45 protein-coding genes and 1 pseudogene (2 of these 46 cut by a window edge) are annotated in these 57,671 nt (G+C 44.7%); 25 read left to right on the top strand and 21 right to left on the bottom strand.

Annotated elements, in window-relative coordinates; all coding sequences use genetic code 11:
• Window positions 1–1,417 carry the 5' portion of an acyl-CoA dehydrogenase family protein gene (locus AAV90_RS00820; RefSeq protein ID WP_046494784.1) on the bottom strand. The gene continues 416 nt to the left of window position 1, outside the view, so only the first 1,417 of its 1,833 coding nucleotides appear in the window; its start codon is at window positions 1,415–1,417; its stop codon lies beyond the left edge, outside the window.
• Window positions 1,418–1,714: 297 nt separating this feature from the next.
• On the bottom strand, window positions 1,715–3,214 hold the full coding sequence (locus AAV90_RS00825; protein ID WP_242847453.1) for an FAD-dependent oxidoreductase: 1,500 nt from the start codon (window positions 3,212–3,214) through the stop codon (window positions 1,715–1,717).
• A 260-nt stretch (window positions 3,215–3,474) separates the two neighbouring features.
• Here AAV90_RS00825 and AAV90_RS15565 point away from each other — a divergent pair, with 260 nt between their 5' ends.
• The 3 genes from AAV90_RS15565 to glmS all read left to right on the top strand — a co-directional run bounded on the left by AAV90_RS15565 (window position 3,475) and on the right by glmS (window position 6,929).
• Window positions 3,475–3,603 carry a hypothetical protein gene (locus AAV90_RS15565; RefSeq protein WP_278279288.1) on the top strand — a complete coding sequence of 43 codons (129 nt, stop codon included), beginning with the start codon at window positions 3,475–3,477 and terminating at the stop codon, window positions 3,601–3,603.
• 189 nt (window positions 3,604–3,792) lie between these two features.
• Window positions 3,793–5,517 (top strand): glutamine--tRNA ligase/YqeY domain fusion protein, encoded by a 1,725-nt coding sequence (locus tag AAV90_RS00830; RefSeq protein WP_046494788.1) that lies wholly within the window; start codon window positions 3,793–3,795, stop codon window positions 5,515–5,517.
• A gap of 302 nt (window positions 5,518–5,819) precedes the next feature.
• Window positions 5,820–6,929, top strand: a complete 1,110-nt coding sequence (glmS, locus tag AAV90_RS00835) for a glutamine--fructose-6-phosphate transaminase (isomerizing) (protein ID WP_052729511.1) — start codon at window positions 5,820–5,822, stop codon at window positions 6,927–6,929.
• Window positions 6,930–7,077: 148 nt separating this feature from the next.
• On the opposite strand, the gene AAV90_RS00840 is transcribed toward glmS, so the two are convergent.
• The gene (locus tag AAV90_RS00840; protein WP_046494790.1) at window positions 7,078–7,662 is read right to left on the bottom strand and encodes a 5' nucleotidase, NT5C type; all 585 of its coding nucleotides are present in this window, start codon (window positions 7,660–7,662) and stop codon (window positions 7,078–7,080) included.
• A 265-nt stretch (window positions 7,663–7,927) separates the two neighbouring features.
• Between AAV90_RS00840 and AAV90_RS00845 the strand changes: the two genes are divergently transcribed.
• Both AAV90_RS00845 and AAV90_RS00850 read left to right on the top strand, forming a co-directional pair.
• Complete coding sequence (locus tag AAV90_RS00845) at window positions 7,928–8,287, top strand: ArsR/SmtB family transcription factor (protein WP_046494792.1); 360 nt, start codon at window positions 7,928–7,930, stop codon at window positions 8,285–8,287.
• A gap of 11 nt (window positions 8,288–8,298) precedes the next feature.
• Complete coding sequence (locus AAV90_RS00850; RefSeq protein ID WP_052729512.1) at window positions 8,299–10,677, top strand: heavy metal translocating P-type ATPase; 2,379 nt, start codon at window positions 8,299–8,301, stop codon at window positions 10,675–10,677.
• A gap of 87 nt (window positions 10,678–10,764) precedes the next feature.
• Here the strand turns inward: AAV90_RS00850 and AAV90_RS00855 are convergent, their stop codons facing one another.
• Window positions 10,765–11,559, bottom strand: coding sequence for an MBL fold metallo-hydrolase (locus tag AAV90_RS00855; protein WP_052729513.1), 795 nt, complete (start codon window positions 11,557–11,559; stop codon window positions 10,765–10,767).
• 332 nt (window positions 11,560–11,891) lie between these two features.
• Here AAV90_RS00855 and AAV90_RS00860 point away from each other — a divergent pair, with 332 nt between their 5' ends.
• The 3 genes and pseudogenes from AAV90_RS00860 to AAV90_RS14315 all read left to right on the top strand — a co-directional run.
• A complete protein-coding gene (locus AAV90_RS00860; protein WP_052729514.1) occupies window positions 11,892–13,568 on the top strand; it encodes an ABC1 kinase family protein in 1,677 nt (558 codons plus the stop codon).
• Window positions 13,569–13,876: 308 nt separating this feature from the next.
• Complete coding sequence (locus AAV90_RS00865; RefSeq protein WP_084691425.1) at window positions 13,877–14,785, top strand: DUF4825 domain-containing protein; 909 nt, start codon at window positions 13,877–13,879, stop codon at window positions 14,783–14,785.
• Between the two features lie 133 nt (window positions 14,786–14,918).
• Window positions 14,919–15,598 (top strand): annotated as a pseudogene (locus AAV90_RS14315) (IS3 family transposase); the annotation flags it as partial.
• A gap of 168 nt (window positions 15,599–15,766) precedes the next feature.
• On the opposite strand, the gene AAV90_RS15045 reads toward AAV90_RS14315, so the two are convergent.
• Complete coding sequence (locus tag AAV90_RS15045) at window positions 15,767–16,072, bottom strand: hypothetical protein (protein ID WP_198142796.1); 306 nt, start codon at window positions 16,070–16,072, stop codon at window positions 15,767–15,769.
• Window positions 16,073–16,432: 360 nt separating this feature from the next.
• Here AAV90_RS15045 and vanR point away from each other — a divergent pair, with 360 nt between their 5' ends.
• The 11 genes from vanR (at window position 16,433) to cydC (ending at window position 30,143) form a co-directional block, all read left to right on the top strand.
• Window positions 16,433–17,134 carry a VanR-ABDEGLN family response regulator transcription factor gene (gene vanR, locus AAV90_RS00875; protein WP_046494795.1) on the top strand — a complete coding sequence of 234 codons (702 nt, stop codon included), beginning with the start codon at window positions 16,433–16,435 and terminating at the stop codon, window positions 17,132–17,134.
• Window positions 17,124–18,239, top strand: a complete 1,116-nt coding sequence (locus AAV90_RS00880) for a sensor histidine kinase (RefSeq protein ID WP_341363003.1) — start codon at window positions 17,124–17,126, stop codon at window positions 18,237–18,239. Before vanR ends, AAV90_RS00880 begins: the two co-directional genes overlap by 11 nt.
• Window positions 18,240–18,377: 138 nt before the next feature.
• Window positions 18,378–19,805: a VanZ family protein gene (locus AAV90_RS00885; protein WP_046494797.1), complete on the top strand. Its 1,428-nt coding sequence runs from the start codon at window positions 18,378–18,380 to the stop codon at window positions 19,803–19,805.
• Between the two features lie 292 nt (window positions 19,806–20,097).
• Entirely contained in the window at window positions 20,098–21,144 is a 1,047-nt protein-coding gene (gene vanG, locus AAV90_RS00890) for a D-alanine--D-serine ligase VanG (protein WP_046494799.1), read from the top strand.
• Window positions 21,145–21,146: 2 nt separating this feature from the next.
• Window positions 21,147–21,338, top strand: a complete 192-nt coding sequence (locus tag AAV90_RS15210) for a hypothetical protein (protein WP_046494800.1) — start codon at window positions 21,147–21,149, stop codon at window positions 21,336–21,338.
• A complete protein-coding gene (gene vanT, locus AAV90_RS00900) occupies window positions 21,325–23,457 on the top strand; it encodes a serine racemase VanT catalytic subunit (protein WP_046494801.1) in 2,133 nt (710 codons plus the stop codon). Before AAV90_RS15210 ends, vanT begins: the two co-directional genes overlap by 14 nt.
• A 185-nt stretch (window positions 23,458–23,642) precedes the next feature.
• Window positions 23,643–24,065, top strand: coding sequence for an RrF2 family transcriptional regulator (locus AAV90_RS00905; RefSeq protein WP_046494803.1), 423 nt, complete (start codon window positions 23,643–23,645; stop codon window positions 24,063–24,065).
• A 116-nt stretch (window positions 24,066–24,181) separates the two neighbouring features.
• Window positions 24,182–25,570, top strand: coding sequence for a cytochrome ubiquinol oxidase subunit I (locus tag AAV90_RS00910; RefSeq protein WP_046494805.1), 1,389 nt, complete (start codon window positions 24,182–24,184; stop codon window positions 25,568–25,570).
• Window positions 25,561–26,565, top strand: a complete 1,005-nt coding sequence (gene cydB / locus AAV90_RS00915) for a cytochrome d ubiquinol oxidase subunit II (protein ID WP_046494808.1) — start codon at window positions 25,561–25,563, stop codon at window positions 26,563–26,565. The genes AAV90_RS00910 and cydB overlap by 10 nt, the downstream gene beginning before the upstream one ends.
• A 129-nt stretch (window positions 26,566–26,694) precedes the next feature.
• The gene (gene cydD, locus AAV90_RS00920; RefSeq protein WP_046494810.1) at window positions 26,695–28,425 is read left to right on the top strand and encodes a thiol reductant ABC exporter subunit CydD; all 1,731 of its coding nucleotides are present in this window, start codon (window positions 26,695–26,697) and stop codon (window positions 28,423–28,425) included.
• Window positions 28,422–30,143, top strand: coding sequence for a thiol reductant ABC exporter subunit CydC (gene cydC / locus AAV90_RS00925; protein WP_046494812.1), 1,722 nt, complete (start codon window positions 28,422–28,424; stop codon window positions 30,141–30,143). The genes cydD and cydC overlap by 4 nt, the downstream gene beginning before the upstream one ends.
• A 17-nt stretch (window positions 30,144–30,160) precedes the next feature.
• On the opposite strand, the gene AAV90_RS00930 is transcribed toward cydC, so the two are convergent.
• The 7 genes from AAV90_RS00930 to AAV90_RS00960 form a co-directional block, all read right to left on the bottom strand.
• Window positions 30,161–32,566, bottom strand: coding sequence for a PAS domain S-box protein (locus AAV90_RS00930; RefSeq protein WP_052729516.1), 2,406 nt, complete (start codon window positions 32,564–32,566; stop codon window positions 30,161–30,163).
• Window positions 32,567–32,836: 270 nt separating this feature from the next.
• Window positions 32,837–35,443 (bottom strand): ATP-dependent chaperone ClpB, encoded by a 2,607-nt coding sequence (gene clpB / locus AAV90_RS00935; RefSeq protein WP_046494814.1) that lies wholly within the window; start codon window positions 35,441–35,443, stop codon window positions 32,837–32,839.
• A gap of 5 nt (window positions 35,444–35,448) precedes the next feature.
• Complete coding sequence (locus AAV90_RS00940) at window positions 35,449–35,724, bottom strand: chaperone modulator CbpM (protein ID WP_046494816.1); 276 nt, start codon at window positions 35,722–35,724, stop codon at window positions 35,449–35,451.
• Window positions 35,721–36,719, bottom strand: coding sequence for a DnaJ C-terminal domain-containing protein (locus tag AAV90_RS00945; protein WP_046494818.1), 999 nt, complete (start codon window positions 36,717–36,719; stop codon window positions 35,721–35,723). The genes AAV90_RS00940 and AAV90_RS00945 overlap by 4 nt, the downstream gene beginning before the upstream one ends.
• Window positions 36,720–36,747: 28 nt before the next feature.
• Entirely contained in the window at window positions 36,748–38,616 is a 1,869-nt protein-coding gene (gene dnaK / locus AAV90_RS00950) for a molecular chaperone DnaK (RefSeq protein ID WP_046494820.1), read from the bottom strand.
• 271 nt (window positions 38,617–38,887) lie between these two features.
• Entirely contained in the window at window positions 38,888–39,436 is a 549-nt protein-coding gene (locus tag AAV90_RS00955) for an NADH peroxidase (protein WP_046494822.1), read from the bottom strand.
• A gap of 35 nt (window positions 39,437–39,471) precedes the next feature.
• On the bottom strand, window positions 39,472–39,900 hold the full coding sequence (locus AAV90_RS00960) for a Fur family transcriptional regulator (RefSeq protein ID WP_046494824.1): 429 nt from the start codon (window positions 39,898–39,900) through the stop codon (window positions 39,472–39,474).
• Window positions 39,901–40,093: 193 nt separating this feature from the next.
• On the opposite strand from AAV90_RS00960, the gene AAV90_RS00965 reads away from it, so the two are divergent.
• Window positions 40,094–40,870 (top strand): MBL fold metallo-hydrolase, encoded by a 777-nt coding sequence (locus AAV90_RS00965; RefSeq protein ID WP_046494827.1) that lies wholly within the window; start codon window positions 40,094–40,096, stop codon window positions 40,868–40,870.
• A gap of 22 nt (window positions 40,871–40,892) precedes the next feature.
• Here the strand turns inward: AAV90_RS00965 and AAV90_RS00970 are convergent, their stop codons facing one another.
• From AAV90_RS00970 to AAV90_RS00990, 5 genes are all read right to left on the bottom strand, one after another.
• Window positions 40,893–41,450 (bottom strand): TetR/AcrR family transcriptional regulator, encoded by a 558-nt coding sequence (locus AAV90_RS00970; RefSeq protein ID WP_046494829.1) that lies wholly within the window; start codon window positions 41,448–41,450, stop codon window positions 40,893–40,895.
• 16 nt (window positions 41,451–41,466) lie between these two features.
• On the bottom strand, window positions 41,467–42,579 hold the full coding sequence (locus AAV90_RS00975) for an ABC transporter permease (protein ID WP_046495217.1): 1,113 nt from the start codon (window positions 42,577–42,579) through the stop codon (window positions 41,467–41,469).
• Between the two features lie 79 nt (window positions 42,580–42,658).
• A complete protein-coding gene (locus tag AAV90_RS00980; protein WP_046494831.1) occupies window positions 42,659–43,564 on the bottom strand; it encodes an ABC transporter ATP-binding protein in 906 nt (301 codons plus the stop codon).
• The gene (locus tag AAV90_RS00985) at window positions 43,564–44,472 is read right to left on the bottom strand and encodes an ABC transporter ATP-binding protein (RefSeq protein WP_046494832.1); all 909 of its coding nucleotides are present in this window, start codon (window positions 44,470–44,472) and stop codon (window positions 43,564–43,566) included. The genes AAV90_RS00980 and AAV90_RS00985 overlap by 1 nt, the downstream gene beginning before the upstream one ends.
• A gap of 4 nt (window positions 44,473–44,476) precedes the next feature.
• Entirely contained in the window at window positions 44,477–45,457 is a 981-nt protein-coding gene (locus tag AAV90_RS00990; protein ID WP_046494835.1) for an HlyD family secretion protein, read from the bottom strand.
• A gap of 453 nt (window positions 45,458–45,910) precedes the next feature.
• Between AAV90_RS00990 and AAV90_RS00995 the strand changes: the two genes are divergently transcribed.
• The 4 genes from AAV90_RS00995 to AAV90_RS01010 all read left to right on the top strand — a co-directional run bounded on the left by AAV90_RS00995 (window position 45,911) and on the right by AAV90_RS01010 (window position 52,474).
• The gene (locus tag AAV90_RS00995; protein WP_046494837.1) at window positions 45,911–47,230 is read left to right on the top strand and encodes an acetyl-CoA hydrolase/transferase family protein; all 1,320 of its coding nucleotides are present in this window, start codon (window positions 45,911–45,913) and stop codon (window positions 47,228–47,230) included.
• 479 nt (window positions 47,231–47,709) lie between these two features.
• On the top strand, window positions 47,710–49,584 hold the full coding sequence (locus AAV90_RS01000) for a sigma-54-dependent Fis family transcriptional regulator (protein WP_052729517.1): 1,875 nt from the start codon (window positions 47,710–47,712) through the stop codon (window positions 49,582–49,584).
• 484 nt (window positions 49,585–50,068) lie between these two features.
• A complete protein-coding gene (locus tag AAV90_RS01005; RefSeq protein WP_046494838.1) occupies window positions 50,069–51,439 on the top strand; it encodes an acetyl-CoA hydrolase/transferase family protein in 1,371 nt (456 codons plus the stop codon).
• Window positions 51,440–51,694: 255 nt separating this feature from the next.
• Window positions 51,695–52,474, top strand: a complete 780-nt coding sequence (locus AAV90_RS01010; protein WP_046494840.1) for an SDR family oxidoreductase — start codon at window positions 51,695–51,697, stop codon at window positions 52,472–52,474.
• 124 nt (window positions 52,475–52,598) lie between these two features.
• On the opposite strand, the gene AAV90_RS01015 is transcribed toward AAV90_RS01010, so the two are convergent.
• The 4 genes from AAV90_RS01015 to AAV90_RS01030 all read right to left on the bottom strand — a co-directional run bounded on the left by AAV90_RS01015 (window position 52,599) and on the right by AAV90_RS01030 (window position 56,362).
• On the bottom strand, window positions 52,599–54,563 hold the full coding sequence (locus AAV90_RS01015) for an S-layer homology domain-containing protein (protein WP_046494842.1): 1,965 nt from the start codon (window positions 54,561–54,563) through the stop codon (window positions 52,599–52,601).
• Between the two features lie 153 nt (window positions 54,564–54,716).
• Complete coding sequence (locus AAV90_RS01020) at window positions 54,717–55,208, bottom strand: peptidylprolyl isomerase (protein ID WP_046495221.1); 492 nt, start codon at window positions 55,206–55,208, stop codon at window positions 54,717–54,719.
• Between the two features lie 61 nt (window positions 55,209–55,269).
• Window positions 55,270–55,617, bottom strand: a complete 348-nt coding sequence (locus AAV90_RS01025) for a GerW family sporulation protein (protein ID WP_046494843.1) — start codon at window positions 55,615–55,617, stop codon at window positions 55,270–55,272.
• A gap of 58 nt (window positions 55,618–55,675) precedes the next feature.
• Complete coding sequence (locus tag AAV90_RS01030; RefSeq protein ID WP_046494845.1) at window positions 55,676–56,362, bottom strand: hypothetical protein; 687 nt, start codon at window positions 56,360–56,362, stop codon at window positions 55,676–55,678.
• Window positions 56,363–56,653: 291 nt separating this feature from the next.
• Here AAV90_RS01030 and AAV90_RS01035 point away from each other — a divergent pair, with 291 nt between their 5' ends.
• Window positions 56,654–57,671: the 5' portion of a radical SAM protein gene (locus tag AAV90_RS01035; RefSeq protein ID WP_046494847.1), read on the top strand. Its footprint extends 326 nt past the window's final position; the window shows 1,018 of its 1,344 coding nt (coding positions 1–1,018); the start codon lies at window positions 56,654–56,656; the stop codon falls past the right edge of the window.

The following is a 57,671-nucleotide window of genomic DNA, read 5'->3' on the forward strand; positions in this document are numbered from 1 at the left end:
CTGAGGCGAAAATAGCACCTTTGCCGGCCATCCATTTGCGGCCGATCAAATCCATAGATTGAATGAAGTTAGTACCTTCCCATATAGACCAGATCTTGCAATCACGGGCGGAGTTAGCCGCCGGATAATCTTCACAATATCCATATCCGCCGTAGGATTGCAATGATTCAGCCACCAGTCCCCAAGCTTCGTCACTAGGATAAGCTTTGCACAAGGGGGTCAGCATATCCATTTTCTTGCGGGCCCATTTTCTGCGCTCCGGATCAGGATCATTTTCGGAAACATCATCATAGAAATAACATTTGGCCAGGAGGGCACGACAGGCTTCGGTGGTAGCCTTGTTAAGCAGATACATGCGTTTTACATCCTCATGCTTATTTATGGTAACCTTGCCGGCCTTAGGGTCGGTTAAAAGGCGTCCCTGAATACGTTCTTTGCCGTAATCCTTGGCATTCCAGTAGGCATTGGCGGCTACGGCGGTGGAGAGACGTCCGGTGTCCAGGCGGGCTTCGTTCATCATGTTAAACATCTGCATGATGCCCTCACCTACGCCGTTTTCATCGGGAGGATTGCCGATCAGCCAGCCGCGGCAATTATTATTTTCACCAACGACCAGGGCACAGGTTGCCGAACCCTTTAAGCCCATTTTATGTTCAATGCCGATACACTGAACATCGTTAGGGGTCAGGTTGCCATTTTCATCAACCCAGAATTTGGGGACAATAAACAAAGAAAGCCCTTTGGTACCGTTTTTGGCACCGTCCACCCGGGCCAGATAGAGATGAATAATATTTTCGACATCGTCACGATCACCGCAGGTGATAAAAATCTTTTGCCCTTTCATTTTATAAATGCCGGGTTCATCGGTGGGATAAGCCTTGGAAAGAAGTTCACCAACGTCCGATCCAGCCGTGGGTTCAGTCAGGCACATGGTTCCTCCCCAGGTACCTTCAAAGAGCTTGGGCAGGAAGCGCTGTTTTTGTTCATCACTACCATAGTGTTTTAAAACATTGGCAACCCCGCTGCCGGTAGCCATGTAGGCAAATAAGGCCGGGTTGGCAGCAGCCTCTATTTCGAACAAAAGGCTGTTAAGAACGATGGGCAGAACCCCTTCGGCCTCATCGTCAAGATTACTGGTAGCCCATCCGTTTTCGTGCATAAAACGGATGGCCGTATGGAATGAAGGGGGCAGGTAAACCTGTCCATTCTCCCAACGGGCTCCGATATTATCGGCATCTTCAGCGGTGGGAGCGATTACTTCGGCAGCAACTTTACGCACTTGATCAATGATGGTATCAAAATCGTCCAAGGTATAATAATCCTTATATTTATCGTATGCTAATATTTCTTCGGTGGGTAACCATTCTTTTAAGATAAATTTTATGTCTCGGGTATTGTATGCGAATTTGTAAGACATTTCTCACTCTTCCTTTCACTAATTTGCATCGTATTAAACGTATAAGTCCTGACCAGACGTGAGCATAACCCATGCCAGGTTAAGCATTGGGTTAGCTTGGCGGTGTGTTCCCTTCCCCCCCCTTTCGTTTCATTTTATTGCCAGACGATGAAAAATATAACTATAACATCAAGTTTTTACATATAATACGCCAATTACAAATATTTTCCTGCTAAAATCTGTAGAATAATAATAATTTTTGCTAAGGAAGCTGGTAATACGAAACAGGGGAGCAAAGAGATGAAGCTGTTTGAAGTGTTAGGGGATAATATGAGGCTCAACTTTGTTTTCACCTTCACCCCATGGCATTAGGGGATTAAGGGCAGGTCCTTCGATGATACTGCCGTTATAACTGAATCTGGAGCCGTGGCAGGGGCAATCCCAAGTTCTTTCCGCATCGTTCCAGGCTAATTCACAGCCTACATGAGTACAGGTTATATCCAGCAGATGCAGGTGGCCGTTCTCATCCCGGTATGCCCCGGTTTTTTCGCCTTCAACATCAATAACCATGGCTTCGCCTTTAGAAATCTGCGCATTTTCAGCGGCCGGTTTGAATTTGCCGACTACAAAATGTTTGGCTACATTGATATTTTGGGTTACCAGGGGAGTAACTGAAGAAATATTAAGCCGGCTTGGCCGGAAAACTTCGATCCAGGAATTATCAGCACCTAAGAGCAGATCCTTTATTAGCAGAGCGGCGACCGTGCCATTGGTCATACCCCATTTTCCAAAACCGGTAGCAATATAAATAGAGGGGGTTTTGGCAGTGATTCTGCCAATATAGGGAATACCGTCCGTGGTCATGCAATCCTGGGTAGACCAGCGATAAGGAATATCAAGCACTTCAAAGGTGTTCTTTGCATAATCAACCAGATTAGTATAATGTGTGTTGGTATTCAAATCCTGGCCGGTTTTATGAGATTCCCCTCCTACTAGAATTATTTCACCATCACTGGTTTTTTGCGCACGCAGGGAGCGGGTGGGCTGCTCTGCGGATATATACATTCCGCCGGGAAAAGGGTTAGCGGTTCTTATTCCCAGGGCATAAGACTTCACTGCATATATTCTGGAAAAATAAAGTCCCCCGCCGTCGAAGAAGGGATAATGAGTAGCGACAATTATCTGGTTTGCTTTTATCCGGTTGCCTTTTCTGGTTAATACGGCCCAAGGCGAATCTTTTTCGATATTGATGACCGGGGTTTGCTCAAAGATACTGCCACCCTGATTAATTACCTCCTGAGCTAGTACCAGCAAATATTTTAAGGGGTGAAATTGGGCTTGATCATCGAAACGAATTGCGGCTTCAATTTTTATAGACAGGGGAATATCTTCACAATAAACCGCATTTAAGCCTAAACTGTCGGCAACCCGAACTTCCTCCTCGATCTGTTTGATATATTCAGGGGAACTGGTGTATACATAAGCCGACTGGCGTTCAAAATCACAATCTATCTGTTTTTCCTTAACTAGATCGGCAATCATGTGCAAAGCACTTTCATTGGCTTGGGCATAAAGTCCGGCCTTCTCCGTCCCTATTTCTTTTTTTAGTCGGGCGTATATTAAGGAGTGCTGGGAGGTTATTTTAGCGGTTGTATGGCCGGTAGTACCGTGTAGGATCCGGTCTGCTTCCAGGAGCGCCACCTTAAGTCCGGCTTTTGTTAATAAATAGGCCGAAGTTATGCCGACCAAGCCGCCGCCCACTATGGCTACATCCGCTGTTATATCTTCACTTAATGAGGGATAATCAGTTTTCGACACCGAACTAATCCAGTAAGGGTTGGGAGCGTCCTTGAATGTGCTGTATATAATAAGCCCTCCTTAAAAATTGTCTTTAAAAATTAGTGCTTAAAGATAGGCTGTGCATTTGTGCAAAAAAATATTTAGCTGATATCAGTAAAAAATGTATTTGCCAGCCTATAATTACCAGGAGCATTTTGTAAGGGGCGGTATTATAAAAGTATTAAGACCAAATAATAAGAAAAACAGGAAGGCAGGGAAAATTGATGCCCTTTTTTATAGTGAATCAGAATGGAATCTATCCTTTTGCGTATGAAAGTTACGAACAGGCCGGGGAAAATTGCGAGAGCGGAGAATTTGTCTTTATTGCCGACAGCATGGAGTTCCTGGAGGAGTTGCTGGAATCCTAGGAAGTTACCTGACGTCTATGCTTATGTTTTTTCATGCGACCGGGAAGTGCCCCCTGGTTTTTAGGATTTTACTGTTTTCCAATATATAAAATAAGGTTTTAGTTCAGGATGCAGTAATAAAAGGGTATAATAATTAGAATAAAGACCCCATATCATTTGGGTGTCTTTTATTTTAAGGGAGGAAAAAGGATGACCACGGAACAGAATAATAATCCGGAAGAAAACAATAATAACGAGGCCTTAACCAACTTTATTCAAAACATTATAAGTGAGGACTTAAAAAAAGGGAAAAACGGAGGACGGGTACACACCCGCTTTCCGCCGGAACCGAATGGATATTTGCATATAGGCCATGCCAAGTCTATCTGTTTGAATTTTGGTCTGGCGGCAAATAATGGGGGAATCTGCAACCTGCGTTTCGATGATACCAATCCCATTAAGGAGGAACTCGAATACGTTGACTCTATAAAGGAAGATGTCAGGTGGCTGGGGTTTGATTGGGAAGAACGGATGTATTATGCTTCAGACTACTTCGATAAGCTGTATGAATCGGCTGTGCAGCTAATAGAAAAAGGATGTGCTTATGTCTGCGATTTAAGTCCCCAGGAAATCAGACAATATCGGGGTACGCTCACCGAGCCCGGTCAGGAGAGTCCCTATCGTAACCGCTCGGTGGAAGAAAACTTGGATCTATTTACCCGCATGCGGGCCGGAGAATTTGCGGATGGCACCCGGGTTTTAAGGGCTAAAATTGATATGGCTTCACCCAACCTGAATATGCGTGACCCGGTTATATACCGCATTTTAAGAGCCTATCATCACCGTACCGGGGATAAATGGTGCATCTATCCGATGTATGACTTTGCGCATCCCTTATCAGATGCGTTGGAGAGTATTACCCATTCAGTTTGTACCTTGGAATTTGCCGATCACCGGCCTTTATATGACTGGTTCCTCGACAATGTGGATTATAATGCGGATAAAAATGGGCGTCCCCAGCAAATCGAATTTGCCCGCCTTAATCTTAGCTACACGGTGATGAGCAAACGTAAATTAAGAGAATTGGTGGAGAACAACTATGTAAATGGCTGGGACGATCCCCGTATGCCGACTATTTCCGGGTTGCGCCGCAGGGGGTATACGCCGGAGTCCATTCGTGATTTTTGTAATCGCATCGGGGTAGCCAAGAGAGATAGCGTGGTTGATATAGCACTGCTGGAACACTGTGTCCGGGAAGATTTGAATTTAGATGCTACCCGGGTGATGGCTGTTTTGCGGCCCTTAAAGGTTATTATCGATAATTACCCGGCTGATCAGGTGGAATGGCTGGAGACGGAGAATAATCCTGAAAACCCGGCCATGGGTAAGCGCCTGATCCCTTTTTCGCGTGAATTGTACATAGAACAGGAGGATTTCATGGAGGATCCGCCCAAGAAATTTTTCCGTTTGCGGCCGGGCGGGGAAATAAGGTTAAAAAGCGCCTATATCATCAAGTGTGAAGAGGTTATCAAAAATGCTCAAGGGGATATCATCGAATTGCATTGCAGCTATGATCCTGATTCCAAGAGCGGCGGAGCAACCAGCGGCCGCAAGGTCAAAGGTACCTCCCATTGGGTATCGGCCGCCCATGCCATTTCGGCTGAAGTGCGCCTGTATGAGCATCTCTTCCTGACCGAAAACCCGGATGATGAAGAAGATGGCAATGATTTTAAAACCAAGCTTAATCCCAACTCCCTGCAGGTACTTACAAATTGTCAGGTTGAACCCGGTTTGGCAGAAGCTTTAGCCAGGAATAGATATCAATTCCTGCGGCAGGGCTATTTTTGCCTGGACGTAGATTCCCGACCGGACAGGTTGGTATTTAACCGCATCGTATCCCTGCGCGACAGTTGGGCCAAAGCCCAAAAATCATAATAAACGCGGATTACCGCAGTACCCTAAATAGCGACCGGGCACTCGGCAGGAACAATTTACCATCAAGCCGGCTCAAGTTTGGGTTGAGTGCCGGGAGTTTCTGCGGTCTGATGCTAGAAGCTCCCGCTGGAAAACTAAATATCAGGTATATATTAGGACGAAGCTACCCATTACCTGCCTTGGTAACGGAAGCTTTAGCTTTCGTTGGGGGAAGTTCAGTTTCCCAACCGTATCATGCAGCCATTTTTATAATTGTGGCCTGCGGTCACGAGAAGTTAGCAATTTATGAGGAGGGTTTTTAAGTGGCAGGGGATTTAAATTGTGAGGATAAAGGCGATTTTGAACATTTTATGATTAAAGAAATCTTCGCTGGGCCTAAGGCATTGCGGCAAACTTTAAACGGCAGAATAAAGGATAATAAAATCATCTTCAGCGGGCTTAATTTTGAAATTAAGAATATAAACAAGATATTTATTGCCGGGTGTGGTACTGCGTATCATGCCGGGTTGGTGGGGCGCAAAGCCATTGAGGAATTGACCGGTCTTCAGGTGGAGATTGACCTGGCATCCGAATTTGCTTATCGCCGGGTATTGTGGCAGGCAGGTGACCTCTTAATAGTTATTAGCCAATCCGGTGAAACCGCCGACACCCTGGCAGCCCTTTATAAGGCGAAACAAGCCGGAATTCCTGTGCTGGCTATATTAAATGTTCCAGGTAGCACCATGGCCCGTTGGGCGGATGCGGTAATTTATACCCAGGCAGGCCCGGAGATATCCATAGCCTCGACCAAAGTCTATCTGACCCAGTTAATGGCATTGTATCTGTTGGCTTTGTATTTAGCCCAAGAAAGAGGTACGTTGTCGGAAGCAGAGCTTAACACCTATATTAAATCCATAACCACCATTGACCAAAAGGTAGAAAAAGCCTTGGCTCTGCAACCCACCGTTAAAGAAATAGCCGGTTATTACCGCGATACTGATAATGCCTTTTTCCTGGGCCGGGGCTATGATTATCCCGTTGCTATGGAGGGGGCATTAAAACTTAAAGAAACGTCTTATGTACACGCGGAAGCATATGCTGCCGGGGAACTAAAACATGGTTCGATTGCTTTGCTCAATGGCGATGTCCTGGTAATAGGGCTGGTTAGCCAGGATGCTTTGGCGGAAAAGACTATGTCCAATATCGATGAAATAAAATCCCGGGGAGCCCAGACTATCGTTATATGCAAAGAGAGTTTGCAAAAATACTGTCAGGAGTATGAAAAAGTTATTATTATTCCCGACACGGAACCCTGGCTGGCACCTCTGGTAACGGTCGTTCCTCTACAGCTATTTGCTTACTATATGGCGGTTTTCCGTGGTACCGAGGTAGACAACCCCCGGCATCTGACCAAAGCAGTTACGGTAGAATAGGGGTCCCCAATAGAGGTTTGGACGTGCCGGATACCCATGCCGGAGAAGATGTTAAGTTATTATTGATGTGTTAACTTTGGAACCGCCGTACGCCGAACGGAGCGTGCGACGGGTCGGCAGATAGGGCAGTTAACTTAGGGGCGGGCACTTAGCCGATTATTTGGTTTACGGCCTGCCTTACCTCCGGCCAACTTTGCACGCGAATGATGTTGTCATGCTGTAGATGAGCATTGTAAGGATAATCAAAAAGGACTACCGGAAAATAGCTGCTTAACTCCCAGGCCAGGTCGTGATGATCCTCTATCATTAGTTCCACCCCGTTGTCCAGGCAATCGGCCAGCTTGCTGTAATGATGCATATTATCAGTATTATTCATGATCAGCTTGTCATATTCAATCTGATGAAGTTCCAGCCACTCCCGGGTTACGGTAGCCACAGCTTCATCCCGTTGGTTGCGGGAGGTAATCAGGATAATACGGTTTTCCTGATGTAGTTCGCGGATAATTTCCACGGCCTGGGGCTTAGGCAGAACCTGGCGATAGATATCAGCCAGATGGGTTCGCAAAAAAGCTTGGGAAGTGGGCCTATCCCAGCCCAGCGATTTTTCCAACGCATAGTGTGCTAAATCAAACTGGTTGGGGAGACAGTTTTCGCGATTATATTTATTAGCAAAAGCAAAGATCGTTTCACGGGTTGTACTGATGGTATTATCGATGTCAATCCCAATATTCATAAAAAATCTCCTTTCCCAATCCTACCTTTCATTTTACCCTTCCCGGAGCACAAGTCAAAACCAGTAACGAAAATTTCCCGCCTGCCAAGGTTTGACAGCAACGATAAAAATGATTGCCCCACTGAAAAATCAATATGAATCATAATACGCAGAGTATAACAGTTTTCAAAAACCCGCGCCGTTTTTTCCCCTTGATTTTAAAAGCCAAATAATGCAATACTATATATGAACATATATTCAGGTGTTAAAGTGTGGAGGGATAAAGATGAGGGATGAATTCCTGGATCGCTGTGAGGTTCAATGCATCCATGAAGAAAGCGTAATCGCTGTTCAAAAGGAAATGATAAAAGATGAAATCGTTTTTGAATTAGCGGATTTTTTTAAAACCCTGGGCGATTCCACCCGCATCAAAATGCTCTATGCCCTGATGCAAAGAGAGCTTTGTGTGTGTGATCTGGCCGCAGTTATCGGGGCTTCCGATTCGGCGGTATCGCATCAGTTGCGGGTGTTGCGCAGCCAAAAACTGGTCAAGTTTCGCCGCGAAGGCAAGATACTCTACTACAGTCTGGATGATGAACACGTTAGAAGCCTTTTTGCCCAAGGATTAGAGCATGTTATGGAATAGGAGGATACAAAATGGCAGGAGTTGCGATCCCGGCAGATTTTTTATACGATGAGGATACGTTAAAGATTGGCGGCCTGGATTGTCCGAATTGTGCCGCCAAGGTCGAGCAGGCCATCAGCAAAATGCCAGGTATAGCAGAAGCCCGGCTTACCTTTAGTACGGCCAAACTGCAGGTAAAGTACGACCCGGCGCTTATCGGGCTGGATAAAGTCATCAATCAGGTTAAAAGCCTGGGCTATACAGCCTATGCGGTTGGTTACCAGAGCGGTTTAAGTGACAATAAAAGCATCATTCGCCTGCAAGGATTGGATTGCATCGACTGTGCCGCTAAACTGGAGAAACGGATCCTGGCAATGCCCGGGGTTAATTCGGCGCAGGTTAATTTTGGGGCAGCCAAAATGGAAGTTATCCACCAAGGGCCGGTTAATTCAATTCTGGAAGTAGTAGAAAAAATGGGCTACCAAGGCAGGCTCGAAGGAGCGACCGATCTTAAGGTTCCGCCCCAATCGCTGCTGGCAAGCAATAAATATGTGCGATCTACCCTGATATCTGGAAGCCTGGTTTTGTTAGCTGTGCTCAGTCACCTGGTCAATGCCCCGGTGACCTGGACCCATGGCCTGTATATCCTGGCTATCGTTCTAGGCGGTTATCTGCCTGCCAAAGCAGGTCTGGCGATTTTAATCAATGCCCGCGAAATGGATATGAATGTGCTTATGGTAATTGCCGTCATAGGCGCCGTGGGGCTAGGGCACTATGAAGAAGGAGCGGCGGTAGTCGTCCTGTTTTCACTAGGCAATGCCCTGCAGGCCTATTCTATGGATAAAACCCGCGATTCCATTCGTATGTTGATGGAAATAGCTCCTCGGGAGGCTCTGATCCGGCGTAATGGAACAGAAATAACCGTACCGGTGCAGGAGATCTGCCTAAAAGATATACTGGTGGTTCGACCTGGTGAAAGGATTGCCATGGACGGCAAGGTCGTTAAAGGAATTTCGGCGGTAGAGGAAAAGGCGATTACCGGGGAATCACTGCCCGTTGATAAGGAAGTCGGGCATACTGTATATGCCGGTACCGTAAACGGATATGGCAGCCTGGAAGTCGAAGTCTTAAAATTGGCTCAGGATAATACTATTAACCGGATTATCAGCCTGGTAGAGGATGCCCAAGGGCAAAAAGCACCTGCCGAACAATTCGTGGATAAATTCGCCCGTTATTACACCCCCGCAGTTATTGCGGCGGCTTTTCTAGTAGCTACGCTTCCCCCGCTGCTGGGCTCGCAATCTTTTCACCATTGGCTGTACCAGGCTTTAGGTATGCTTCTGGTTGCTTGTCCCTGCGCCCTGGTTATTTCTACCCCGGTGTCAATCGTTTCGGGAATCGGCAGTGCCGCTAAAAACGGCGTGTTGATTAAAGGCGGAGCCTATCTGGAAGCCTTAGGGGACTTAAGAGCCATTGCTTTTGATAAAACCGGCACACTCACCCAGGGGCAGGCTGTGGTAAGCGATATAATTGCTTTTAGGGGCAGCCCGAATGAAATTCTGACTATAGCAGCTGCTATCGAGTCCCGTTCCGAACATCCATTAGCAGCGGCGATTTGCCGCCGGGGGCAAGAAGAGGGACTGATCCTGCCGCCAGTAGAGGGTTTCCAGGCGGTAGCCGGTCAAGGAGCGTATGCAGACATTAAAGGGCAGCGTTACTTTATTGGCAACCAGCGTTTTTTCAAGGAATCTGAACTTGATTCGCCGCCCCAAATGCAAATTGAGTTAGAAAAGCTGCAAAATCAGGGCAAAACGGTGATGATTTTGGCGGATGCAAGAGAGTTCTTAGGTCTGATTGCCGCAGCGGATCGCTTGCGTGAAGATAGCAGCCGGGAATTGGCCCGGCTTAAGCAAATCGGTATTGAAAAAACTATAATGCTGACGGGTGACAATGAGCGCACCGCCCAATCGATTGCCGCCGCTGTGGGAGTAGATGAATACCAGGCTGATCTGCTGCCGGAGGACAAGGTCAGGGTAATGCAGGAACTGTTGGACCGCTATAATCAGGTAGCTATGGTAGGCGATGGAGTAAACGATGCCCCGGCACTGGCGATAGCTACCACTGGGATTGCCATGGGCGCTGCCGGAACTGATGTAGCTCTTGAGACTGCCGATATTGCCTTGATGGCAGACGATTTATCCAAACTGGCTTACGGTATCGACTTAGGCCGCAGAACCCAGAGGATTATCAAGCAAAATATTGCCTTTTCACTGATAGTAAAACTCGGCATCCTGCTCCTGGTAATCCCCGGCTGGCTGACCCTTTGGCTGGCGGTAGTCGGGGATATGGGCACTTCCTTGCTGGTAACCCTGAATGGAATGCGGTTGTTAAAAACCCCGCAAGGTGTATAGACGCAGATTTATTGTCAAATTTTCATGGGCATTATATTCCCCGCGAAATTAAGCAGTTTTTCTGCCCCAAACATGGTTAATCAGATTCTAACAGCCTTGTTTGTTGCGCTGCTGCCAGCCTTCCGGAGAGAATACGGACATGCATTGGACGCGGTGGGTCATCTTGTTAGGGGGGGATTTTAGAAGTTCACGGGCTAAGGTAAACACCCTGCGGGGGTCCTCGGTTTTGATAGCTTCCCCATGTGCCAGCAGGATAGTGGCGGCATCTAGGGTAGACAGCTTGGTATATGATGATAGCATCTGCTCTGGAAACATTATCGGTAGGGGATTTTGATACTTGCCTTTGACTTCCAGAACGCAATCTGAGACATAAAGCAGGGATTCGGCTTGGTTATATAAAACCAGATCATGGGAAGTGTGGCCGGGGACATGGATAGCCTGCCAGTCTTGAAAGATAGGCAGGCTGTCACCGTCACTGAGCAGAAAATCGGCATTAATCCTGCGGGGAAAAAAGGTTTTTTCCAAGCTGCGTTGCATACGCCGGGCTACCCCCTGCATCATAAAGCGATCCAGTTTATGCTGAATAAACCCGCCCGGGCCGGCATACCAACGATCCAACTCATTTTGGGAAGCGATTAGGGTGCCAAACCTGTTGCGCAGATTGGCTGCCCCCCCGCTATGATCCGGATGTATGTGTGTTACGACCGCCAGTTTAATATCCTGAGGGGAACGTTTAAGGTTTTGCAAACAGTAATCTTCAATACGCTGAACATCGCTGGCTGCCCCGCAATCCAGCAGGAGCAAGCCATGTTCGTATTCTGCCAGAAAAATATTGGTTATATAACCAGGAATAACATGTAAAACAAACCGGTTTAATACCATACCATATTTACCTCGCTTTTTTGCCCCAATGAAGCATCAGCTCAACGGCTGGTACAAATTTATCAATAGTTGATGATTATTCTGCAGTGGCAGATAAAAATCCTCTCAGTGCCACTCAATATTTTTCAGGTTGCCTTAATTAGCCTGGATTACATTATATGCCGATGGTGGCTAAAAAATATTACCGCAATTTCCTTTTGGGGCTACGTCCATTATTATAGTAGATAGTTATCCTCCGTCAAGAAGTAAGAAGTCGGCCGGTAAATCATAATAAATATATACTGGCATACCAACCGCTTTTGCGGATTTCATAATTTAGGGAGGCTGATGAGGTGACAATTAATTCCCGGAGCGCAGCCCGGCGTTTTTTCAAGGTCATTAACCTATTCGTACGGATATTTTGGTCTTTTTTTTCTCTCAAATTCAAGGCTTTATGGCATAAACCCGGTTGGAAGGATACCCGCCGGGAAGAACTATATTTCTTGGAAGCCCGCCGCTTTAGAAATACCGCCGTGGAAATGGGTGGTTTGCTGATTAAGTTGGGCCAATTTCTAAGTACTCGGGTGGACATATTGCCCCAATCTGCCACCCGGGAATTAGCAGGGCTGCAGGATGAAGTGCCGGCGGTGGCTTTTCAGGATATAGCGGCTTTGCTTGTAAAAGAGTTTAATATGCCCCTGCATGAGGTCTATGCCCATATGGACGAAACCCCGCTGGCTTCTGCCTCCTTGGGGCAGGTGCACCAGGCAGAACTGCCCGGGGGCGAAATAGTGGCTGTCAAGGTATTGCGGCCCGGGATTGAAAGACTGATCGATATAGACCTTAGGGCCATGCGCCGGGTGATTGGCGGATTAAAGCTTTTAACTGACTGGCAAAAATGGGTGGACTTTGACGCCATTTATGAAGAATTTGCCGTTACCCTCCGGGAAGAGCTCGATTACCTGCAGGAAGGGAAAAATGCTGAAACCATAGCTCAAAACAGCGCTGCGGATCCGGATTTGATTGTCCCCCGCATACATTGGGACTATACCCGGCGGAGGGTGTTAACGATGGAATTTATGCAGGGAATGAAGGTGACCGACTATCAAAGCCTGGAAAAGGCAGGTATTAACAGATCCCGGCTGGCCCAAAAACTGCTGGAGATCTACGTAAAACAGATCCTGGTGGATGGTTTTTTCCATGCCGATCCCCATCCGGGTAATTTATTTATCGATGCCGAAGGAAGAATCATAATGATTGATTTTGGCATGATGGGAACCATTTCCCCGGATTTGCGCAATACCTTAATTCAGATGGTTTTAGCCATGGTGGCAAGGGAACATCACAAGGTCGTTTTCTACCTCAAACAGGTAGGCTTTGTGCGCCGGGATGCGGATGATGAAATATTGGCCCGGGCGGTCGGGCTGTTCCTAGAGCAAACCCTTGGTGAGGGTCTTAAATCATTTGATCAAGATGTCATGATATTATTGGACGATCTGGAAAAACTGTTGTATGAACAACCCTTTCAGATTCCCGCACGTTTTACTTTTTTAGGGCGGGCTCTGGGAACCCTGTATGGAATCTGCATAGGCCTGGATAGTAAAATCAGCTTCCTGGACGCAGGCAAACCTTATCTAAAACAATTTATGCCCAAGCAGGCACGCCCCAGTCAGATCATAAAAGAAAAAGGGGCCGCCCTGGGAACAGCTTTAGTAGAGGTGCCGCCGCTGCTGGAAAAAACACTAAGGAGAGCCGAGCAAGGTCAATTGGAGGTTAAAATCCCGCTGAAAAACGTTGAAGCGGCTCTTATGCAAAATGCTCAGGCCAGCTATGCGATTGCCTGGGGAATCGTCCTGGGCAGTTCATTACTGGGTACAGTCTATCTCTATGTTCACCATTTTACGGTTGCGGCCCGATGGGGAGGTGCGGCCAGTGTCATATTTTTCTTGATTTTACTGGCTAAGACACGTACCCGGCAGCGTTCCAGAATGCCGCGCCACCCGGAAGGGATTCCCAAAGGGCGTTATTAATATACTGATGAAGGTATAGATTTATCTTTAACCGGCCCTGCCCATAGAGGTCAGATTATAATTCCCTTTATCGGCGGCATTCTGGCTCCTGACCAAGGCGTTTTACTCAAATATTATAACGGGCAACATAATAATGAATAGCTCCATTATGATTGTCAGTCGCGGACTTGGTAACAGCCTATTTCTGCAAAGATTTTTTAACCGTCCTGAAATAATTTCTATTGAATTGAAGTAGTGATTATAGCTATAACCAGAAGATTTCATGCTATATTATAGTAAAAATTAAGTGGAAGGAATGTAATTATAAAATGAATAACAAAAAAAGATTACTTATGATATTTTGTGTGCTTATTTTACTCACAACAGCAGGGGGTATGCTGGTGGGTTGTAATGAGAGTGCCAATGTGCCTTCGACATCGGCAAACGACAAAAATAAAGCTGCCATAGATAATCAAACCGACTCTATACATAGCAAAGAAGAAAATATAGAAGCCTATCTTCAGTCAAAAGGATATAAAATGCAAATGAATAGCGGGATGGGTTTTGATATTTATGTACCCTCTATAGACCGCGAAAAAAATCAGGCATTTTTTAATAGTTTAAATAATAAGTCCATGCCAAATGGATATGATTTTTCAAGTTATCTGGATAAGCCGCTACAATACGTGGCAGCAGCCATTGAAGATAATGGTATCTACAAGGATATTAATTTTTTATGTTGCCAGGAACAAATCGTAGGAGTATGGGTTGATGTTTCCAATAAAGAACATCTTGACACCAGGCAAAAGTTAATCCCCTTTAATTTCGTATATGACACCCCGGAGAAACTGCTAAAATATCAATCGAAGTATGTAGGCGATAACAGTAATGTAACAAATTTGGTATATACATTACCCTATATAAATGGGGTTAAACCTTTAGGTATTGAACTTAAAACCGATAATAAGCCCTACGGCATTATTGTAAATTGCCATGGATATGGCGTTGATAATAAATCAAGCTTACCCTATTTTAAAAATGCTGCGGTAATATTTAGTCTTATTGATAATGTGGAAGTTATAACCTTCAATATAACCGATATGGATAACAATAAGTCTTTCGATTTTACCAGAGCAGAAATAGAAGATTATTTCCAGCAAGATGTGCGCCAATACACTAAAAGTAATAAGGAATATAAAAAGTTTTTAAAAGCGGTACTTGATGTAAACCTGAATTAACATTATCACCTAAAGTTCAGCCGGTATAACCCGATCCCTGAACTCTTTGAACCTGGCGGCACGCAAATTCTATGTCTGGGAAAGATTTGAAGGTGCATTATACTGCTCCCTGGGAGCAGTATAATGCACCTTTTACGGATATCGCAGGATCGCTGCGGAAATGCAAGTCCGGGGACGGCAAATAAATCGCAAGCGAGTCCGTAGACTTATGGGCATAATGGGGATTCAGGGAATCTGCCCTGGCCCCAATCTCAGTAAACGTTTACATGCCAAATATGTACACCCGTATTTACTGAGGAATCTTAAGATTGACCATCCAGATCAGGTATGGGCCATTGATATCACTTACATACGGTTACGTCAGGGATTCATGTATCTATTCGTTATCGTAGATCTTTACAGCCGCTATATAGTGGATTACGAACTAAGCACCAGTATGGATCGGCATTGGGTGCTGGAATGCTTTAAAAGAGCATTCCAGCGCAGAAGGCCGGAGATCATCAACAGTGATCAAGGTAGCCAGTTTACCAACCAGGCCAGTTTACCAACCAGGACTATATCGAACTCCTTCAGACCGAAGGGATCAAGATCTCCATGGATGGCAAGGGACGAGCCCTGGACAACATTTTTGTAGAGCGATTTTTCCGAACGCTCAAGTACGAGAATATCTACCTTAATGAGTATGAAACCCCGAAATCTCTGCGCAGAGGGTTAAATCAATACATAAAGTTTTACAATGAGCAGCGGCTCCATGGATCGCTTGGATATAGATGCCCCGTTGACTTCTACCATCAGGACCTTGCCCAAATAGCTCTATTGTCAATTGGGGCCATTTTACTTGGATATAGTTATGCCCATGAATGGTATGGAATTTTAGAATCTGAAGTGCAATACTGGGGTTATCTCAGTGAAGCATTGGGCCTAATATTACTTATACTTATCCTGCCTCGTTTTAAGGGAGTAATTTTAACGAAAGTTATCTTATTCATAGGCTTGATTATTAATATTCCGCCAATCATACTCTGGTTTATATTCCATGGTTCTATCGACTCCAGGGATAAAACCTAAAAACCCAAGAAACCCCCAAATTCCAAGCAATCCAAGCCTTTGCGGAAATTTCATGCTCGACTCATGAAAGAATCGTAGTCCGATTAAACTAAAAGCGGCAAACGTAGCCAACCATGGTTTAAAGGTACCTAATCCCGTCATATAGCCTATAACGCCCACCAATCCTACGAGGCCAACCAGTCCAAGGCTCTCCGGAAATTTTAAACGAAAATTAGACATCGACATGAAATAGCGCCGCAGACTTTTTGGTATGCTGAAAACCCATCAGGTTGCCTTAATTAGCCTGGATTACATTATATGCCGATGTTGGCTGAAAAATATTACCGCAATTTCCTTTTGCGGCTACGTCCATTATTATAGTAGATAGTTATTCTCCGTCAAGAAGTAAGAAGCCGGCCCGGTAAATCATAATTACTCTATACCCTGGCATTCCAACCGCTTTGGAGGATTTCAAGATATAAAAGCAAACCGCATCCTTATGAAAATATTAATAATCTCTCATGATATAAATAAGAAATATAGTTGATGTATTTTGTAAAATAGTAGAGTGTCAGGTTCTGCCTGAAAGGAGTTGAAATCATGAGTGATAAAATTCTTGTGGTTGATGACGAACATGAAATAGCATATTTAATAGAAGTCTACCTGCAAAATGAAAATTATGAGGTATTAAAGTTTTATTCTGCCAAGGAAGCTCTTGCCTGTATTGAAAAAACGGAAGTTGACCTTGCAATTTTAGATATTATGTTGCCGGACAGCAGTGGTTTCACGCTTTGCCAGAAAATACGGGAACGTTATACCTATCCCATCATTATGCTGACTGCTAAAGATGAAGAAATCGACAAAATAACCGGACTTACATTGGGTGCTGACGATTATATCACCAAGCCCTTTCGCCCGCTTGAGGTAGTGGCGCGCGTAAAAGCACAGTTGCGGCGATATAAAAAGTATAATCCCGGGCATGGGGAAGACGTGGAAAAAGATGTCATCCTCCATTCCGGCCTTGTTATGAATATTAAAACCCATGAGTGTTTCTTAAATGAAGAACCGCTCACCCTGACACCTACGGAATTTTCAATTTTGCGAATTCTTCTTGAGAACCAAGGCAAAGTTGTAAGTGCGGAAGAACTATTCCATAAAATTTGGAAGGATGAATATTACAGTAAAAGCAACAATACTATCACTGTCCATATCCGCCATCTGCGCGAAAAAATGAATGACACTGTTGAAAATCCTAAATATATAAAAACCATATGGGGGGTTGGCTATAAAATTGAAAGCTAAAGATAAAAGAGAATTTGATTATACCCGTATGCAGATTAAAATATTCTTTTTTCTGATTGGAGTAATTGCCGCCTCCTTTTTGGCTTTTGCTTTAATGTACTATTTTCATTGGAACAGGATTGGCGGAAGATTGATTACTCATATAGCGGGGTATTTCCTGCAAATAGGTTTTTTTGCGACGCAAAATTTATATCAGCTATTTTATATCTTGTTGATACTGCTTATCATGGCAGGGCTTTTTCTCATAATCCGCGCATTTTTGCGCTATGTTACCAAGCCGCTGTCCGATGTTGAGCAGAGCCTGGGGATGATTCTCATTGACAATGCGGAGGAAATCAGCTTGCCGGAAGAACTGACCGCCATCAGCCAACGGCTAAACGCCATGAAACAAACCCTGGAACGCCGGAATCTGGAAGCCCAAACAGCCGAACAACGTAAAAACGAGCTTGTTATGTACCTTGCCCACGACATCCGCACTCCCCTTACTTCTGTAATAGGATATTTGAGTTTGCTGGAAGAAGTGGAAAATATGCCGCCAGAGCAGAGGGAAAAGTATACGCATATCGCACTCGAAAAAGCCTACCGGCTGGAAAAAATGATCAATGAATTTTTTGAAATAACCCGGTACAATCTGCAGCAAATCCAAATAGAGAAAACGGATATAGACCTCTACTACATGTTGGTACAATTAACCGATGAATTGCTGCCCATTTTGTCAAGCCATGGAAATACAGCTGTTTTACATGCAGACGAAGAATTAATGGCCTATGGCGATGCTGAAAAGCTGGGGCGGGTTTTTACCAATGTTCTGAAGAATGCGGCTGCTTATAGCTACCCGAATACAGAAATTCACATCCTAGCCCAAAAAAGAGATGATGCCGTAACTATTACATTTCAAAACAGGGGTGACACCATACCGCCTGAAAAATGCGCTACTATATTTGAAAAGTTTTATCGCCTGGACGAAGCACGAACGAGCGATACCGGGGGTGCAGGGTTGGGACTTGCAATTGCTAAAGAAATTATTATATTGCATGGCGGCTCCATTACCGTGGAAAGCTGTGCAGATATAACTTCTTTTATTATTACACTTCCGTTTAAATAACACCGCTTCTTAGTATTTTCTTAGGAATTTATCAAGAAAGTATTAAATTTAAGACGGCAGAGACCGGATATACTGTAGTTAGTAAATTGCGCAAGACTGATAACTTCAACTACAGTATAAAAACGGGGGTTGATTCATATGGATATAATTACGATTTTTCAGGCATTGCTCCGCTGGGGTGTGTTTGCACTCATCGGAGGCTTATTATTGGCGCTTAGCATTTTTGTAGGGTATTTAATATATAAAAAGGTGTTTCATGGCCAAAAGAGTATGTCGAAAACGCAGTGGATTACCCTGTTTCTTTTGTCATGCTGGCTACTGCTGGTATTGGCATTAACCTCCTTAAGCCGCGGGGCAAACTTTACCGGTAGCTTCAATATAGATTTTTTCAGCGGCTATATAAACGCATGGAATAAGTGGTCCATCAGCGAATTGCAGCTTATAATCTTCAATATGCTGATGTTTGCACCTTTGGGGTTTTTATTGCCGCTTTTTTGGAAAAAGGCAGAGAAATTCAAAGTAACCCTTTTCGTGTCGATTGGGCTTACTATCTGTATTGAAATCTTACAATTATTTACGGGAACGGGGATATTCGAACTTGATGATTTATTCCACAACTGTATTGGTAGCTTGTTTGGCTATTTCTGCATAATGGCAATACTCTCTATTATTAGGGAAAAGCGGGTTCGTTTTGCTCCCCTTGGAAAAGTATTGATTTTCCCGTGTGTCATTGGAATGATAATTGGCAGCGTGTCTTTGGTTTATGCACACCAGCCTTACGGAAATATGCCGATTCTCCCTGCGGCAAAGCAGGATATGTCAAAGATTCAAATTAAAACCGATCTTTCCTTAACAGATCGACCTGCCACAGCCTCCATTTATAAAAATACCTATACGGAGGATCAGGATTATATAAAACGGATTATAGCTGGGCTTTCCGAATTGGAGGATATCACCTTTTATGGTATTCAACGCCGTGAAGACGCAAACCGGGTTTATACCGGCAAAAATCCCCAAAATAAAGAAGTAAAACTGGATTTCTTTTTCAGGACGGGGGATTGGAGTTACACAACATGGCGTGATGCCGCCGCCTTAACCGAGGAAGCAGCGAAGAATCATAGAGATTTTTATAAAAACTGGCTGAAAAAAGGTGAATTGCTCCCTGCTAACGCTGTTTTCAGTATACAAAACAACGATACGCTTAGATGGGATGCACTGGATGAGAACGACCTGGCAACTGGCAAAACCTCATTCACATCTGGCTCTATCCTAATGCAGTTTGATAGCAAATCGGAACTTGCTTATATGTATTACGGAATTAGCTGGAATGAATATGTAGCAACAGAAGACATTATTTCTCCCCAAGCAGCCTTTAAGCAGGTTGAAGATGGAAACTTTGAACAGTATGTACCCTTCCAGCCGGGAGATACCCTGTGGGTCAAAAAATGTAAGCTCGCTTATGTTTACGATACGAAAGGATTTTATCAGCCTGTATATCGTTTTACTGGATATATAAACAGTAAGGATAATTCCTGGAATTGTCAGATTCCCGCTTTGGCAAAATAAAACTTTCTTTATAAAATTATTTAACCAGGCAGAGATTGCATATTTGCTCCTACCTGCTGATAATTTGGAAAATATCAATCTTACCTTAAGATTTTCTTAGCAATTAAACAACTCAATATTAAAATTCGGCCTGTCCGCTTTTGATAGCATAGTCTCATCAAAGCAGACAGGCTTTTTTATGTAGTAAGGATTATACGACGATAAGAAAACGAATTACTCCAATTAAGAAATGCGAAATAGGCTATCCGCTTCTGGAAGGGACGGACATTGTTGAGAAAGGATTGAAAGCAAAATGAAAAGATTAAATATAGCGATCTTATTCGGGGGATGTTCTCCTGAGTATAGTGTGTCACTCCAATCGGCCTACTCTGTAATTACGCATATAGATACCGACAAATTCAGACCCGTTTTGATTGGGATTTCACCTAAGGGAAACTGGTATCGGTTTTTAGGGGATAATGGAAAAATTGCATCCGACACCTGGTGCAATTCCTCGGACTGCTTGCCGGCAGCAATTTCGCCAGATCGTGATGCGCTTAAACTATTGGTATTACATCCTGACAAAGTTGAAGAAATCCCGATTGATGCCGCTTTTCCTGTTCTCCACGGAAAAAATGGCGAGGACGGTACAGTTCAGGGCATATTTGAAATGGCAGGAATACCGATTGTCGGCTGTAGCACACTGGCCGCGGCGCTTTGCATGGACAAAAATCGTGCCCACCAGCTGGCACATATGGCCGGTGTGCATGTCCCCACTTCCTTCGTATTAAAAAAGATGGATGCCACAATTGCTCTGGAATCGGCAGAGATTCTCGGATATCCCCTGTTTGTAAAGCCGGTCAGGGCTGGTTCCTCCTACGGCATTACTAAAGTGACTCGCCGGGATGATCTTCCCGCCGCTGTCAAGTTGGCTTTTGAATATGATGATGAAGTCATCGTAGAGGAAAGCGTAACTGGATTTGAAGTGGGCTGCGCCGTTATGGGCAATAATGAGTTGATTGTCGGGGAGATCGATGAAATCGAATTATGGGACGGATTTTTTGATTATACGGAAAAGTATACCCTGAAAAACTCGGCCATTCATGTCCCGGCGCGAATTTCCAAAGAAAAAGCGGAGGAAATCAAACAGACCGCCCAAACGATTTATCAGGCCCTGGGCTGTCGTGGTTTTGCACGGGTGGACATGTTCCTTAAAACTGACGGCCAGGTCATTTTCAATGAAGTCAATACGATTCCCGGCTTCACCTCCCACAGCCGGTATTCCAATATGATGAAAGCCAGCGGCATTTCTTTTGAGCAGGTCATTTCCCATGTGATTGAATTGGCGGTAGGTGTTTAAAAATGCTGGTGGTAGTGAAAAAGTCTGCTCGTGCTGACAACCTGATTTACTTTGGTCAATGCTTGGTATCCCTGCTGTCCGTTAAATATAGCAAGTTTTCTTGCCCCAATGCCTTCACACCGGTGGTGCTGTCCGGCCATAACACAGACGGGTTTTTTCTGCGTGAATGGAGGTATCGTAATGACAAAAAATAACCAGTATGGAGGGCTGGATACATTCAAACTTATCGCTGCCTTGCTGGTCATTTGCATCCATACCTCGCCTCTGACTACGTTCAGTGCAAATGCAGATTTTCTTTTAACCCGGATCATCGCCCGGATCGCTGTGCCTTTCTTCCTAATGGTAACAGGCTTTTTTATCCTGCCTCCCTACCTGTTTGCAAGTAGCCGGGACAGGCTTCCGCTTATGCGGTTTCTCAAAAAGGTTGTGTTTTTGTACGCTGTAGCCATCATCATCTATTGGCCGGTCAATCTTTACGCAGGCCAATTCAAGGGGCTTGATGTTGCCGATGTTATTCGCTTGGTCCTGTTTGATGGCACGTTCTACCACCTGTGGTATCTTCCGGCCGTAATTCTCGGTGCTCTGATGGTATTCCTGCTGAGCCGCAAGCTGTCGTTCCAGGCGGTTATGGTTGTCAGCCTGTTTCTGTATGGCATTGGCCTGATGGGAGACAGCTATTTTGGTGCGATTTCTGGTGTGCCGGTTCTAGCCACGGCCTATGACGCCATGTTTCAAGTATTTTCCTATACCCGTAACGGACTCTTCTACGCTCCTGTCTTTTTGACAATGGGCGCATGGTTTGCTCATTCCCCACAGACTGGCGGCAGGAAAAAAAGTGCGGCTGGGTTTGCGCTTTCCATCCTGCTGATGACCATTGAAGGATTTGTCCTGCACTATACAGGCTGGCAGCGGCACGACAGCATGTATGTTGCTCTTCTGCCTTGCATGTATTTTCTCTATCAGCTGGTCATGGTGTGGGATCGAAAACCGAACCCATTTTTACGGACTATTTCCACCTGGATTTACATCATTCACCCCCTTTTTATTGTGGTTGTGCGGGGAACGGCAAAAGTAACCGGGCTTGTGGATATACTGGTACGAAACAGCCTCATCCATTATCTTGCCGTGGCGGTACTGTCTGTTTTGTTTGCTGTGTTGGTGGCCAAGTTGTCCTTTTTAAAAAAGCAAAAACGATTCCAGAAAGGACGGGCTTGGATAGAGCTTGACCGTGCTGCGCTGCGCCATAATGTGTACGCCCTTCGCGCATTGCTTCCTGATGGTTGTGAGTTGCTGCCCGCTGTCAAGACAAATGCCTATGGACATGGTGCAGTTTTGATTTCTCAGGAACTGAACCGGCTGGGCGTAAATGCCTTCTGCGTTGCAACCGTTTATGAAGGGGCTAAGTTACGTAAAAATCGCGTCAAGGGAACGATTTTAGTTTTAGGCTATACCCACCCGAGTGATTTTTCACTGCTGTGCCGCTATAAGCTGACGCAGACTGTACTTGATCTCGCTTATGCGCAGCTACTCGACCAATATGGCAAAAAGATTTCGGTGCATGTCAAAATTGATACGGGAATGCACCGTTTAGGAGAGCGCAGCGAAAAGACAGAAGAAATAATCAGGATTTTTCAGTGTAAGAACCTAAAAATAGAAGGCGTTTTTACCCATCTATGTGTGGCTGGCGATCCTTCCCCTAAAAGTACAGAGTATACTCACATCCAGACAAAAGCCTTTTACGATATCATTGCCGAGCTTAGCCAGCGCGGATTTCCATGTCCAAAAAAGCACATCGTCAGCAGTGATGGCCTTTTGTACTATCCAGAACTGGCTGAAAACTATGCCAGGGTGGGGATCGCACTCTATGGATTACTAAGCAGCCGCGCTGATTTGAAACGCTGCGGCATTTCCTTGGAGCCGGTTTTGTCCATAAAGGCGCGCATAGCTATGGTTAAGGATTTGTTCCAAGGGGAAGCTGCCGGTTACGGACTTCAATTTGTAGCTTCGCAGGATAGCAGAATAGCGGTTGTGGCAATAGGATATGGTGACGGCATCCCGCGTTCCTTGTCGTGTGGGGTGGGAAGCGTTTTGATTCAGGGCATCAAAGCCCCGATTGTCGGGCAGATATGTATGGATCAAATGTTGGTGGATATCTCCGACATTCCAAACGTCAAGTCCGGAGACATCGCCGTTATTATTGGGCAGTCCGGGAATGAAAAAATAACTGCCTGCGACCTCGCTGAGCAGGATGGGACAATCTCCAACGAAATCCTTAGCTGCTTGGGTGAGCGGTTGGAAAGGCTGTTAATATAAGATTTTAAAAAAGCAACTTTAGCCTTGGGCTGGGGTTGTTTTTTTTTTGCTGTTTTTGAGACTTTTTCACGCAGTCTGCCTTCAGCCCGGATGCTCATTTAATATTGACAAGTTTAGCTAATTCTACTATTCTAAAATTAAAACTAACTATACCATTTGAGTATAAATTGGGAGGTGCTAAACGGATGCAACTAAACCAAGCAACTGACTATTCTTTTCGGGTAATCCTGCACCTAACTTTAAAAGATACTATTGTCTCTGCTAAGGAGTTGGCAGAACAGGAACAGGTGCCTATGCGTTTTCTGCTAAAAATACTCGGTTCTTTAGTTAAAGCAGGTATTTTAAAATCTTATCGTGGTCAAGAGGGGGGCTATGCATTGGCTAAAGATCCCAAAGATATTACTTTGTTAGATGTAATAGAAGCTATGGAAGGTCCCATTGCTATTAATCGTTGTTTAACCCATCAGGATTACTGCAGTAAACGTTGGACTAAAGTATGTCCTGTCCATAATGTACTCGGAAATATTCAAAAGGAGCTGGTAGATGACCTTAGTAAGCATAATTTTCAAGATTTAATTAATAGCTATCGTAGTTGTCAAAACGAGTAAATATAGCGAAAAAGCATGGTCAAAATCACTATTTTTACTCTGCTTAAAAAAAGTAAAGGAGGGTAGTCTGGCAAATTGAGTCTTTCAATTTTCAAAACTAAGGGGGGATTTACTACATGAGCGAGTTGTTACTTGCCCGTTGGCAATTCGGTTTAACATCTGCATACCACTTTTTATTTGTTCCTCTTACCCTGGGATTGTCTCTGTTAGTTGCAATTATGGAAACCGCTTATGTTAGAACTGGCAATGATACTTATAAAAAGATGACTAAATTCTGGGGAAAACTATTTGTAATTAATTTTGCAATGGGAGTAGTAACCGGTATCGTATTAGTCTTTCAATTTGGTATGAACTGGTCCGAGTATTCCCGCTTCGTAGGGGATATTTTTGGGGTTCCTCTGGCAATTGAAGCACTACTAGCCTTTTTCTTAGAATCTACTTTTTTAGGGATTTGGATTTTTGGTTGGGATAAGATTTCTAAAAAAATTCATTTAATGAGTATTTGGTTAGTCGCTATTGCTAGTAGCATATCATCTTTATGGATTTTAACCGCTAACTCTTTTATGCAAAACCCGGTCAGTTATCGACTTACAGAGACGAAAGCTGAACTGGTAAATTTCGGCGGTTTATTAACCAACTCCTATCTTTGGCACCAATTCCCTCATGTGTTGCTGGGTGGTTTTTGTACGGGAGCTTTTTTTGTTTTAGGGGTTAGTGCTTATCATCTTTTACGGAAAAATGATGCAGCTTTTTTTAAAAAGTCTTTCCAAATCGGAATTATTATAGGTTTAATTAGTGTATTAGGGGTAGTTGGATTAGGACATGTTCAAGGACAATACTTAGTAAAAAACAAGCCTCTGAAAATGGCAGCAGCCGAAGCATTATGGGAAACTGCTGATCCTGCTCCTTTTGCCATAGTAGCTAGTATTGATCAAGAAAAGAGGGAAAACTCTTGGGAAATATCAATACCAGCCTTTACCAGTTTTATGGCCTATAACAGCTTTTCGGGAGAGGTCAAAGGATTGCGGGATTTACAAGCCGAATACGAAGCTGCTTATGGTCCAGGGGATTACCTACCGCCAGTAACTCCTGTTTTTTGGAGTTTTAGACTCATGGTGGGAGCTGGCTCCTTAATGGCTTTACTTGCTTTGTTAGGTATTTTCGCCCACTTTAGAGGTAGATTAGACGATAGAACCTTTTTATTACGTGCCTTTACTTGGGCTATTCCCCTCCCCTTTTTAGCCAACTTATTTGGTTGGATTGTGACTGAAATGGGTAGACAGCCTTGGATTGTTTACGGTTTACAGACTGTAAATGATGCGGTTTCGCCTAACGTATCTGCGGGAGAAATATGGGTTACCCTCATCGGATTTACCGTTATCTATTCTCTTTTAGCATTAGCAGATTTATATCTTCTAACTAAATATGCTAAACTTGGCCCTATTGAAATTGATATTAGCAAAGATATTCAAGTTCCTGGGGAGGAGGTTTCCTTATGGACCTAAATATTCTATGGTTTATTCTAGTCGGTGTCTTGTTTTGTGGGTTCTTCTTTTTAGAAGGCTTTGATTACGGTGTCGGGATATTACTGCCTTTTGTTGGTAAAACAGATATAGAGCGACGGGTTCTAATCAACTCAATTGGACCTGTTTGGGATGGGAATCAGGTTTGGATGATTACTGCTGGTGGTGCTATTTTTGCAGCTTTTCCAAATTGGTATGCCACCCTTTTTAGCGGTTTTTATCTGGCTTTGTTTCTACTATTGTTAGCCTTGATTATTCGCGGGGTATCTTTTGAATTTAGAAGTAAAGATGACAATCCCTTATGGCGTTCTATGTGGGATTGGGCTTTATGGTTAGGTAGTTTACTGCCAGCTTTACTATGGGGAATTGCAATAGCCAATTTAATACGTGGGGTACCGATTGATGCTAACATGCATTTTACAGGTAACTTTTTCTCCTTGCTATCTCCTTTTACAATAATGACTGGGATAGCCTTTGTAGCTTTATTTACTTATCATGGCGCCTTGTATTTAACTTTAAAAGTAGAAGGGGATTTATTGCAGCGGGTTAAAGATTTAACACCTAAACTTGGGGTAATTGCTATAATTACCGTAGTAGCTATGGCTGGCTTGCTGCTGGCAGAAACTGATATTATAGCTAAACCTATTTCTATGATAACTTTAGCTTTAACAGCAATAGTATTAATTGTTTCTGTCTTGGCTGCCCGAGGTGGCAGTTTCGGTCGTAGTTTTTTTGCTACTGCTTTAACTATAGTATTTACTGTAATTACTATCTTTACTGGACTATTCCCTCGAGTAATGGTTTCTAGTTTAGAACCTGCTTGGAATCTAACTATTTACAACGCAGCTTCCGGTTTTAACACCCTTAAAGTAATGACTGTTGTAGCAGTAATCTTAGTGCCGATTGTATTAGCTTATCAAGCTTGGGCTTATTGGACTTTCCGCCATCGGGTCAGTGTAGAAGACTTAAATTATTAACTGAGAAAAAAGCTTATAAATTTTGGTTTTAATACTTTGATTTAGATGAATGTATAAATACTCTATATATTTATACATTCATTTAATTATTATTACTTTTACTCTTTAGTAGAAAACGGGGGTCACTAAATGGCACCTAGCTCCTTATTAAAATTAACTAAACATATGAAAAAGGAATTCATATTAGTTATCATAATTGGCACCTTAACAGGTATTTTAATAATATTTCAAGCCCTAACTATCGCCCGCATTGTGGATGGCAGTTTTTTAAAAGGTTTAGGGCTGGCAGACCTAAAACCATTATTCCTAGGATTGTTATTTATTATCCTCTTTAGGGCCGGCCTTTTTTGGCTAGGGGAGGTATTAGCCCATAGAGGTGCTACCCTAGTTAAAGAAAATTTACGCAAGGAATTGTTAAAACACCTTTTTGCCCTAGGTCCCATATATGGTCGTAGTCAAGATACTGGGCATCTTGTCAATACTTTAATAGAAGGAGTAGAAGCACTAGAAGTATACTTTTCCCGTTACTTGCCTAACTTAGCCTTAGCTGCGATTATTCCCATTGGAATTTTACTGGTAGCTTTTCCCCAAGACTTATTAACTAGTTTGATCTTTTTGCTAACAGCTCCTTTAATACCTCTATTTATGATCCTGATCGGCAATTTAGCCGATGCTAGAGCTAACCAACAATGGTATATCTTAGGTCGGATGAGCAGTCATTTTTTGGATGTGTTAGACGGATTAGCTACTTTAAAACTTCTTAAACAAAGTGCCTCCCAAGCCCAGATTATGTCACGTTTAAGTCAGGAATGGCAAACTACCACCATGAGCGTCCTTAGAATTGCCTTTTTATCAGCTTTCTTTTTAGAGTTTTTTATTACTATTAGTACTGCCATCGTAGCCGTTGCTTTAGGTTTAAGACTCATCTACGGAAAAATTGCTTTTGAAACCGCCTTTTTTCTACTGCTTTTAGCACCAGAATATTATACCCCCTTAAGAACTTTGGGAGTTAACTACCATGCTGGTATAACTGGTATTAAGGCAGCCACAGATATTTTTGAACTGTTAAACACCCCTATACCACCTCAACAGGAAGGTAAAAAAATAGTCACCCCCCAAATACTTGCAAAAGGGATTGCTTTTACTAACGTCAGCTTTGCTTATAATAATGAAACGACTGCTATAAAAGATGTTTCTTTTAATATTAAACCAGGAGAAAAACTAGCTATTGTAGGTTTTAGCGGGGCAGGAAAAAGTACTATTTTACGTCTTTTAATGGGCTTTGTCACCCCTCAACAAGGTAATATATTTATTGGGGATACCCCTTTAACAGATTTATATATGGATAATTGGCGCGAACAAATCGTATTAGTCCCTCAAAACCCGTATTTATTTTATGGTTCTGTTAAAGAAAACATAGCTTTTAGCAGACCAAAAGCTACCTTAAAAGAGGTAAAACAGGCAGCCCGGTTAGCGGAGATTCATTCCATTATCGAAACCCTTCCCCAAGGTTATGATACTATTATTGGTCAGGGGGCTCGCACTTTAAGCAGCGGACAAAAACAACGATTAGCTTTAGCCCGAGCCTTTTTAGTAGATAGCCCCTTAGTATTGCTAGATGAGGCAACTACTAGTCTTGATCCAGAAAATGAACAGCTTATAAAGCTAGCCTTGCAAAGGTTATTGACCAATAAAACCGCTATTTTAGTAGCCCACCGGCTAGCTACCTTGGAAATGGCAGATAAAATTATAGTTATGGAAAAAGGTCAGATAGTAGAGCTAGGTACCCATAAAAAGTTACTAGAGGCTAAAGGCAGCTACTATCAACTAAGGCAGGCTTACGGGGGGATAACAATTTGAAAACTACTTTCCGTTTAGCAAAATTAAGGGTTCCTTATTGGAAACTGATAGTGTTAGGAGTTCTTTTAGCTTTTTTAACTATAAGCAGTAATATGGGGCTATTAATCGCCTCAGCTTTTTTATTATCTTGGTCAGCTTTAAAACCATCTGTAATGGATTTAATGAAACTAATCGCCACGGTACGTTTTTTTGGTTTATCAAGGGCTGTTTTTCGCTATGGAGAGCGGTATACGACTCATCAAGCCGCATTAGCTATTTTAGGCAATATAAGGAACTGGGTTTATCTTGCTTTAGCTAGCCTGTCTCCTGGTCAACTACAAAACTATCATAGTGGTCAATTGCTATCCCGCTTAGTTACTGATGTGGAAAAATTACAGGAAATCTATCTTCGGGTACTATTGCCTCCTCTAATTGCCTTGTTGGTGTTTATCGCTACTTTTGTTTTTCTGCTACAGTTTCACTGGTCGTTGGCGATATTCTTTGCTTGCCTATATTTTTTAGCTGCCCTAGGCATCCCTTTATTAGTTAAACGACTAACAAAATCAAAAACTGATTTAACTAGATCCAGGGAACTTTTAAATACTTATCTTACCGATAGTATTAAAGGTCTTACGGAGATTACCGCCTTTCGCAGAGCTAGTGATACTATAGAAATAGCTGCAGGACAAGACAATAGTTTAACCCGTTGGCAAAACCAGTTAGCCAGCAGAAATGCCCTAACCGGCACCTTAACCCAGCTAATCTCACATTTAGCAATGTATACCACTCTATTATTGGCAGTTTACTTAGTATCTAAAGGAGAGTTAAAAGGTATTTGGATAGCCCCTTTAGCATTAGGGGTATTAGCTAGTTTCGAAGCAGTTCAAAACTTAGCCCATATTATCCCTAACTTGGAGGATAGTATTTCTGCCGGCAAACGAGTCTTAGAATTAGTTGATACGCCTCCAGCCGTTATCCGCCCTCATTTAGAGGAAACTTGGCTGCCTTTGCCAAATTACAACTTGGCTGTTAATAATCTTTCCTTTACTTATCCCGACTCCAATCAACCTGCCTTGGAGGGAATCAACCTTTACCTTCATCATGGAAATAAGATTGGTATTGTAGGTGCAAGCGGATCAGGTAAAAGCACCTTAGCCCATTTACTGTTAGGCTTTTGGCGTTATGAAGAAGGATCTATCATGATAGGAGGCCGGGAACTAAATTCTTTCCCCGAAGAAATATTATGGTCTACTTTAGGTATAGTATCACGCCAAACTTATTTGTTTAATGCTACTATTAAAGAAAATATACTACTAGCTAAGCCCGATGCAACCGAAGAAGAACTATTAAAAGCAGTAGCAAAAGCCCAGCTAATACCCCATCTGGAAAAACTACCTAAAGGGCTTGATACTAAAATTGGAGAAGACGGTTGGAAGCTATCTGGTGGCCAAAGACAGCTGGTAGCTTTAGCAAGAATTTTTTTAAGTAATCCGCCTATACTGATTTTAGATGAAGCTACCGAAGGTTTAGACCCGATTACTGAACAGGAAGTACTAATTGCTGTTAAAGAATTAATGGAACACCGTTCCGCAATTTTTGTTACCCATCGGCTCCTAGGTCTAGAAGAAATGGATGAAATAATAGTCTTGGCTCAAGGCAAAATTGCAGAGAAAGGTCGCCATCAAGATTTAATAAATAAACCTAGTCTTTACCGTAAAATGTATCAGGCCACCAACTAAAGCCTGAAATGAAAAGCTTAACGCAGTCTGTTGTCCCCGGGGCTGTTTTCGAAGATATGTAGGAAAAGCTCGGCCAAGCGGGGGTCAAACTGGGAACCGGAGCATTTTTTTATTTCCTTTATAGCCTGGGCGTGGCTGGAGGCATTTTTATAATAGCGCACATGGGTCATAACGTCATAAGCATCGATAATGGCTAATATTCTGGCCAGCAGGGGGATTTCCTCTCCCTTAAGTCCCCTGGGGTAACCGCTGCCATCCCATCTTTCGTGATGGCTTAAAACCTCCTCGGCTATTGCCATTAATTCATGGGATGAGTGAACGATACGATAGCCTATCTCCGGATGTTTCTTAATTGAATCCCATTCCGCCGCCGACAAAGCCCCCGGCTTGTTTAGTATTTCGTCAGGAACTCCGATTTTGCCAATATCGTGTAGTTTAGCCAGCAGGGACAGGCGATCAATTTCATGATCCGGCAGGTTTAAAGCCCGTCCAAACTTTATACCCATTTCCTTAATTCGTTCAGCGTGTTCCTTGGTTTCAAACGTCTTTTCGTGCAGACTTATCTCCAGGGAAGAAATGATAGAGTTGCGGATGCTCTTATTTTCCAGCAGCTTATTTCTATACATCACATTTTCGGCTTCGGCGATAACTTTATAAATATCCTGCTGGGGGGTGGTTTTAGTGGCTACCCCCAGTGCGAGGCTGGGCTGAATCGGAACCGGGTTGCTTTCCTGACAGGCGATTCTGATCTGTTCACAGATAGAAGAAGCAATGGTTTCCGGGGTTTGGGGCAGTAATACCACGAACTCGTCCCCGCCCCAGCGAGCGATGATATCATCGGGCCGACAGCATTTTTTAAGGATACCGGCAACCTCAACCAGGAGTCTATCTCCGGCTAAATGACCGAAGGTATCATTGGCCAGTTTTAATCCGTTGACATCACCCATGATAATACTCAGAGGCAACTGCCAGGGCTTCTCCAGACGCTGAAGTTCTTCATCAAAAAATGCCCGGTTGCAAAGGCCGGTCAAGCTATCATTGAAACTTAAATAGCGAATCCGCGCTTCCGCTTTTTTCCGCGCCGATATTTCCTCACCGGCCACCAGGATATGGGAGTAATTTTTATCGTAATCAAAGATCAGGTCGATCTTATACTGCATATATAGTTTTTTACCCCATTTGGAGGTATGCTCTGCCTCTACCGTGAAGGAATGGCTGCTTTCATAATGATCTAAAAAAGTGCGGACTAAATCCGCCATTTCCGGACGCTTTTCCGCTTCCCTAAAAACATTTAGGCCGATGATGGCCTGCCTGGAGGGCGCCCCCATTATCTCCACCCAGTATTCATTGGCATCCTGTATTTCACCATTGAGGGCGATTTTAAGAAGTCCCAGCGGGCTTTTTTCAAACAGATGACGGTATCTGGATTCACTGGCTTTAAGCTTTAGTTCGGCTTCCTTTTTGGCGGCAATATTCCGGGTGGTGCCAACAAAACGCAAAGGGTTCCCCTCGTGATCCCATTTAACCACCTTGCCCCGACTCATTGCCCAAACCCACTGCCGGGATTTGTTTAAAAGGCGGTACTCGGCTTCGAAATAGGTGGCTGAACCTTCAAAATAACTCTTTAGGGCCGCTTGTACCGTTGGCAAGTCAGAGGGATGTACGCGGGTTTCCCAGTTTTTGATGTGAGGTTTAATTTCGTCCAGATCATAGCCCAGCATTTTAAGGCCCCGGTCATTAACGTATAAATGCCCGGTTTTAATATTGTAGTCCCAAAGACCATCATCGGTTGCCCACAGGGCGAAATCCAAACGCTCCTGGCTATCCCGCAGCTGGGCATTAAGCATCAGGAGGTTGTTCTGCGAGCTTTGCAGTTCGGCATGGATTTCCTCAAGTTCAGCATAGGTCTCTTGCAGCATGTTGTATTGGTGAACAATAGTTTCTTCATTCTCTTTGCGCCGGGTAAGATCATAGAGTACGGCAATAACAGCAGGTTGTCCGTTCCAGGTAGTATTGCTGGCGGTATGATCGACCCAGATATCACGGCCATATTTAGTTCTTATTATCAGTTCCGGGATCGGAACCACCTCTTCACCACGTTGCCTGGCCCAGGCTCGTTCTTTGATTATTTCCTGATATTCAGGATGAACCAGCTGCCAGAAATCAATATCGGCACATTCTTTTAGGGTATATCCGGTCAGCGCAGTGAAGGTAGCATTTATAAAAACGAAACGGTTGCCCTGCAGGATGTGAATACAGGCGGGAATGCTGTCAGCCAGGATCTTAAAGGTGCTTTCGCTCTCCTGCAGGTGTGTTTTTAGCTCCGAGTATTTTGATAGTATTTGTTGTAAGTCATTGACTTGCTCAAGAAGGAGTGCATTTTCTTTTGCAAGGGTCTTGGCAGCTATTTTATCACGCGTCATAAATGCTCCTTAAAAGATAACGATATTAAGTAATATATTTATGGAAAAAGCAACCAAAGCATCTTTTGCATAAGCTGCAGGTAGATAAATTGCCCTAAGCCGAAGAAATTAATTATTTTTGGAAAATATTCTATATCCCTTTATTAAAATCCTGCAAAAATTATGAAATTAATAATATCCTTTGGAAAATTTACCGAAATAAGGAGAAGGCCGGAAATTTTTAACCATTTCCGGCCTTGGAGGTATTTTTGGTAATGATAGTGATGGGGACTATGCACCGGGATAGGTGCTGTGGTATTTAATACCGTTTTCATCAGCGCTTAAGTTAATGACAGCATTTTCCTTGATATCTCCGGCTATTATCTGCCTGGATAGCAGGGTTTCTACCTCCTGCTGGATAAGCCGCTTGAGCGGGCGAGCGCCATAAGCGGGATTGTAACCCTTTTCAGCCAGATAGGCCAGGGCCTTGTCATCCCAGGTAAGCTGGCTGTTTAAATTGTTTTGTAACCTTTGGGCCAATTTATCCAGCAGTAAGCTGGCGATTTCCGCGATTTGGTCTGCACTAAGAGCTTTAAAGACTATGATTTCATCGAGACGATTCAAAAACTCAGGACGAAAATGCAGTTTCAAAAGATCCAACACCTGCTGTCTCATGGCGGCAAATTCGCCGCCCATTTCCTGGAAGTTTAAGATTTCCTGGCTGCCGATATTGGAGGTCATTATAATGATGCAATTGCGAAAATCGACCGTGCGTCCCTGGCCGTCTGTCAAGCGGCCATCATCTAAAATCTGCAGCAGGAGATTAAAGACATCATGATGGGCCTTTTCTATTTCATCAAACAGGATTACGGAATAAGGTTTGCGGCGTATGGCTTCGGTAAGCTGACCGCCTTCTTCATAACCAACGTAACCGGGCGGTGACCCGATCAAACGGGCTATACTGTGTTTCTCCATATATTCAGACATATCCAAGCGGATCATGGACCTTTCATCATCAAACAGGGCTTCGGCCAGAGCCTTGCTAAGCTCAGTTTTGCCAACCCCGGTTGGACCCAGAAATACAAAGCTGCCTACCGGGCGATTAGGATCCTTAAGACCGCTGCGCGAGCGCAAGACCGCATCGGCCACAGCCGTGACGGCTTCATCCTGGCCGATAACCCGCTGATGCAGAATTTCTTCCAGGTGCAGCAGCTTCTGGCGTTCTCCTTCCAGCAGACGGCTGACATTAATGCCGGTCCAGCGGCTGACTACCCGGGCAATATCCTCTTCTCCGACTTCTTCCTTAAGCAGCATGTGCTGGCCTTGTTTAACAGCCAACATTTCTTCCTCGGCGGCCAGTTTTCTGCCTAGTTCGTCCAAACGCCCGTATTTTAGTTCAGCCACCCGGTTTAGATCATATTCGCGTTCGGCTTTCTCCATCTCCATGCGGCAGTCTTCGATATCTCGTTTTAGTTGACGTACCCGAGAAATAGCCTGCTTTTCAGACTGCCACTTGGCCTGCATGGCATCAGCCTCACCCTTTAAATCCAGGGCTTCTTTGACGATATGCTCCCGTCTTTCCCGGGAAGCTGCATCGTCTTCTTTCTCCAGGGCGGCGGCTTCAATTTCCAGTTGCATGATCCGCCGGGTGATCTCATCCAGGGCGGACGGCATGCTGTCAATTTCCGTGCGCAGGCGGGCGGCGGCTTCATCCATCAGATCGATGGCCTTATCCGGCAGAAACCGATCGGCAATATAACGATCCGAAAGGACTGCCGCCGCTACTAAGGCCGAGTCTTTGATGCGCACCCCGTGATGTACTTCATAGCGTTCTTTCAAACCGCGCAGAATGGAAATAGTATCTTCAACTGAAGGAGGATTGACCATCACCGGCTGAAAACGTCTTTCCAGGGCGGCATCTTTTTCGATATGTTTACGGTATTCATCCAAGGTGGTTGCCCCAATAGCCCGTAGTTCTCCGCGGGCCAGCATCGGTTTTAACAGATTGCCGGCATCCATGGCCCCTTCCGCTGCCCCGGCTCCTACTACCGTATGCAGCTCATCGATAAACAGAATCACCTGTCCGTCAGACTGTTCCACTTCCTTGAGAACCGCCTTCAAGCGTTCTTCAAATTCTCCCCGATATTTGGCACCGGCTACCAGGGCGCCCATGTCCAGGGCGATTACGGTTTTGTTTTTCAGTCCCTCAGGAACATCCCGCGCAACGATGCGCCGGGCTAAACCTTCGGCAATGGCGGTTTTGCCAACCCCCGGCTCGCCGATTAACACCGGGTTGTTTTTCGTGCGCCGGGATAGGATTTCCATTACCCGGCGTATTTCTTCATCCCGCCCTATGACCGGGTCTAATTTGCCCTCTACTGCCAACCGGGTCAGATCCCGTCCATAACGCTGCAGGGCTTCATAAGAATCCTCCGGGTTATCGCTTTCCACCCGCTTTAAGCCACGGATATTTTTCATGGCGATTAAAAGATTATTTCTGTTAACGCCCCTGCTTGTCAACAAATCACGCAGATCACTTTCTCCCTCCGCAGCCAGGGCCAGCAGGAGATGTTCCACACTGATATATTCATCCCTTAATTGGGCGGCTTCCTTATCAGCCTGGGTCAGGACGCGGGACAAACTGCTGCTTAGATAAAGCTGTCCTTCATAACCGTGTACCGCAGGTATTCTATCCAGCAAGGCCTGCAATTGTTCGTTTAGTTGGGGCAGATTGACCCCGGCCTGTTCCAGCAGGCGGGGGGCAAGACCGTTATCCTGCTTAAGCAAGGCCTTAAACAAATGTTTTCCGGTTACTTCCTGATGATGCAGGAAAGCCGCAATTTGCTGAGCTTCATTCAGGGCTTCGCGTGATTTTTGGGTAAATCGTTCCATATTCATTTATATCACCTCCATTTTAGGGATTGAATTTCCGTTTCCAATTCTTCAATCCGATCCAGTAAATCCAGGATTATTGCAGCACCTATAAGGTTAACCCCCAGCCGGTTCCTAAGGCTGGCAATCCGCCTAACCCGACTGAGATCACTGACACTGATATAGTCTGTTTGCAGCGTTATAATTCCCATCTCATCTAGGGTTTTAAGCAAGTCGGGATGGAAACCCGCGCTGGACAGGGGCAACAGTTCTTCACAGCTTTCATAGTATATTTTAATCATGGTCATTTTCCATCCCCGCCTTGTCTGATTTCTTTTAGTTTACGGTACAGGTTCTTCTCTTCCTCAGTCAGATCCCGAGGGATATCGATCTGGATCAGCAGATACTGATCGGCTCGACCGCCTTCTTTAAGGGGCAGTCCCTTGCCTTTCAAACGCAGGCGGGAACCATTACGGCTGCCGGCAGGGATCGTTACAGTTACGCTGCCTTCCAGGGTAGGAGCCTTTACCTTATCCCCCAATACAGCTTGTTCCGGACGCAAGCTGATGGAAGTTTCCAGATCCCGTTCTTGGACTTTAAACAACGGATGGGGCAGCAGGTTGACTTTGAGATAAAGATCTCCGGCTGCCGCTCCCCCCAGCCCCTGGCTGCCCTGTCCCTTTAAACGGATGGTACTGCCGGCGTAAACACCGGGGGGAATTTTAATGTCCAGATTTTTCTCCTCTGGGAGATTACCGGTACCACCGCAGCGGCTGCAAAAACCGCGGCCTCTTAGCCCCTGTCCTTGGCAATCGGGACATAGCTGCCGGGAGGTTAGACGAATCGATTTATTGCCGCCATGGTAGAGTTCTTCCAACGTTAAATCCAGATTGGTTTCTATATCCTGACCAGGACGGGAGGCTGACTGGAAAGGTGAGGTGCCCGCTGCTCCCGGTACGCCAAAAAGGCTGGCAAAAAAGTCGCTGAAACCGCCTAGGTCTTCCGGATTTATATTAGTACGGTAATAATGAAACCCATCCCTATCCGCACCGTCAAATTCCTGACCGGCTTGCCAGTTTTCTCCCAGACGGTCATATTTGGCACGCTTGTCATTGTCTTTTAATACTTCATAGGCTTCATTAATACGTTTTAGTTTTTCCTCTGCCTCATCCTTCTTTTTACCCGTATGTAGATCAGGATGCCACTTACGAGCTAATTTTCGGTAGGCAGCTTTGATATCCTTGGCACTGGCATCGCGGGGGATCCCCAGGATTTCATAATAATCTTGATATTTTACTGCCATTTATCCCCCTCCGTTCGGCGCAAAGCCTTTAATTTTCCTCAAATTCAGCATCCACGACATCGTTATCCGCCGGGTCTTTGCGGTTTCCTGCATTTACATCAGCCTGATTGGCAAGATCAGTCAGGCGAGCGGCCGCGGCCTGTAATTTATTTTTTAATTTATTGATGGTATCAAGCCCGGCCTTCTCCTCCAGGGCCTTTTTCAAATCACTGATTAAATTCTCTATTTCGGCCTTGTCTGCCGGGTTCACCCTGTCTTGCAGGTTTTTTAGCTGTCGTTCGACATTATAACCTAGACTGTCGGCTTCGTTGTAGGCTTCCGCTTCCGCCCGATGTTTTTTATCTTCTTCCCCGAAGGTTTGGGCCTCATTTACCATTCGATCAATTTCGGCTTTATCCAGGTTGGATGAGCCGCTGATGGTAATAGTTTGTTCCTTGCCGGTGGCTTGATCCTTGGCACTTACCTTCAATATGCCGTTGGCATCAATGTCAAAGGTAACCTCGATTTGCGGTAACCCCCGGGGGGCCGGAGCAATCCCGTCCAGTTTAAATTTACCCAGGGAACGGTTATCTTTGGCCATATCCCTTTCACCCTGCAGCACGTTAATATCTACTGCCGGCTGGTTATCCTCGGCGGTGGAGAAGACTTCACTGCGCCGGGCCGGAATCGTGGTATTGCGGTCGATTAACCTGGTCATCAAGCCTCCCATGGTTTCAACCCCTAAAGACAGAGGGGTAACATCTAGCAGTACCACATCTTTTACTTCTCCCGAGAGAACTCCGGCTTGGATTGCGGCTCCAACTGCTACCACTTCATCCGGGTTGACTCCCATATGCGGCTCTTTGCCGGTTAGATCTTTAACCAGTTTTTGCACCGCAGGAACCCGGGTGGAACCGCCGACCAGGATAACTTCGTCCAGATCAGCGGTGGTCAGATGCGCATCATTAAGGGCATTTAGAAGCGGTTGCCGACAACGTTCCAGGAGGTCATGAATCAGATTTTCAAAGTTGGCCCGGGTTAGTTTAGTATCCAGATGCCTTGGCCCGCTGGCATCAGCCGTAATAAAGGGCAGACTTATCTGGGTCTCGCTTACGCTGGAAAGCTCGATTTTAGCTTTCTCAGCGGCTTCGGTGAGCCGCTGCAGCGATTGTTTGTCAGCGCGCAAATCTATCCCGTAGTCTTTTTTAAACTCTTCGGCCAGCCAATCCACGATGGCCTTGTCAAAGTTGTCTCCGCCCAAGTGGGTATCACCATTGGTAGATCTAACTTCAAAGACTCCTTCGCCTACATCCAGGATGGATACATCGAAAGTTCCTCCGCCCAGATCAAAGACCAGGATGGTTTCATTACTCTTTTTATCCAGGCCGTAAGCCAGGGAGGCGGCCGTAGGCTCATTTATAATGCGCAATACATTCAACCCGGCAATCTTGCCGGCATCTTTAGTTGCCTGACGCTGGGCATCATTAAAATAGGCCGGAACCGTAATAACAGCATCAGTAATAGTTTCGCCCAGATACTGGGAGGCATCATCGACTAATTTTCTTAAAATCAGGGCAGAGATTTCTTCCGGGGCATAGAGCTTTTCATTCACCTTGAAGCGTACTGCGTCATGGGGCCCGGCTACGACATCATATGGCACCAGACTACGCTCATCGGCTACTTCAGAGAAGCGGCGCCCCATAAAGCGTTTTACCGAATAAAAGGTATTTTGCGGATTAAGGGCGGCCTGGCGCCGGGCAATCTGCCCAGCTAATCGTTCGTTATTATTCTTAAAAGCAATCACCGAAGGAGTCGTGCGGGCTCCCTCTGCATTCACGATAACTGTGGGGCTGCCGGATTCCATAACAGCTACCACCGAATTGGTCGTTCCTAAATCGATCCCTACGGCTTTTTTCATATTATTTCCCTCCTAATTAAAATGATGGTTTAAATTAAGTTTGAACTTTGAACAGCAAAATATAAGCGGCTTTAAAAAAACTTTTACTAGTAAAGTCTTGCTATTTATATACAGTATAATTACCAAATTCTTAATAGTCAAGAATAGTCAAACTATTTTTTTAACTATTTCAGTTACGGGATCGTTGATTGACTGGTTAATGATGAGTGCAACAAGAGAGGCGATCCCTTAACCTGGGATCGCCTCTCTTAATGAAAGGGAGGTATTATTTTTAGCCAAAGTAGCGTTTTAGAAGGCCGGCAAAGGCTGCGCCATGTCTGGCTTCGTCTTTGCACATTTCATGCACGGTATCATGAATGGCATCATAATTAAGCTCCTTGGCACGGGTGGCCAGATCTTTTTTGCCCTGGCAGGCACCGTGTTCCGCCTCTACCCGCATCTGCAGGTTTTTCTTAGTATCTGCGGCGACTACCTCACCGAGCAATTCGGCAAATTTAGCAGCATGTTCGGCTTCTTCCCAGGCAATTCTCTTATAGGCTTCAGCAATCTCCGGGTAACCTTCCCTATCTGCCTGACGGCTCATAGCCAAGTACATACCCACTTCGGTGCATTCACCTGTGAAGTTGGCTCTAAGACCAGCTAAAACTTCCGGATCAACGTCTTTGGCAACACCGATACGGTGCTCGTCAGCCCAAGCCAAGCCTGCCGTCTCTTGAGCTTCATTAAACTTTTCCCGGGGGGCACCACACTGGGGGCACTTTTCCGGGGGAGTTTCACCTTCATGTACATAACCACACACACTACATACCCATTTCTTCATAATTATTGTTCCTCCTTATAAATGATATGATTTTATTAATCCTGCAACTGTTTATTTAAACAGGCCAGGCAGGTCCCGCGAAAATAAATGTGGCTTTCATCCACTGCGAAGTCTTTTAAATCAGGGAGAACGATATCGTTATCTTCAAACCAGATATCGTAAATTTTTTTACATTCCTTACACATAAAATGACCATGCATCGATACATCTGCATCATAATGCATCTCATTTTCAGCAATGGTGATAAGCTGAACAAGTCCTTTGTTAAGGAACAGATTAAGAGTGTTGTATAAAGTCGTTTTAGACAAGGTTGGGATTTCCTGAATAAGTTCTTGGTAAACCATATCCACATTGGGATGGTTACGATGAGTGACTAGATACTCATATATTTTCATCCGGTGATGGGATGGTTTAATACCATGATCTTTCAACAGCATCGCAATCTCTTTCATGTCCATAAGCATTCTCCTAAAAATGTAACAAAAACAAATTTGTAATGATTACAATTAATTTATATAACAAATTTAACCCTTTGTCAAGGGTTAAAAATCAAGCCCGGAAAATGCTTTTGATTGGCCTGTAATATGGATTGTTTGCTATAATAGTCAAAATCGATTCGTTAATTTTTTATGGTTAATGAAGAAAGTGGAGCTATAAATGCAGATACATATCCTCGCCAGCGGCAGCACTGGCAATGCGACATTTATCGAAATGGGTGGACATAAAATATTAATCGATGCCGGGATCAGCACCCGGCGAATTGAACAGGGGCTGGCAGCAGTCGGCGTTAAAGCCGGAGAACTGGATGCGCTTCTGATTACCCATGAACATACCGATCATATCAGAGGGCTGGATGTTCTGGTGCGTCGCTACCAAATGCCGGTCTATGCTCGCCCGGCGGCCTGGGAAAAAATTCCCTGCCGGGACAAATTACCGGATAAGTGCTGTCGGGAGTTAGGTAGCGTTCTGGAAATCGGTTCAATGGAGATTGAAGCCTTTGCCACTTCTCATGATGCTGCTGACCCGGTCGGTTTTTCTATCCGCCAGGGCCGACTGAAATGCGTTTTGGCTACTGATTTGGGAGAAATCACCCCGGCAGTGGAAAAAGCCTTGGCTTATGCTGACACAGTAATTCTGGAGGCCAATCATGACCCGCTCATGCTCCAGGAAGGTCCTTACCCGATGTATCTTAAAAAACGCATCAGTGGTATACGGGGTCATTTATCCAACCAGCAAGCCGGTGAGGTACTGGCGCGTATTCCCCGGTCAGGTGTGATGCAGGTTTTTTTGGCTCATTTAAGCCAGCAAAACAATCATCCCCGCCTGGCTTTACAAACGGTATCCCAAGTTTTAGAAAACAGAGGGTATAAGTTAGGGGAAGAAGTCTTGCTGCACCGAACTTACCCAAACACAACTGCCAGTATGAGGGGATAGGTCTGCCCGTGGCCAGGTGAAATTAGGTTAAGCAGGCGATTAAAAATTTGCTTAACTGATTGGCGGCAGATTCAAAAGTAAGGTTGTTTTCCAGGATGAATTCCGGATTTAATACGGCTTGTATGGAAGCTAAAAGAACCGCTGCCAGGATGCGGGGATCAATTTCCTGCAGGGAGCGGTTTTCACTGCGTTCTATATAAGTGCTAAGCATAACCCGGGCACGTTCGCTGCGAAAATCGTCGATCCGTTGCCAGAGGTGGGGATAGTGAACCCGCAGGTCGTTCAGGGTGACGGGGTTAAATATAAACCGGCCGTGGCTGAAAATCTCTTTCATTACAGCGGCTATCATATCAGGCGGGGTATCTTGCGTGGCAGCGATACTATCCATGGCATCCTGCATATGTGCCATAAAGACATCCAGGGTAGCCCCAATAATTTCCTCTTTACTGCGAAAATAACGGTACACAGTACGCTTGCTGACACCTGCCTGGCGGGATAGTTCATCCATATTCAAATTATAGAAGCCCTTGGTAAGGGCCAGATCCCGACATGCCAGCAGAATTTTGGCGCGTATATCCATATCATCTCACCTGCCTTTAGGCTATTTTCTTTTGGAACTTTAGGGTACTGATAGTCAGCATAACGATTGAAAATACCAGCAAGGCGGTAACCTGTCCCATTAAATATTGGTAACCTATGCCTTTTAATACTATTCCTCTGATTATATCCAGATAATACGTTAGAGGCAGGGTGTAGCTTAAATAGTAGATAAATTTTGGCATGGCCAATCGTGGGAACATAAAGCCCGATAATAAAATACTTGGCAACATCACAAAGAAAGACATCTGGAATGCCTGCATCTGGTTTTTGGCCAGGTTTGATATCATTAGCCCCAACCCCAGTGAAGCCGTAATAAAAAACAAGGTTAAAAGATATAATTGCAGGAGGCTGCCGCGGATAGGAACCTTAAAAAGAAGCACCCCGACTAAGAGGGCTACCGTTATCTGCAGGTATCCCAGGACGACATAAGGAAGGATCTTGCCGATCATTAGCTCCAGAGGTTTAATAGGGGTGACAATCAGTTGTTCCAGGGTGCCGCGCTCCCTTTCCCGCACGATTGCGACCGCTGTAATTATCACCATAGTCATGGTTACGACAATGCCCAGGATTGCCGGCACCATATAATAGGCCGTGATTCCATCCGGGTTATACCAGGGCCTAACGCGGATGTCGTAGGGCGGTTGTCCGCTCAATTGCATCTTCTGAGTCAAAACCTGCTGAGATTTGATCAGGCCGATGGAATTTGCTATAGCAATGGCTTGGTTGGCTACCATGTTGTCACTGGCATCCACTATCACCTGAACGGGTGCCGTGATTCCCTTTTCCAGGTTGTGATTATAATCAGGCGGGAAAACAATGCCCACCTGAGCCTTGCCGCTGTCGATTTCTTCGGTTATGGCTTGAAAGCTGTTTACGCTATTGGTTACATCAAAATACCCTGAGGTCGAAAATGAGGCCAGCATATCCCGGCTGGAAGAAGACAGGGATTGGTCGAAAACTACCGTAGGGATGTGTTTTACCTCAGTTTGAATGGCATAGCCAAAAAGGATGAGCTGCACCAAAGGTATCATAAAGATGAGGGCCAGGGTCATACGGTCCCTTCTCATCTGTAAAAATTCTTTTTTAAGGACGGCTGCAATCCGATTCATATTCATAATAACACCTTCCCCCGGTCGGTTTATGCAAATCACCTTTATCAGCCAACATCTCTAGCCTTCCCGGCGGTACTTAGTTTTTTTGTTTAGCCAAACTAATAAAAACATCCTCCAGGTTGGGAACAATCCGCTGTGGATTATGGCCGGTAATTTCGTACAGTCGCTCTACGGCTTCCTCATTTGCAAGTAAAACATGTATAAAAAGTCCATGCAGGCTGGCTTCCAAAACCCAGGGCTGGGCACTCAGGCGGGGCAGCCAATACATAGGATCAGGCAGCTGCAGCCTTACCATAATGCCTTTAATGACCTTTTCTTTCAGACGGTCGGGTGTATCCACAGCCAGCAGGTATCCCTGCAACATAAACGCAATATTATGGCAACGTTCCGCCTCATCCATAAAATGAGTGCTGACGATTACGGTTGTCCCGGCTTGAGCCAGGTCATGAATAATATCAAAAAAGGCCCGTCGCGATGTAGGACTGACCCCGCTGGTAGGTTCATCCAAAAAAAGAATCTCGGGGCGGGAAATTATAGCACAGGCCAGGGCCAGACGTTGCTTGAATCCGACACTTAGATCTGAGGTTAAGGCCCGGCGTTGTCCGCTAAGCTGTGCCAGCTCCAGCATCTCCTGAATCCGCACTCGACGCTGCCGGTAGGGTATATCATATATCCCGGCATAAAACTCCATGTTTTCAGCTACGGTCAGGTCATCATAAAGGCTGAATTTCTGTGACATATAACCGATACGCTTTTTAATGGCTTCGCTTTCTTGTACCAGGTCATAACCCAGAATTTCCCCGCTGCCTGAACTAGGCTCCAGGATACCGCACAGCATACGCATGACGGTGGATTTACCTGCTCCATTAGGGCCTAAAAAACCACAGATCTCTCCGGGCTTGATTGCTAGGTTAACGGATTTAACGGCGGTAAAGTCACCGAATTTCTTGGTTAGATCCAAGGTTTTTATGGCGTATTCCATCAGTCGGTTCCTCCCTCCGCCAAGGCTACAAAAACATCTTCCATGGTGGGTGCGGCTTCACTTATATGTAAGGTGGAAATACCCAGACGGGCTAAATGAAAGGCAATATCAGAGCGCGCTGTCGGGATATCATCCACTACCACAAGGTATTTGTAGCCGTAAAAAGATACATCCAGTAAACCGGGAACGCCATTTAGGATGTGAGGATCCCGGCTATCGATACGCAATTCCAGCAGTTTATGGCCGAAAGCCTGTCTTAGGCCGGCCGGGGAGTCAACCGCCTTTATTTGGCCGGCATTAATAAAGGCCACCCGGCTGCACAGTTCGGCTTCATCCATGTAGGGAGTAGAAACAAGTATGGTTATACCGGTTTGATTTAAACTATAGAGTATTTTCCAGAATTCATGGCGAGATTCAGGATCAACACCATAGGTCGGTTCATCCAGGATAAGGATTTCCGGTCGGGTAATCAAGGCGGTAGTAAGGGCCAGTTTTTGTTTCATACCGCCGGAGAGCTGATCAGCCAAGCGTTTCTTAAAATCCAACATTCCGGTTATTGCCAGTATTTCCTCGGCTCGGGCTATAATCGTTTTTTTGCTCAAGCCATACATGGAGCCAAAGAAAATGACATTTTCCATAACGGTTAAATCACCATAAAGGCTAAAACGTTGCGGCATATACCCCAGGTTTTGACTGGTTTTGCCCGGCCGGTCGGGTGGAGCGCCCGCCAGCCAAATGGTTCCTTTGTCCGGAGTGATAAGGCCACAGACGGTACGGATGAAGGTTGTTTTACCCGCTCCGTCCGGCCCTACCAGGCCGAAAACATCTCCCTTGGCGATGTGCAGGCTGACTTCATCCAGGGCTTGTACATATCCAAATCGCTTGCTTAACCCAACGCACTTAATCATTTATTTACACCTCATCAAATATCACATCAGCCGGCATCCCGATTTTCAGAGTTCCTTTTTTATTCTCAAAACTGATTTTAACCGCAAAAACCACATTCGTTCTTTCTTTAGGGGTCTGAATCGTTTTCGGGGTAAATTCCCCGCGGGAAGCAATATGGCTGACTATTCCGGTATAACGGTTATTATCGCCGCTGACGGTAAAATGCACCTTTTGACCAAGTTTGATATGGGGCAAATCATCGGTGGGAATATAGACCTTAATCCACATTTTTTGCAGATCGGCTATTGTAGCCAGGGAACTTCCTAATGGTATAAATTCTCCCGGCTCATAATTGCAGTTTAAAACTGTACCGGTCAGGGGAGATGTTAACTGCAGATCCTGTAAAATACTCTCACTTGCTTTCAAAACCGCTTTGCTTCTTTCCAGCTCGGCGGCCGCAGCATTAATCTGCTCGGGACGGCTGCCTGCTTCCAAAAGATTTTGCCGGGCTCGGGCTGTATCCAGGAGATAATTCTTCTGGGCGGCATTGGTGCGGGCTTGATCCAGGCTTTCCTGAGCCAAGGCTCCCTCCTTAAACAAGGCTTCAGCTCTATGCAGATCCCGGTTAGCTTTATCAAGATTGCTCTCGGCTATCTTGACATTGCCAACCGCTTCCATAATCTCCTGGGCTCTGGCCCCGGATTTCAAATCCTGCAGCTTGGCTGCGGCGGTCAGCACTCCCATGGCATCCCTTTCCTTCTGGGCCAGAAGATCGCTGCGGGAAAGCACCGCCAGCAGCTGATCCTTGTAAACCATGGAGCCTTCCTGGAAATGCAAAGCCTCTACCGTACCAGGAGCACGTGCCGTAACATCTACGGTGGTCGCCTCAATAGTACCGCTGGCAGTAATATAGTTTGGATCTTTATCTGTATTAAGGTAGTAGATCCCGGTTGCGCCTAAAAGCATGATAATAAGCACAAGCAGAATGGGTTTTTTGTAAGTCATTAAAAAAACCTGCCTTCCTGGAAATGCATGTTAGCCTAAATTATCAAAATATTCACAATATATTGACCATTTAAAACGACTGCGGATATAATATTACTAATCCGCTTAAAAACTATACTTTTTATCGGGTTTATTATTAAAAAAGATTTTCAACAGACGCGGATCATGCGGATTAATTAGACCCGGATTTTATACAGATCGGCGTCAACTTAAATAGCGACCCAGCCGGGTAATTTACGACTAACCCGGTTTAAGGTCGGGCTGAGTACCGGGGGATTTAATCTCAGCAGGTAAACTGATTTGTTATAAATAGTTTACCTGCTGTCAGATTAGCATGTGTTAAGGAAGTTTTCAAGAGGTTTTTTTGAATATAAATTGCATGCGGAACAGATAGCAGGAATAAGTTCCCATGCATGTCCATAATATTTAGGGAATAAATAGGGGAGGGGTAAAATGAGGGATTGGCAAGAGGATTATAAGAGAAAGCTGACTACAGCCGAGGATGCGGCCCGGTTTTTCGCAAATGGTGATCTGATCGTGGCTCCTTTATCAAACGGGCAGCCTACAGCCCTGGCAAATGCAGTTGCCAAAAGGGTTTCCCAGGGGGAATTATTCGATTTAACCTATGTTAGCGGGGTTGATGTACGCTGGTTTGACCTATACCAGCCTGATCTGGTAGGCAAGGTACTAATCGATTGCGGGTTTGTCGGGCCGGCTACCCGTCACTGGGTAGGGCAAGGTTTGTTTACCTATACGCCCTGCCGCCTGGGCGAGACGGTGGATATGGTCAGCCAGTGCCGCCGCGCCGATGTGGTAGTAATGGTAGTATCGCCCATGGATAAACACGGTTTTTTCAGTACCGGCTGCAATGTGGACTGGGGCTGGGAGACTGCCAAAGTCGCCAATGCCCGGCATATCATCGTGGAAGTCAATGAAAATATGCCCCGCACATTTGGCAGCAACCATCTGCATATAAGCGAAATATCAGCCGTTATAGAAAACCATATACCGCTGTTTGAACTGCCCGAAATTCCGATTACACCTGCGGATGAAGCAGTCGGTCATTATATAGCTGATATGATCGAGGATGGCTCCTGTTTGCAGATTGGGATTGGGGGTATGCCCAATGCGATAGCCAATTTCCTGGTTGATAAGAAGGAACTGGGGATTCATTCCGAAATGCTCACCGACACCATGGTAGACCTCTATGAACAAGGGGTGGTAACCTGTAATCGCAAGAACTTAAATCCCTATAAATGGATCGGCTCCTTTGCTCTTGGTACTCGTAAACTCTACGATTTTATCGATGATAATCCGCTGGTGGAAATGCATTCTACCAAATATGTAAATGATCCTTATATTATCGGCCTTAATGATAACCTGATCTCTGTAAATGCCACTTTGGAAGTAGACCTGACTGGACAGTGTGCCTCTGAGGCCATAGCCTTTAAGCAGTATACCGGCACCGGCGGACAGCTTGATTTTGTGCAGGGAGCCTGGCGTTCCAAGGGGGGCAAATCTTTCCTGACCCTTTACTCTACCTATACAGACAAGGAAGGCAACCTGCAGTCTAAAATAGTACCTACCATGACCAACGGTATATATACGACCGTATCCAGAACCGATGTTCAGTATGTCGTGACCGAATACGGGGTAGCCAATCTTAAAGGCCAGAACCTGCGTACCCGGGTCAAGGAATTGGTTAGGATAGCCCATCCCGATTTCAGGGATTGGCTGGAATTTGAAGCCCGCAAATTGAATTTCATCCCTTAAAACACCGTTCGTTTACCGTATCCTTCTTAGCGCAGGCTTTGGTCTCCGCCAGGGAACAGACACTGATAATTAAGATTGGCTGGATTTACTCAGAGTCTATAGTAAATATGTTTATAATCTCCGTTGGGGAGGCCTCGGCCTCCCCTTTTTCCTGCGGAAGTTAAGTTATTCGCTGCAGAGAAAAAGATAATCTTAATGGATCAGTTTGTTCCGTGTCAAAAAATTCCCGCATCTATAAAATTTCTCTGTTTTATAAATGATTCCCTGGCTTTTTTTATTTTTGACCGTCCTGTTGGTGTTAAGACATATTAACAAATGTGATAAATAAAGTTAACATATCTGTTAAGACATGTTGAATTATGCTGGCGAATCTGTTTATCTGTCAGGACATGATTCTAGACGATCAGGGCCGTTATTTGCCTGGTATTTTTTTTGGCATGTTGTTTGCAGCATAAACTAATTACGAGGGGGCAAGTAAAGTGGAAAAATCCGAAATAGGTCAAAATGCAAATATTATTCAGATATCCAGCTTAAAACGCAGCTTAGATGATTTGAATCTTTTCTACCAATTTGTTGAGAATATACCGGTGCCAGTTTATATGTTAAACGGCGCTCATTATTCGTATGTTAATCCGGCTATGATAAAGGCCATGGGTTATAGCTGGGAAGAATTGTCCGCCATGAATTGGTGGGATCCCGTTCCGCCGGAAATAAGGGAGGAAATAAAAGAACGAGGTTTTGCCAGACAGCGAGGTGAACCGGCGCCGGACTATTATGAGCTGCAGGTAGTAACCAAGAGCGGGGAGATCATATGGGCAGAGCATTTTTACAGTATCCTTTTTTTCGGCGGCAATCAGTACACGATTGCGGGCGCTTATGATATTACAGCCCGGAAACGGGCCGAAAATGAGCTGCAAGAAATACAAAACGATCTGGAGAAATTGGTTAAGAAGCGAACCGATGCCCTCCAGGAGGCGAATGCCCAATTAACTCGTTTTAATAAAAATCTAACCGATATTTTTGAAAATATGTCTGATGGCGTTATCGTAATTAACGCCGCCGGTGAAGTGGAGGTATTAAATCAGGTTTTGCACCAAACCTGGGGGCCTTTGCTGGGCGAAATAGAAAAACGCCTTTATGAGATGGCTCGCCGCGGAAGCAATACTTATATCTCTAATATGCTGGATCAACAGAGACCTTTTAAAGACGTTGAATTGATGATCCCTACGAGTCAAGGGGATATTTATTGCCTGGCTTCGGGTACCCCTATCAAAGGAGAAAAAGGCAAGCTTGATTCCATGATATTTTTTATTCGTCCAATTAAAGAAGTTCACAAACTGGTTAATCGTTTTAGCGGTGCCTGGGCGAATTTTAATTTTGAAGATATCGTCAGCAGCAGCAGGGCGATGCAAGATGTGCTTGCAGTCGGCTATGCCGCTGCCGAAAGTATGTCCAACGTCCTTATACAGGGTGAGAGCGGCACCGGCAAGGAGCTTTTGGTGCAAGCGATTCATAATCACAGCAGCCGCCGTAACGGGCCATTTGTAGCCGTGAACTGCGGGGCTATTCCCCGGGAATTGATCGGCAGCGAATTGTTTGGTTATGCCGAAGGGGCATTTACCGGTGCGAAAAAAGGCGGAAATCCTGGAAAGTTTGAAATGGCGGCTGGGGGAACTTTATTTTTAGATGAAATTGGAGATATGCCCCTTGACCAGCAGGTAATTCTGCTAAGGGTATTACAGGAGAAAAAGGTTACCCGCATAGCCGGCAATCGGGTTATCCCGGTTGATGTACGCTTTATATGTGCAACCAATAAAGATCTCTACCAGGAGATGCTGAAGGGCAACTTCCGGCGCGATCTTTATTATCGCCTGAATGTTATTTTTATTCAAATGCCCCGCCTGCAGGACAGGGCCGAAGACATCCCTTTGCTTTTCAAACATTTCCTGGAAAAAAGTGTGCTCAATCAAGGCCAGCCTATGCCGCGGGTTCATAACGATGTTTTTGAGATGTTGATGAAATATAGCTGGCCCGGTAATGTGCGCGAACTAGAAAATATTGTAGAAAGGCTGATACATGCGGGTTTTGACGGGGAAATAAAGGTTGAACATTTGCCGCCGGAAATACGCAGCTTTAATAATGACTTAGTTCCAATGCAGGAAAGTCGGCCCATATCTAATCCTCCCTCCCGGTATCTTACCGCCCGGCAGCGGCTGGATGAATTGGAGCGCAGCGAACTGTTAAACCTGTTAAAAAGATATGATGGCAATATAGCCAAGATAGCCAGACATCTATCGGTTTCACGCAATACGGTTTATACGCGCTTAAAAAAATACCAGATAGAGTGGCGCTGATTTGCTATTTTGCATAAAACCTACCACGAGGGCGTTAGCCCTCGTTTTGTTTGTCGCCATAGATGCGGATAATGTGAATATGCGCGGCATAATAGACCTGGATAAGACAGATTTAGCGGATTTAAACAGATGTTTTTCTAACAGATAATATAATTCAGGGTTACCCGTAAGCAATCAGTGAACTTCAGTATCTGCTTAATCTGATTCTGGTGTCATGTTAAATTAACAATACTGTCCTGCAATAATGATAGTTGCGTAATGACAACATGACATAAGAACATATGGCTATAGTTACCATAAATGTGCACTGATCTGGATTTTAGGCTTGATACAATAGGTTTAAAATTGTGGAATAAAAATTGCATAATGGAATATTTATTAGTAAAACAACACGCAGCGAAAATACTCAAATTTTAACAAAAGAAAGGGGGGAGGGTTAGCTATTGCCTTTTATCAATATTGAGTAATTAAGGGAGGAAATGTATTGAGTACTTATATGGAGGAATATAAGAGCAAATTAATTACGGCAGAAAAAGCTGCACAACTGGTACAGTCAGATGATCTGATAGAATATGGCGCCTTTAACACCAAACCAGTAGATTTTGATATAGCACTAGGCAAACGGGCAGGTGACGGTCTGCAAAGGGTATCCGTGCGTGGTTCTGGCACCGTTCCGCCGATTCCCCAGATAATCCAGATGGATCCCAAAGGTGAGACTTTTCAGTACTACAACTGGTATTATACGGCTCTCGACCGTGCGGCGGCAGAGCATGGCCTGTGCAACTATGTTACCGTCAACTACCATGAGGCCTTGTCCATGTTCGGTAATGAAAAATACTATCATACCTGGCCTGATATCTGGATTGCTCAGGTCACACCTATGGACAACAACGGTTGTTTTAACTTTGGCATAGGAAATTCGCATAGTCGCTCTTGTGCACTTTTCAACCGGCGTTTGGCGATTGTTGAGGTTAATGAAAATCTGCCCTATTGTCCCGGCGGAAATGCTGAATACGTGCATATCAGCGAAATAGATTATATTATCGAAGGGTCTAATAGCCCGATATTCTGTTCTCCACCAGCCGATCCGGCTTCTCCCGAGGAGGAAAAAATAGCCAATTACATTATGGAAGAGATCCATGACGGCTGTCTTATCCAATTAGGCATAGGATCAATGCCGAACCTGCTGGGCAATAAAATTGCGCACTCCGGCCTCAAAGATCTGGGTGTACAAACTGAAATGTTTAGTGATTGTTATGTTGAGATGTATAAACACGGTTGTATAACGAATAGAAAAAAAGCTTTTGACCTTGATAAAAGCACATATACGTTCTGTCTGGGCACTCAGGAAACATATGATTTTCTAAATGGCAACCCCCGCTGTGCTTCGGTTTCGTGCGAATACTCCAACAATCCCATAGCTATAGCCCAGCATGAGAATGTTATTTCGATAAATAACATTATTGAACTCGACCTGCTCAGCCAGGTTTCTTCCGAGACGAATGGATTGCGGCAGATATCAGGAATCGGCGGACAGATGGACTGGACGTTTGGCGCATTTCACTCCAAGGGCGGCAAGGGTATTCTAGCCTTTACGTCAACTTATAAGGATAAGGATGGCAATCTTAAATCCAGGATAAAACCTTTGCTGACTACCGGCTCGATTGTATCGGTGACCCGTCCTTCGGTGCATTATCTGGTAACGGAGAATGGAATCGTTAATATGAAATCCAAATCCGCCTGGGCCAGAACCGAAGCGGTTATCAACCTGGCTCATCCCGAATTCCGCGATGACCTGTTAAAATCGGCTAAAGAAATGGGTATATGGTCGCGCACGAATCGCAATCCCTGCTAGGGTTAGGTATTAATAGACGCGATAACGCGGATATACGCGGATTTACGCGGTTTTATTGGGGAATAGACACAGATTACACAGATCAGACAGATTTACACAGCAACCTTAATTATGAACGAAGTTCATATCAGTAGTACCCGCAGGGTGCAACCTTAATTATGAACGAAGTTCATATCAGTAGTACCCGTAGGGTGATCATTTATACAGCCGATTAGCCGATTATTGGGATTATAAAAATGAAACGAGGGAGAGAAAATGAGAAGCAACCAGGAGTTATTTGATTTAAGCGGGCAAGTTGCTATCGTAACCGGGGGTGCTTATGGCCTGGGGGTGCAGATGGCTTATGCCTTGGCTGAAGCCGGAGCCAGTGTCGTGATTGCGGCCCGGACGGTGGAAAAATGTAAGGCGGCTGCTGAAAAGATGGAAAAAGAGCTGGGCGTAAAGGTTGTACCGGCACGCCTGGATCTGACCAAGCCGGAGGAAATCGATGCTTTATTCGAGTTGGTGATGAAAGAATTTGGCAGACTAGACATAGTTGTGAATAATGCCGGGGTCGTTTTGGTAGATCATATATTTAAATTCCCCTTAGAAAAATGGCATACTGTAATGGACACCAATCTGACCGGTTTATGGCTAATGTGCCAGCGAGCCGGGTCGATTATGACCAGGCAGGGCTATGGCAGAATTATAAATGTTTCTTCCTGCGCCGGGATGGTGGGGACGAATCCGAATTTCGTCATGTCTCCGCCTTATAATGCCTCCAAGGCAGCCGTAATCGGTCTGACCAAGGATTTGGCCGTAAAATGGGCTAAAAAGGGAGTAACGGTAAATGCACTGATTCCAGGTTGGTATGGAACCGATATGGGAGAGATGAGTTCTCCTGTACATGACGTTTTAAACCAATACTATATCCCCATGGGCCGTTTTGGCGGTGATGATGAACTTAAAGGAGCAGTTTTATTCCTGGCTTCACCCGGGGCCTCTTACTGTACGGGGACGACTTTGGTGGTCGATGGAGGTACGATCGCCCAATAATTAGATTGCCCCTCATTTTTTAGACCTTGCATTTAAGCCAAGGTAAATTAAAAATAGGGAGTGCTCCCAACCAGAGCCTCCCTATCTTTTTGCCCGGGCATTTTACCCCCAATTAGTTAGTATATTAGTATATATGGATATCCAGAAGCTGTGTGCGTCCATGCCAGGACGTATCTGTTACGATAAAATCAGTTTTGTCAATACGCACCTGTGCCCCGATCAGATCATAGGTTTTATTGCCGTAAGTAAAATGAGCCGGGTCAGGAATCAATATTTTGCTGAAGCTGATCCAGTTGCCGCCGACTTTTATAAGAACCGTATCATCGATTCCTTCCATGTATTTGCGGTTATTATTATAGAAAATATATTTTATCGGCTGATTGGACAGATAGGCGTCATTAGACTCCGATGTCTTTAAAACATTGGTTTGCAGGCGGCTGTCATACTCGATACGGTCGATCGCGTATACCTTGTTATCATAGCGGCATTTAAATGAAGCGTCTAATTTATACTGCTTGCCGCCGATACGAATAACATTTGTAGAAACGACCATGATCTGATCCAGATCATATATGACATTATCTTTTAGTATCTTAACCTCATCGGCATCCCGGTAGACATCATTGATAACCACCCAATTGCTGAAAGTGCTTTCACTGCAATAGAAAATAAATTTGTGGTTATTTATAGCTATATTATTGATTTTATAAGCAGTGCCATCGACAATCATCGTCACCTGGGAGGCGGAATAGGTCTTTTGATCATACGAAAAGTTCCCGTTGGCATCTATGGTTACCTCAGACTGGCGATAACGTTTACCATCGATTATAAAGTCAATAGAGTGTATGTTATTTAGATTTAGGGTATAAGTGCCGGCAAAGATAGCCGATACATCGCTTAAAGATAGCCCCTTTTTGATGACCGGGTCAGTTATATAAAGCAACAATTGAGTGTCGCCGGTACTGTAGCTGATCCCTTTTATATCAAAAAAACTGCTCCCCAATTCCAGGGTAATCCTGTCCCTTAAAAGATCGTAGGTTCGGCCATCTATTTTAACCGTCTGTTTGTCTATAATCTGCATATCGGCAAGATAATAACTGCTGTTGGCGGAATTTATGTATATTTTCACAAATTCAGCATTGTATTTGTGAGTAGCTGTGCTTACCGTGTAAATAGTCTGCGAGGACGGATATACAACGAGCTTGTCACCGGCGATAGTTAGTTTATTTACCTTGTAACGAACATTGTTAACGACAATATCCGGATTGTTTGTGGAAACATCCAGCTTGAAGGCATATTGACCATTGACCACCAGGTACCCGCTGGAAACAGATAAGTTTAACACGGCTATGTCAGTCATGCCTGAACGTATTATGAGCGGACTGGTTCCCAGCTTGAAAAGTTCGTCCCCAATCGCTATCGTGCCAATACTGCCGCTAACGATAGGATTTAAGCCCGGGTTGGGGGAGAGGGTTCCCTTTTTATCCAAGAAACTGGATAAAACCGTGCAGACTTGAGCGCGGGTCATGTTACCAAAGGGCTCAAACTTACCTCCGGGATAGCCAGACATTAAACCCAGGTCGAAAGCTTTTTTAATAAAACCTTTGTAGCTGCTTTTTTCCACTTCGGCTCTATCTTCGAAGGGAGGCAGGGTTCCATTGTCGGCCTTTTCCCCCAATGCTCTAACCAACATGGCGGCTGCCTCACTGCGTTTGATACTTTGATCTGGTTTAAGTCCGTTAGGATATTCGGAGGGCACTAATATACCGCGTTTAACAGCTTCATTTATACGGGCCTTAGCCCAGTGTTGGTTGACGTCAGTAAAGTATTTGGTGGTAGCATCCCCCGTAGTTACCCCAACACAGGCCATTAAGGCACTGGTAAATTCAGCCCGGGTCATACTATTATCGGGTCGAAATTTCCCGTCAGGATAGCCGCTGACATGACCAAGTGCTGCCAGTCTCAGAATCGAATCTTTAGCCCAGCTGTTTTTAATATCGCTGAAGTTGGCAGCGGCCAATGCCTGCCCGGGACAAACAGACACAAGTAAAAAACAGGTTAACAATAAATAGATCCAGGTCTTTTTCACAAATTCTCCCTCCTATTATTTATTTAAATAAAAGCGATAGAAACCAATGCTTATAACCTTTTGACTAAAACCTCCTCCATCAGCACGCTCCGCATCTATTTTCTAATTAACCATACGCATAATCCCTTGATATCTTACGCCTCAGGATGGCTATTACACTTTTTCTACTTCACCGTATTCCACCCCGAAAGTTTCTACGCTGACTTTTTGCATACGCTGAGCTTCAAAAGGTTTGTCACTGTAATTGCGTTCTACATTAACGATACGATCAACCTCATCCATGCCGGAGGTGACTTTGCCGAAAGCCGCATAATCGCCATCTAAATGTGGGGATTTCTGAGTCATGATAAAAAACTGAGAGCCAGCCGAATCTGGAAACGAGGTGCGGGCCATGGAAATAACTCCTCGGTCGTGCTGCAGGGGATTTGCAAAACCGTTAGAGGAGAATTCCCCTTTAATGCTGTAACCGGGTCCGCCGGTACCGGTTCCCTGAGGGCAGCCTCCCTGGATCATAAAACCCGGAATAACCCGGTGGAAAATGACCCCATCGTAATATCCGGATCGAATCAGAGAAATAAAGTTGTTCACGCTATTGGGCGCTATCTCAGGGTACAGTTCAATTATGATCTGATTGCCGTTTTCCATCGTGATAGTCACTTCGGGATTTTTCAATTTAAATCATCCTTTCTATGGTGGCCGCCAGGCCCTACTTATTCTTGTCTCCTTTAAATTTACCTACGATATCCGGTACCATACCCATGATTTTATCCATGGTACTTCGGTTGCTCAGCGGCAATACACTGACCTCGTCATCCTTGATGACAATAACGGCTACCGGGGTTATTTTACCTCCGGCACCGGCACCGCCCCCGGAATTATCGCTGCCCTTTAAATCCTGGGTATCGGCTCCGGCGTTTCCGGCTCCAAACGAGACACTGGTAATGGGAATAACGGTTACATTTCCGGCCGTAATTGGTTCCCCCACGATGGTGTTGGTGCGGAAAATTTTTTCCAATTCTTCAAATAAAACCCCGATATTTTGCGTAAGATCCATTTTATATTGTCTCCTTTCTGATATTATTATACTGGCTTTCACGTAAGGATTCCCTTGGTTATTGGGCAGGTGTCAGATGAAGCTGTCTGATTGCAGGTCTGATTTTAGGATGCATTATAAAAATAATAACCTGTCCGAACAGCCTGGCCGGGCTAATCCTGCCGCTTGCCTTTAGTTCACCTTTGAAACAAGGTTCATGCCATACCCCGGTTACATCGATCTTAAAAACATGATTTAAGCTCTGCAAAATACCTAAAATACCCATCAGCCATCCGGTGTAATGAGGTTCGTCAAAACCAATCCAGACTTTGATTGTCATCTGCTGAGGGCGGATTACGCGCCACAGGTTGATTGCCAGCCGCCGGATTGTCTCTCGGAATTCTAAATCCCGGGCCATATTTAACAGCGGGTGAAAAAATGTTTTAAGGGATTGGCGGTAGGGTTTTTCTGATTGTTGTTTGACAGTACCTTTATCATCTAGATTTATACTCCGTTTGACAAAGAGCAGATACCAATTTAAGGTCTGGCTTTTCCAGTTAAAACTAATACCATAAAGACAATTGCGGACAGAGAGATTCAGCTTGTCAGGCATCTGATCCCAAGCAGCATCGAGTTTGTAATGAAGCGGGACAAAAAAAAGAACGCTTATTATTCCGATCAGCCCCAATAAGGCCAGCAAAAAATATCTTGCTATCAGCAGGTAGATCGCTTCCCTCACCATTATTTCAAATGCCAGTGAATCCAAACCGTTCGTCTCCAGAAAAGCTAAAACCTGTTTAAAGCTTTATTTAGCTACAATTGCCCGGTAACTGGTAAATGATAGCTATAGTATAGCGCATTTAAAACATCAATTTGTATACAATTACCTAATGTTATAAAAAAAACAAAATAATATCTTGATAATCAAAATATTCGGGGTTATACTTTGGATATCAAACTACTTTTATAGGAAACTATAATATAAATCAACTTTATGGGAAAGGCTAATTCTTAAATCAGCACTAATAGTACATTAAAAAAAAGGAGGTGTTTTAATATGATCAATCAAGCTAAAAAATTTGTCGGGGAAAAAGCCGTTACCCAGGCAACCAGGTATATCAGCAAAGATCCCGAAAAAAATCTAGGTAAAGCCATAAGCCTGGCGGAGAAGCTGGCGGTCAGGGAAGACCACAAAAAACAGATCGCCACAGTAAAAACCTACCTGCTCGATCCCGAATCAAACTGGCATGAGCTTTATGTTCGCACTATGACTGAATCAAACCAGAATGTCCGCGAGCGGCTGGCGGTTGATTTCGTTATAAATGCTGTTTTGGCAGGTATTCCCCGTCAATATGAATTGGCTGAAAAACTTGGTTATAGCATTCCCTGGGCTATCCTTATCGACCCCACCGATCGATGTAATCTGCGTTGCACTGGTTGCTGGGCGGGAGAATATACCAAGAAAAACGATTTGGAGTATGAACTGCTGGATAGGATTATCCGGGAAGGTGAAGAACTGAATATTTTTTTCTACGTTTTCTCAGGAGGAGAACCCTTGGTTCGCAAAGATGACCTTTTGAAGCTAGCTAACAGCCATCCTAATAGTATTTTTCACGTATTTACTAACGGAACCTTGATTGATGATGAATTTGCCAAAGCTTGCGCAAAGGCGGGCAATATAACCTTTGCCATAAGTATTGAAGGTTTTGAGGAAACTACTGATTTTAGACGTGGAGCAGGTACTTTCCAAAAAGTTATGCAGGCCGCCGATGTACTAAAGGAGCATGGGTTGATATTTGGTTTTTCCGGTACTTATCATCGCAAAAACGCTGAGGAAGTTACATCGGATGAATTCATCGACCTGCTGGTAGATAAAGGTTTTCGTTTTGGCTGGTATTTTACTTACGTACCAGTGGGGTCTGACACCGATTTGGATTTTATGGCAACTCCTGAACAAAGGGCTGATGTGTATTGGCGGATTCAACATCTGCGGGAAACCAAACCGATTTTTTTGGCCGACTTTTGGAATGACGGCGTGACTACCGGTGGTTGTATAGCTGGCGGTCGGCGTTACT

It is taken from the genome of Syntrophomonas zehnderi OL-4 (assembly GCF_000983115.1).
Taxonomy (GTDB): Bacteria; Bacillota; Syntrophomonadia; order Syntrophomonadales; family Syntrophomonadaceae; genus Syntrophomonas_B; species Syntrophomonas_B zehnderi.

Bases quoted from the DNA above. Each gene is read 5' to 3' on its own strand.
- AAV90_RS00830 (WP_046494788.1), top strand. From the start codon at position 3,793: ATGACCACGGAACAGAATAATAATCCGGAAGAAAACAATAATAACGAG.
- AAV90_RS00840 (WP_046494790.1), bottom strand. From the start codon at position 7,662: ATGAATATTGGGATTGACATCGATAATACCATCAGTACAACCCGTGAA.
- AAV90_RS00845 (WP_046494792.1), top strand. From the start codon at position 7,928: ATGAGGGATGAATTCCTGGATCGCTGTGAGGTTCAATGCATCCATGAA.
- AAV90_RS00850 (WP_052729512.1), top strand. From the start codon at position 8,299: ATGGCAGGAGTTGCGATCCCGGCAGATTTTTTATACGATGAGGATACG.
- AAV90_RS00855 (WP_052729513.1), bottom strand. From the start codon at position 11,559: ATGGTATTAAACCGGTTTGTTTTACATGTTATTCCTGGTTATATAACC.
- AAV90_RS00865 (WP_084691425.1), top strand. From the start codon at position 13,877: ATGAATAACAAAAAAAGATTACTTATGATATTTTGTGTGCTTATTTTA.
- AAV90_RS15045 (WP_198142796.1), bottom strand. From the start codon at position 16,072: ATGTCTAATTTTCGTTTAAAATTTCCGGAGAGCCTTGGACTGGTTGGC.
- vanR (WP_046494795.1), top strand. From the start codon at position 16,433: ATGAGTGATAAAATTCTTGTGGTTGATGACGAACATGAAATAGCATAT.
- AAV90_RS00885 (WP_046494797.1), top strand. From the start codon at position 18,378: ATGGATATAATTACGATTTTTCAGGCATTGCTCCGCTGGGGTGTGTTT.
- vanG (WP_046494799.1), top strand. From the start codon at position 20,098: ATGAAAAGATTAAATATAGCGATCTTATTCGGGGGATGTTCTCCTGAG.
- AAV90_RS15210 (WP_046494800.1), top strand. From the start codon at position 21,147: ATGCTGGTGGTAGTGAAAAAGTCTGCTCGTGCTGACAACCTGATTTAC.
- vanT (WP_046494801.1), top strand. From the start codon at position 21,325: ATGACAAAAAATAACCAGTATGGAGGGCTGGATACATTCAAACTTATC.
- AAV90_RS00905 (WP_046494803.1), top strand. From the start codon at position 23,643: ATGCAACTAAACCAAGCAACTGACTATTCTTTTCGGGTAATCCTGCAC.
- AAV90_RS00910 (WP_046494805.1), top strand. From the start codon at position 24,182: ATGAGCGAGTTGTTACTTGCCCGTTGGCAATTCGGTTTAACATCTGCA.
- cydB (WP_046494808.1), top strand. From the start codon at position 25,561: ATGGACCTAAATATTCTATGGTTTATTCTAGTCGGTGTCTTGTTTTGT.
- cydD (WP_046494810.1), top strand. From the start codon at position 26,695: ATGGCACCTAGCTCCTTATTAAAATTAACTAAACATATGAAAAAGGAA.
- AAV90_RS00930 (WP_052729516.1), bottom strand. From the start codon at position 32,566: ATGACGCGTGATAAAATAGCTGCCAAGACCCTTGCAAAAGAAAATGCA.
- clpB (WP_046494814.1), bottom strand. From the start codon at position 35,443: ATGAATATGGAACGATTTACCCAAAAATCACGCGAAGCCCTGAATGAA.
- AAV90_RS00940 (WP_046494816.1), bottom strand. From the start codon at position 35,724: ATGACCATGATTAAAATATACTATGAAAGCTGTGAAGAACTGTTGCCC.
- AAV90_RS00945 (WP_046494818.1), bottom strand. From the start codon at position 36,719: ATGGCAGTAAAATATCAAGATTATTATGAAATCCTGGGGATCCCCCGC.
- dnaK (WP_046494820.1), bottom strand. From the start codon at position 38,616: ATGAAAAAAGCCGTAGGGATCGATTTAGGAACGACCAATTCGGTGGTA.
- AAV90_RS00955 (WP_046494822.1), bottom strand. From the start codon at position 39,436: ATGAAGAAATGGGTATGTAGTGTGTGTGGTTATGTACATGAAGGTGAA.
- AAV90_RS00960 (WP_046494824.1), bottom strand. From the start codon at position 39,900: ATGCTTATGGACATGAAAGAGATTGCGATGCTGTTGAAAGATCATGGT.
- AAV90_RS00965 (WP_046494827.1), top strand. From the start codon at position 40,094: ATGCAGATACATATCCTCGCCAGCGGCAGCACTGGCAATGCGACATTT.
- AAV90_RS00970 (WP_046494829.1), bottom strand. From the start codon at position 41,450: ATGGATATACGCGCCAAAATTCTGCTGGCATGTCGGGATCTGGCCCTT.
- AAV90_RS00975 (WP_046495217.1), bottom strand. From the start codon at position 42,579: ATGAATCGGATTGCAGCCGTCCTTAAAAAAGAATTTTTACAGATGAGA.
- AAV90_RS00980 (WP_046494831.1), bottom strand. From the start codon at position 43,564: ATGGAATACGCCATAAAAACCTTGGATCTAACCAAGAAATTCGGTGAC.
- AAV90_RS00985 (WP_046494832.1), bottom strand. From the start codon at position 44,472: ATGATTAAGTGCGTTGGGTTAAGCAAGCGATTTGGATATGTACAAGCC.
- AAV90_RS00990 (WP_046494835.1), bottom strand. From the start codon at position 45,457: ATGACTTACAAAAAACCCATTCTGCTTGTGCTTATTATCATGCTTTTA.
- AAV90_RS00995 (WP_046494837.1), top strand. From the start codon at position 45,911: ATGAGGGATTGGCAAGAGGATTATAAGAGAAAGCTGACTACAGCCGAG.
- AAV90_RS01010 (WP_046494840.1), top strand. From the start codon at position 51,695: ATGAGAAGCAACCAGGAGTTATTTGATTTAAGCGGGCAAGTTGCTATC.
- AAV90_RS01020 (WP_046495221.1), bottom strand. From the start codon at position 55,208: ATGGAAAACGGCAATCAGATCATAATTGAACTGTACCCTGAGATAGCG.
- AAV90_RS01025 (WP_046494843.1), bottom strand. From the start codon at position 55,617: ATGGATCTTACGCAAAATATCGGGGTTTTATTTGAAGAATTGGAAAAA.